This window comes from Serpentinimonas raichei (genome assembly GCF_000828895.1).
GTDB classification, from domain to species: domain Bacteria; phylum Pseudomonadota; class Gammaproteobacteria; order Burkholderiales; family Burkholderiaceae_C; genus Serpentinimonas; species Serpentinimonas raichei.
Map to the genome: position 1 here is coordinate 2,523,341 of NZ_AP014568.1, position 50,673 is coordinate 2,574,013.

The 50,673-nt window shown below is 62.9% G+C and carries 37 protein-coding genes, 4 tRNA genes, 6 rRNA genes and 1 pseudogene (1 of these 48 running past the window's edge); 28 read left to right on the forward strand and 20 right to left on the reverse strand.

What is annotated here, in order from left to right:
* Positions 1-2,236, forward strand: partial view of an NADP-dependent malic enzyme gene (locus SRAA_RS11720; RefSeq protein WP_045533848.1) — the 3' portion only. The gene continues 92 nt to the left of window position 1, outside the view; only the last 2,236 of its 2,328 coding nucleotides appear in the window; its start codon lies beyond the left edge, outside the window; it ends in the stop codon at positions 2,234-2,236.
* Positions 2,237-2,495: 259 nt separating this feature from the next.
* Positions 2,496-2,891, forward strand: a pseudogene (locus SRAA_RS11725) (barstar family protein); the annotation flags it as partial.
* A 119-nt stretch (positions 2,892-3,010) separates the two neighbouring features.
* On the opposite strand, the gene rsmA reads toward SRAA_RS11725, so the two are convergent.
* The 3 genes from rsmA to SRAA_RS11740 are packed head-to-tail and all read right to left on the reverse strand — an operon-like array spanning position 3,011 to position 7,741.
* Positions 3,011-3,898, reverse strand: a complete 888-nt coding sequence (rsmA, locus tag SRAA_RS11730) for a 16S rRNA (adenine(1518)-N(6)/adenine(1519)-N(6))-dimethyltransferase RsmA (RefSeq protein ID WP_231849291.1) — start codon at positions 3,896-3,898, stop codon at positions 3,011-3,013.
* A gap of 8 nt (positions 3,899-3,906) precedes the next feature.
* Positions 3,907-5,316 (reverse strand): peptidylprolyl isomerase, encoded by a 1,410-nt coding sequence (locus tag SRAA_RS11735; RefSeq protein WP_045532903.1) that lies wholly within the window; start codon positions 5,314-5,316, stop codon positions 3,907-3,909.
* On the reverse strand, positions 5,309-7,741 hold the full coding sequence (locus SRAA_RS11740) for an LPS-assembly protein LptD (protein ID WP_045533852.1): 2,433 nt from the start codon (positions 7,739-7,741) through the stop codon (positions 5,309-5,311). The genes SRAA_RS11735 and SRAA_RS11740 overlap by 8 nt, the downstream gene beginning before the upstream one ends.
* 119 nt (positions 7,742-7,860) lie before the next feature.
* Between SRAA_RS11740 and SRAA_RS11745 the strand changes: the two genes are divergently transcribed.
* Both SRAA_RS11745 and SRAA_RS11750 read left to right on the forward strand, forming a co-directional pair.
* Positions 7,861-8,970 (forward strand): aminoglycoside phosphotransferase family protein, encoded by a 1,110-nt coding sequence (locus SRAA_RS11745; protein WP_045532904.1) that lies wholly within the window; start codon positions 7,861-7,863, stop codon positions 8,968-8,970.
* A gap of 20 nt (positions 8,971-8,990) precedes the next feature.
* Positions 8,991-9,737, forward strand: coding sequence for a 16S rRNA (uracil(1498)-N(3))-methyltransferase (locus tag SRAA_RS11750; RefSeq protein ID WP_045532906.1), 747 nt, complete (start codon positions 8,991-8,993; stop codon positions 9,735-9,737).
* 30 nt (positions 9,738-9,767) lie between these two features.
* Here the strand turns inward: SRAA_RS11750 and SRAA_RS11755 are convergent, their stop codons facing one another.
* Positions 9,768-10,328: a YaeQ family protein gene (locus tag SRAA_RS11755; protein WP_045532908.1), complete on the reverse strand. Its 561-nt coding sequence runs from the start codon at positions 10,326-10,328 to the stop codon at positions 9,768-9,770.
* 236 nt (positions 10,329-10,564) lie between these two features.
* On the opposite strand from SRAA_RS11755, the gene SRAA_RS11760 reads away from it, so the two are divergent.
* The 4 genes from SRAA_RS11760 to SRAA_RS11775 all read left to right on the forward strand — a co-directional run bounded on the left by SRAA_RS11760 (position 10,565) and on the right by SRAA_RS11775 (position 13,873).
* Positions 10,565-11,701 (forward strand): Re/Si-specific NAD(P)(+) transhydrogenase subunit alpha, encoded by a 1,137-nt coding sequence (locus tag SRAA_RS11760; protein ID WP_045532910.1) that lies wholly within the window; start codon positions 10,565-10,567, stop codon positions 11,699-11,701.
* 62 nt (positions 11,702-11,763) lie between these two features.
* Positions 11,764-12,090, forward strand: coding sequence for an NAD(P) transhydrogenase subunit alpha part 2 (locus tag SRAA_RS11765; protein ID WP_045532912.1), 327 nt, complete (start codon positions 11,764-11,766; stop codon positions 12,088-12,090).
* Positions 12,087-13,520 (forward strand): NAD(P)(+) transhydrogenase (Re/Si-specific) subunit beta, encoded by a 1,434-nt coding sequence (locus SRAA_RS11770; RefSeq protein WP_045532914.1) that lies wholly within the window; start codon positions 12,087-12,089, stop codon positions 13,518-13,520. Before SRAA_RS11765 ends, SRAA_RS11770 begins: the two co-directional genes overlap by 4 nt.
* Positions 13,521-13,525: 5 nt before the next feature.
* The gene (locus tag SRAA_RS11775; protein ID WP_045532916.1) at positions 13,526-13,873 is read left to right on the forward strand and encodes a YgiW/YdeI family stress tolerance OB fold protein; all 348 of its coding nucleotides are present in this window, start codon (positions 13,526-13,528) and stop codon (positions 13,871-13,873) included.
* Positions 13,874-13,964: 91 nt separating this feature from the next.
* Here SRAA_RS11775 and SRAA_RS11780 read toward each other — a convergent pair whose 3' ends face one another.
* Positions 13,965-14,300 carry a hypothetical protein gene (locus SRAA_RS11780; RefSeq protein ID WP_045532918.1) on the reverse strand — a complete coding sequence of 112 codons (336 nt, stop codon included), beginning with the start codon at positions 14,298-14,300 and terminating at the stop codon, positions 13,965-13,967.
* Positions 14,301-14,537: 237 nt separating this feature from the next.
* On the opposite strand from SRAA_RS11780, the gene SRAA_RS11785 reads away from it, so the two are divergent.
* Complete coding sequence (locus tag SRAA_RS11785; protein WP_045532921.1) at positions 14,538-15,998, forward strand: helicase HerA-like domain-containing protein; 1,461 nt, start codon at positions 14,538-14,540, stop codon at positions 15,996-15,998.
* 9 nt (positions 15,999-16,007) lie between these two features.
* Here the strand turns inward: SRAA_RS11785 and SRAA_RS11790 are convergent, their stop codons facing one another.
* The 3 genes from SRAA_RS11790 to SRAA_RS11800 all read right to left on the reverse strand — a co-directional run bounded on the left by SRAA_RS11790 (position 16,008) and on the right by SRAA_RS11800 (position 17,605).
* A complete protein-coding gene (locus SRAA_RS11790) occupies positions 16,008-16,337 on the reverse strand; it encodes a BTH_I0359 family protein (protein WP_045532922.1) in 330 nt (109 codons plus the stop codon).
* Between the two features lie 99 nt (positions 16,338-16,436).
* Positions 16,437-17,216: a DUF3108 domain-containing protein gene (locus SRAA_RS11795; protein WP_045532924.1), complete on the reverse strand. Its 780-nt coding sequence runs from the start codon at positions 17,214-17,216 to the stop codon at positions 16,437-16,439.
* A 5-nt stretch (positions 17,217-17,221) separates the two neighbouring features.
* Positions 17,222-17,605, reverse strand: coding sequence for a TraR/DksA family transcriptional regulator (locus SRAA_RS11800; protein WP_045532927.1), 384 nt, complete (start codon positions 17,603-17,605; stop codon positions 17,222-17,224).
* Between the two features lie 153 nt (positions 17,606-17,758).
* On the opposite strand from SRAA_RS11800, the gene SRAA_RS11805 reads away from it, so the two are divergent.
* A complete protein-coding gene (locus tag SRAA_RS11805) occupies positions 17,759-18,451 on the forward strand; it encodes a PhaM family polyhydroxyalkanoate granule multifunctional regulatory protein (RefSeq protein ID WP_082040117.1) in 693 nt (230 codons plus the stop codon).
* On the opposite strand, the gene tgt is transcribed toward SRAA_RS11805, so the two are convergent.
* Positions 18,357-19,553, reverse strand: coding sequence for a tRNA guanosine(34) transglycosylase Tgt (tgt, locus tag SRAA_RS11810; RefSeq protein WP_045533853.1), 1,197 nt, complete (start codon positions 19,551-19,553; stop codon positions 18,357-18,359). The two genes, SRAA_RS11805 and tgt, sit on opposite strands and share 95 nt — an antisense overlap.
* A gap of 106 nt (positions 19,554-19,659) precedes the next feature.
* Between tgt and SRAA_RS11815 the strand changes: the two genes are divergently transcribed.
* Positions 19,660-21,093 carry a bifunctional enoyl-CoA hydratase/phosphate acetyltransferase gene (locus tag SRAA_RS11815; RefSeq protein WP_045532931.1) on the forward strand — a complete coding sequence of 478 codons (1,434 nt, stop codon included), beginning with the start codon at positions 19,660-19,662 and terminating at the stop codon, positions 21,091-21,093.
* A gap of 7 nt (positions 21,094-21,100) precedes the next feature.
* Here SRAA_RS11815 and SRAA_RS11820 read toward each other — a convergent pair whose 3' ends face one another.
* Both SRAA_RS11820 and queA read right to left on the reverse strand, forming a co-directional pair.
* Complete coding sequence (locus tag SRAA_RS11820; protein WP_045532933.1) at positions 21,101-21,802, reverse strand: DUF3334 family protein; 702 nt, start codon at positions 21,800-21,802, stop codon at positions 21,101-21,103.
* The gene (gene queA, locus SRAA_RS11825; protein WP_045532935.1) at positions 21,799-22,923 is read right to left on the reverse strand and encodes a tRNA preQ1(34) S-adenosylmethionine ribosyltransferase-isomerase QueA; all 1,125 of its coding nucleotides are present in this window, start codon (positions 22,921-22,923) and stop codon (positions 21,799-21,801) included. Before queA ends, SRAA_RS11820 begins: the two co-directional genes overlap by 4 nt.
* 639 nt (positions 22,924-23,562) lie before the next feature.
* Here queA and SRAA_RS11830 point away from each other — a divergent pair.
* The 15 genes from SRAA_RS11830 to SRAA_RS11900 all read left to right on the forward strand — a co-directional run bounded on the left by SRAA_RS11830 (position 23,563) and on the right by SRAA_RS11900 (position 39,907).
* Positions 23,563-25,097: ribosomal RNA gene (locus SRAA_RS11830) — 16S ribosomal RNA — on the forward strand.
* A 119-nt stretch (positions 25,098-25,216) separates the two neighbouring features.
* Positions 25,217-25,293, forward strand: a tRNA-Ile gene (locus tag SRAA_RS11835).
* 141 nt (positions 25,294-25,434) lie between these two features.
* Positions 25,435-25,510: transfer RNA gene (locus tag SRAA_RS11840), tRNA-Ala, on the forward strand.
* A gap of 384 nt (positions 25,511-25,894) precedes the next feature.
* Positions 25,895-28,794 (forward strand): 23S ribosomal RNA (locus SRAA_RS11845).
* A gap of 191 nt (positions 28,795-28,985) precedes the next feature.
* Positions 28,986-29,098 (forward strand): 5S ribosomal RNA (gene rrf / locus SRAA_RS11850).
* Between the two features lie 439 nt (positions 29,099-29,537).
* Positions 29,538-31,072: ribosomal RNA gene (locus tag SRAA_RS11855) — 16S ribosomal RNA — on the forward strand.
* Positions 31,073-31,191: 119 nt separating this feature from the next.
* Positions 31,192-31,268, forward strand: a tRNA-Ile gene (locus tag SRAA_RS11860).
* A 148-nt stretch (positions 31,269-31,416) separates the two neighbouring features.
* Positions 31,417-31,492: transfer RNA gene (locus tag SRAA_RS11865), tRNA-Ala, on the forward strand.
* Between the two features lie 384 nt (positions 31,493-31,876).
* A 23S ribosomal RNA gene (locus SRAA_RS11870) occupies positions 31,877-34,776 on the forward strand.
* A 191-nt stretch (positions 34,777-34,967) separates the two neighbouring features.
* Positions 34,968-35,080: ribosomal RNA gene (gene rrf / locus SRAA_RS11875) — 5S ribosomal RNA — on the forward strand.
* Together the 16S, 23S and 5S rRNA genes with 4 tRNA genes alongside form the textbook arrangement of a ribosomal RNA operon.
* 67 nt (positions 35,081-35,147) lie before the next feature.
* A complete protein-coding gene (locus SRAA_RS11880; protein ID WP_231849292.1) occupies positions 35,148-36,200 on the forward strand; it encodes a homocysteine S-methyltransferase family protein in 1,053 nt (350 codons plus the stop codon).
* A 13-nt stretch (positions 36,201-36,213) separates the two neighbouring features.
* A complete protein-coding gene (locus SRAA_RS11885; RefSeq protein WP_144318760.1) occupies positions 36,214-36,930 on the forward strand; it encodes a GGDEF domain-containing protein in 717 nt (238 codons plus the stop codon).
* Between the two features lie 18 nt (positions 36,931-36,948).
* Complete coding sequence (locus SRAA_RS11890) at positions 36,949-37,821, forward strand: MinD/ParA family protein (RefSeq protein ID WP_045532940.1); 873 nt, start codon at positions 36,949-36,951, stop codon at positions 37,819-37,821.
* 12 nt (positions 37,822-37,833) lie between these two features.
* Positions 37,834-39,468, forward strand: a complete 1,635-nt coding sequence (locus SRAA_RS11895) for an HDOD domain-containing protein (RefSeq protein WP_045532942.1) — start codon at positions 37,834-37,836, stop codon at positions 39,466-39,468.
* Between the two features lie 115 nt (positions 39,469-39,583).
* Positions 39,584-39,907: a DUF1840 domain-containing protein gene (locus SRAA_RS11900; protein ID WP_045533855.1), complete on the forward strand. Its 324-nt coding sequence runs from the start codon at positions 39,584-39,586 to the stop codon at positions 39,905-39,907.
* Positions 39,908-40,025: 118 nt separating this feature from the next.
* On the opposite strand, the gene SRAA_RS11905 is transcribed toward SRAA_RS11900, so the two are convergent.
* The 3 genes from SRAA_RS11905 to SRAA_RS11915 all read right to left on the reverse strand — a co-directional run bounded on the left by SRAA_RS11905 (position 40,026) and on the right by SRAA_RS11915 (position 43,304).
* Positions 40,026-41,009, reverse strand: a complete 984-nt coding sequence (locus tag SRAA_RS11905) for a tripartite tricarboxylate transporter substrate-binding protein (RefSeq protein WP_045532943.1) — start codon at positions 41,007-41,009, stop codon at positions 40,026-40,028.
* Positions 41,010-41,134: 125 nt separating this feature from the next.
* The gene (locus tag SRAA_RS11910; RefSeq protein ID WP_045533857.1) at positions 41,135-42,520 is read right to left on the reverse strand and encodes a sensor histidine kinase; all 1,386 of its coding nucleotides are present in this window, start codon (positions 42,518-42,520) and stop codon (positions 41,135-41,137) included.
* Positions 42,521-42,629: 109 nt separating this feature from the next.
* Complete coding sequence (locus SRAA_RS11915) at positions 42,630-43,304, reverse strand: response regulator (RefSeq protein WP_045532945.1); 675 nt, start codon at positions 43,302-43,304, stop codon at positions 42,630-42,632.
* A gap of 220 nt (positions 43,305-43,524) precedes the next feature.
* On the opposite strand from SRAA_RS11915, the gene recA reads away from it, so the two are divergent.
* Positions 43,525-44,586 (forward strand): recombinase RecA, encoded by a 1,062-nt coding sequence (gene recA, locus SRAA_RS11920; protein WP_045532947.1) that lies wholly within the window; start codon positions 43,525-43,527, stop codon positions 44,584-44,586.
* 72 nt (positions 44,587-44,658) lie between these two features.
* Complete coding sequence (recX, locus tag SRAA_RS11925) at positions 44,659-45,105, forward strand: recombination regulator RecX (RefSeq protein ID WP_231849294.1); 447 nt, start codon at positions 44,659-44,661, stop codon at positions 45,103-45,105.
* Between the two features lie 54 nt (positions 45,106-45,159).
* On the opposite strand, the gene SRAA_RS11930 is transcribed toward recX, so the two are convergent.
* Genes SRAA_RS11930 through rpmH form a run of 6 tightly spaced genes read right to left on the reverse strand, consistent with a single transcriptional unit; the run spans position 45,160 to position 50,388 of the window.
* Positions 45,160-46,260, reverse strand: coding sequence for a 3-deoxy-7-phosphoheptulonate synthase (locus tag SRAA_RS11930; RefSeq protein ID WP_045532950.1), 1,101 nt, complete (start codon positions 46,258-46,260; stop codon positions 45,160-45,162).
* A 27-nt stretch (positions 46,261-46,287) separates the two neighbouring features.
* A complete protein-coding gene (mnmE, locus tag SRAA_RS11935) occupies positions 46,288-47,742 on the reverse strand; it encodes a tRNA uridine-5-carboxymethylaminomethyl(34) synthesis GTPase MnmE (protein WP_045532951.1) in 1,455 nt (484 codons plus the stop codon).
* Positions 47,743-47,778: 36 nt separating this feature from the next.
* Positions 47,779-49,524, reverse strand: coding sequence for a membrane protein insertase YidC (gene yidC, locus SRAA_RS11940; protein ID WP_045532952.1), 1,746 nt, complete (start codon positions 49,522-49,524; stop codon positions 47,779-47,781).
* Positions 49,521-49,805, reverse strand: a complete 285-nt coding sequence (gene yidD / locus SRAA_RS12545) for a membrane protein insertion efficiency factor YidD (protein WP_045532953.1) — start codon at positions 49,803-49,805, stop codon at positions 49,521-49,523. Before yidD ends, yidC begins: the two co-directional genes overlap by 4 nt.
* Entirely contained in the window at positions 49,798-50,217 is a 420-nt protein-coding gene (locus SRAA_RS12550) for a ribonuclease P protein component (RefSeq protein ID WP_045533859.1), read from the reverse strand. Before SRAA_RS12550 ends, yidD begins: the two co-directional genes overlap by 8 nt.
* 36 nt (positions 50,218-50,253) lie before the next feature.
* Positions 50,254-50,388 carry a 50S ribosomal protein L34 gene (gene rpmH / locus SRAA_RS11955; protein ID WP_029463016.1) on the reverse strand — a complete coding sequence of 45 codons (135 nt, stop codon included), beginning with the start codon at positions 50,386-50,388 and terminating at the stop codon, positions 50,254-50,256.
* Between the last annotated feature and the right edge of the window lie 285 nt (positions 50,389-50,673).

Sequence of the window (50,673 nt, forward strand, 5' to 3'; positions counted from 1 at the left end):
CGCCACCAAGCAGCTCACGAACCAGCACGACCTGGCGCTGGCCTACTCGCCCGGGGTGGCGGCGCCGTGCGAGGAGATCGTGGCCGATCCGGTGAATGCCTACAAATACACCAGCCGCGGCAACCTGGTGGCCGTCATCACCAACGGCACCGCGGTGCTGGGCTTGGGCGATATCGGGCCGCTGGCAGCCAAGCCGGTGATGGAAGGCAAGGGCGTGCTGTTCAAAAAGTTCGCCGATATCGACGTCTTCGACCTCGAAATCAACGAGAAAGACCCGGAGCGCTTGGTCGAAATCATCGCCGCGCTCGAGCCCACCTTTGGCGGCATCAACCTCGAAGACATCAAGGCCCCGGACTGTTTTTATATCGAGCGGCGCTTGCGCGAGCGCATGCAAATCCCGGTCTTCCACGACGACCAGCACGGCACCGCGATCGTGGTCGGGGCGGCGCTGCTCAATGGCCTCAAGGTGGTGGGCAAGCGCATCGACGAGATCAAGCTCGTCACTTCCGGTGCCGGGGCGGCGGCGCTGGCCTGCTTGGGGCTGTTGCTCAAGCTCGGGCTGCCGCGTCAAAACATCTGGGTCACCGACCTCGCCGGCGTCGTCTACGAGGGCCGGGCTGAGCTGATGGACCCCGACAAAGCCCAATTTGCCCAGCCCACTGCGCAGCGCAAGCTGGCCGAAGTGATAGCGGGTGCCGACGTGTTTTTGGGCCTCTCAGCCGGTGGCGTGCTCAAACCCGAGATGGTGCGTGCCATGGCGGCGCGGCCGCTGATTTTTGCGCTGGCCAACCCCACACCCGAAATCCAGCCCCATGAGGTGCTGGCGGTGCGCCCCGACGCCATCATGGCCACCGGGCGCAGCGACTACCCGAACCAGGTCAACAACGTCCTGTGCTTTCCCTACATCTTTCGCGGTGCGCTCGACGCCGGCGCGCGCACCATCAGCGACGAGATGGAGATCGCCGCCGTGCACGCCATCGCCGAACTGGCGCAGGCCGAGCAAAACGAGGTGGTGGCGGCGGCCTACGTGGGCGAGCAGTTGTCCTTTGGGCCGCAGTACCTGATCCCCAAGCCCTTCGATCCGCGCCTGATGATCAAGATCGCGCCGGCGGTGGCCGAGGCGGCGGCGCGCTCCGGCGTGGCGCTGCGCCCGATCGCCGACCTCGAGGCCTACCGCGAAAAGTTGCAGAGCTTCGTCTTTGCCTCCGGCACCATCATGAAGCCGGTTTATGCGATTGCCAAACAGGCGCAGCACAAGCGCATCGCCTTTGCCGAGGGCGAAGAAGAGCGCGTGTTGCGCGCCTGCCAGATCGTGGTCGATGAGGGCTTGGCGCGCCCCACGCTGATCGGGCGCCCGGCGGTGATCGACCAGCGCATCCAGCGCTTTGGCCTGCGCCTGCAAGCCGGCCGCGATCTCGACGTGGTCAACATCGAGCGCGACGAGCGCTACCGCGAGCTGTGGCAGGACTACCACCGTTTGCAAGAGCGCCGTGGCGTGACCGAGCAGATCGCCAAAATCGAGATGCGCCGCCGCCTGACCCTGATCGGCGCCATGCTGCTGCGCCGGGGCGACGTCGACGGCCTGATCTGCGGCACCTGGGGCACGCCGCAAATCCACCTGCACTACATCGACCAGGTGATCGGCAAGCGCCCACACGCCAGTTGCTACGCCGCCATGAACGCGCTCATGCTGCCCGGGCGCCAGGTGTTCATGGTCGACACCCACATCAACTACGACCCCAGCGCCGAGCAACTGGCCGAAATCACCCAGATGGCGGCGCGCAAGATGTTGCGCTTTGGCATCACGCCCAAGGTGGCGCTGCTGTCGCATTCCAACTTTGGTTCCTCCGACCAGCCCTCGGCGCTCAAGATGCGCCGCGTGCTGGAGCTGTTGCGCGAGCACGCGCCCTGGCTGGAGGTGGAGGGCGAGATGCACGGCGACGTGGCGCTCGATGCCGCCGCACGCGCGCGCCTGATGCCGCGCAACGCGCTCGAGGGCGAAGCCAATCTGTTGGTGCTGCCCAATGTGGACGCGGCCAATATTTCTTACAACCTGCTCAAGACCGCTGCCGGTGGCGGCATCGCTGTCGGGCCGATGCTGCTCGGGGTGGCCAAGCCGGTGCACGTGCTCACCGCCAGCGCCACCGTGCGCCGCATCGTCAACATGACGGCGCTGTGTGTGGCCGAGGCCAATGTGGGGCCGCGCGCGGTCGCGGCGGGTGACGCAGGCGGTTGATACCCGCTGCCGCAAGAGGATTTTGCTTGCAATTTCGGTGTGCTTGAGGCAAAATCAGAAGATCGTTTCGAGGCAAAGGCGGCGTGTTGCGTCCGTGGCTCGCCCCCTACGCCTCGATTTGGGTCTTGTGTTTTTTCCACGCAGCCAACCGCTTGTTACCACGCTCGACGAAATAGCCGGACGGGCTTTTTAGTGGCTGTGCCGCATAGCGTTTGGTTTGTCTTGATTTCTTTTTTCTATTTTCTGGACCAGCGCCGAGATGGATAACCCCCTTCGTCACGTGCGAACCAACATCGTGCAATCGATCCGTGCCCACACGGTCAAAGATTTGCAGGCAGCGGCCGAGCAACTCGGGCACCGCTTCCTGTACGCCGATCTCGCCGCCGCCCTAACCAAGCAAGACGTGATCGACCTCGTGGCTCAGCACCCCAACCTGCCGGTGCAAGCAACCAAAAACTTCGACGCCTTGCACGACAAGCTCACCGATGCGCTGCACAAGTCGGGCCCGCAAACCGGCTTCATCGTGGTGCTCGAACACATCCCGACTGGGCCGAAGTTCGACAAAGAAGCGCGCGAGCAGTTGCTCGACATTTTCCGCGACGTGGCCGACTACTGGAGCGAGCGCAAGGTGCCTTTTCGCTGCTTCTACTCCTTCTCGGTGGCGCGCGCACCCAAGGCGGCCGATTTGCAGCTGGGCCAAGAGCCGCAGCTCACCGACAAGCTGGTCGATGTCAGCCCGCAGGCGCTGCGCATGAGCAGCCCCTTCAACGCCGGTTACTGGCTCTCGGCGGCCTGAGTCGGCGGCTGAGTGGCTGGCGCGGTGCCTGCTAGCGCCTGCGCCAGCGCCACGTACTCGGCCACCGGCACTTCTTCGGCCCGGCGCTGCAGGTCGAAGCGCCCGCCGTAGCCCTGCTCGGTCAGCCAGTGCCCTAGGCTGTGGCGCAGCAGCTTGCGCCGCTGCGAAAACGCCACCCGCACCGTGTCTTCTAGCGTCGGCCAATGCAGCGCGGCGGGTTGTGCGTGCGGCACCATGCGCACCACCGCGCTGTCGACGCGCGGCGGTGGTGTGAAGCTTTGCGGCGGCACGAGCAGCACGTTTTCCATGGCGTAGCGCCACTGCAGCACCACGCTCAGGCGGCCATATGCGGCGCTGCAGGGGGCGGCCACCATGCGCTCGATGACTTCTTTTTGCAGCATGAAGTGCTGGTCTTGCACCACGTGGGCCCAAGGCAGCAGGTGAAACAAGATCGGGCTTGAGAGGTTGTAAGGCAGGTTGCCCACGATGCGCAGGCGCGCTGATCCGGTACCGTCGGCACCCATGGGGTCGGCTGCCGGGTCTGCGCCGGGGAGCAGCGAGGCGAAATCCACCCGCAGCACATCGGACTCGATCACCCGCAACTGCGGATGGGCACGCAGGCGTTGCGCCAGGTCGCGGTCCAGTTCGATCACCGTCAGGTGGCCCAAGCGCTCGACCAGCGGTTGCGTCAGGGCCGCCAGGCCAGGTCCGATTTCAACCACGAATTGGCCCGGGCGCGGCGCAATGGCGCTCACCAAGGCCTCGACAATGGTTTGGTCAGACAGAAAATGCTGACCGAAGCGCTTGCGCGCCCGGTGGCCTTCGTGCAGCGTCGGGGCGCTGTGCGGGGGGCGGCGCGCCGACACTTTGGCCTTCAGCGCTCGCTCAGCCGCAGCTCGACGTAAGCACGCCCGCGCAGCTCACGCGCCCATTCCTCGTAGGCCTGGTCGGTGCGTTGCTCGCGCAGGTGCGCGCGCACCCAGTTGCGCCGCTCCAGCGCGCTGGTTTCCACCTCGCGCCGCTGCACCACCTCGATCAGGTGCAGGCCAAAGCGCGAGCGCAGCGGTGGCGCCACCTCTCCGGGCGCGAGCCGGTTCATGGTTTGCTCAAACTCGGAAACGAACTGGCCCGGGCTGGCCCAGCCCAAGTCACCGCCCTCGGGGGCGGAGCCGTCTTGGCTGTGCTCACGCGCCAAATCCTCGAAGCGCGCCGTGCCGGCCAGCAGGCGGGTGCGCCACTCGCTCATGCGCTGCAGCGCGGCGGCCTCTTCGGTGGCGTTGGCTGGGCGCAGCAGGATGTGGCGCGCCCGCGTCTGCGTCTGGTGCGTGGGGGGCAGATTGAGGTTGCGCTGCTCCAGCACCTGCAGCACGTGAAAACCGGCCCCGCTGCGCAGCGGTCCCACCAGCGCCCCGCGCGGCTGGCCCCGCACCGCCTCAACGAACAGCGTCGGGTAGCGGTCGGCGCTGCGCAAGCCCATTTGGCCGCCGGCGGCGCGCTCCGGGCCGTCGGAGTGCTGGCGCGCCAAGGCCGCGAAGTCCTCGCCAGCGCGGGCGCGGCGCACCAAGTCAGCCGCCCGGGCCTGGCGCTCGGCCACCGTGGCGGCGTCGGCATCCTCGGGCAGCGCGATCAGAATGTGGGCCAGGTGCAGCGCCGTCTGGGCCAGCGCCGCTGCGCCACTGTGCTGGCGCAAGTGGGCGTCGATTTCCAATTCGCTGATGCGCACCCGCGCCGCCACTTCGCGCTCGCGCACGCGCAGCAGCAACAGCTCGTTTTCCAGATTGGCGCGAAAGCCGCTCAGGCTCAGGCCGTCGGCTTGCAGGCGCTGGTGCAGTTGCGCCACCGTGACGCCGTTTTGCCGCGCCACCGTGGCCTCGGCCTCAGCCAGCGCGGCGGCGTCGATGACGATGCCGGAGGCGCGCGCCCACTGGATTTGGGTGCGCTCGACGATCAGCAGCTCCAGCAGCTGGCGCTCCAGTTCGGCCGCAGGCGGCAGGTTGGCCCCTGGGGTGGCCTGCACCCGTTCGATGCGGGTGCGCAGCTCGCGCTCGGTGATCGGCTCCGAGTTGACCAAGGCCACGATGCGGTTGATGTCGCGCACCGGCACGGCGCTGGGCGGCGCTGCCGGGCGGGCCACTGCGGGCGCGGTCTGCGGGGTGGTGGTGGTAGCTGGGGCCGGTCTTTGCAGTTGCGCGTGGGCGGGCACCCACAGGCAGCCGGCCAAGGCCCAGAGCAGCAGGGGCAAGGGCGCAGGGCGGGCCCGGTGGCGTGAGGGGAACTTATTCATGGCGCTGGAAGCGGCTCGGTGGGTTGATTTCTTCACGCAGGAACTGGTAGCGCGGGATGTTGTCGCGCAGCACCTGCAAGGGGTTGGAGCCGATGCGCGAAAAGCCAGCGAACTCGAGCTGGAACAGGATGCGCTGGTTGGCTTCGGTGCGGCTTTGTTGCAGCCGCTCGACCACGATGCGGCCGATCCAGCAGCCGGCATCGTACTCGAAACCGGCGATCAGGTCGACGATGCGGCGCTCGCTGAAGCTGTAGTTGATCCGGCCCACGCTGAACCAGTGCCCAGGCCCGAGGCCACGCCCCGGCCCCAGAGCCGGGATGGCTGGCCCGCGCAGCAAATCGCTCAGCGGCCACTGCCAGCCAAAGTCGATCTGCTCGCTGGTGTCGCGCTGCAAGCGGTAGGCCACGTTGAAGACCCGGAAATCGCCCGGGCTGTAGCGGGCGGCCAGCGTGGTGCGCTCGGTCTGCCCGAGCTCGGGGTTGTACTGCAAGGTGCCGTTGAAGGCCCACTGCGGGCTCCAGTTGATGGAGCCGCTCAACAGCACATCGCTGAGTTGCTCGCGTATGGGCTGCTGCCCGGGCAGCACCACCTCTTGGTCGCGCAGCCGCAGCCGCTGCGCCACGCTCAGGTTGGCCCACTCGGCGCCCGTGGCCGGGTCGAGCAACCGCGTGGTGGCGCCCAGCGTGAGCGCGCTCAGGTCGGCGATGCGGTCGTGGCCGCCAAAGGGGTTGGCCGAAAAGATCGAACTCAAGTTAAAGTCAAAGGCCGAGCTGTCATAGACCGGCAGATAGCCTTGGCGGCGGTACGGGGTGTGCGCCACAAACAGGCGCGGCTCCAGCGTTTGCAGCACCGCACGGCCAAAATAGGTTGACTCGCGCTCCAGCACCAAGCCCGAATCCAGGCTCAGGGTGGGCACCAGCACACTCGGATTGCGGTCACGCGCCCCGACTGGGCCCACGGCCTGCTCGAGTTGGTACTGGCGCGCGTGCAACTGCAAGCCCGGGCGCAAGAAGGCGCTGGGGGTCTGCCAGGTTTTGTCCACGTTGAGCACACCCAGCCAGCGCGTGCCATTGACGTCGGTGCGCTGGTTGAAGGCGCCGATCAGCGGTTGCCGGTCGGTGCGAAACTGCGTCACGTCGGCCAACAGCGACACGCTCCAGCCCTCGCTTGCAGCCCAGCCAAAGGGGCCGCTGCGGTAGCTGGCCGAAAGCGAGGGCAGGCGGTCGTACGGGGCCACGATGGGGGCGTCGAGGTCTTGCAGGGTTTGCCAGGTGTAGGCGCCGGCGCTGAAGGCCCAGTTGCCGCGGCGCGCGCTGACTTCGATGTCGTTGCGCAGCAGGCGCGAGGTGAGCGAGGTGCTGGTGCGCGGGAAGTCGCGCCAGTAGTTGTCGTCGCTGACGCGGTTGAGGTCCAGCCTCAAGCTGGGCCCGCTCAGGCCAGCCAAGTCGGGCAGCAGGTGCTGGTGTTGCAGCGACAGGCCCCAGCGGTCGGCGTCGCGCAAGCGGTCGTCGGGCATGAAGGCGGCGCGCACCTGGCCGGCGTAACGCGGCTCGAGGTAGCGAAACTCGCCCGCCAGGTCGATCCCGCGCTCGCTCATCAGGGTCGGGAACAAGGTGGCGTCGCGGTTCGGGGCCAGGTTGAAGTAGTAGGGCAGGGTGAGCTCGACCCCGCTGACGTTGTCGAGGTTGAAGGTCGGCGCCAGCAAGCCCGATTTGCGCTGGTCCGATAGCGGAAAGCTGATCCACGGAGCGGCCAAGATAGGCAGACCCTGAAAATTGAGCACGGCGCCGGTGGCGGTGCCGGTGTCGGTTTCTTGGTCGAACACGATCCGGTTTGCGCTTAAGTACCAGTCGGGCTCCCAGTTGGCGTCGCGTGGGCGCGGGCAGGTGCTGTAGCGCACCCGATGCGCCACGGTGCGGCCCGGCCCTTCGAAATCGATCCGGCTCGCCTCGCCGTAGCCGCCGTGGCGCAACAAAGAAAACCGGGGCGAATCGAAAGACCCTTGGCGGGTGTCGAGTTGCAAGCTCAGCGCTGGGCCCTCGAAGATGTCACCCATGCGGTTGATGCGCACGTTGCCACGGGCATGGGCGGTTTCACTGGCGGGGTCGTAGCGCAGGGTGTCGGCGCGCAGCACGAGGTCGTGGCGGCGCAGTTCGGCCTGGCCCTCGAGCTGCACCGCCTGCCCGGCTTGCCCCGTCATGCGCTCGGCCGACAGCAGCAGCGCCGATTCGGCCAAGGCCGACGCAGGCAGCGTCTCTTGCAAGCGCTCGCTCGATTGCAGCACCAGCGCGTCTGGGTGGGCTGGCTGCGCCCAAGCCGGTGCCGCCATGCAAGCCAGCAGGCAAGCCTGCGCCCAAGCGCGCAGACGCACACCCACCGGGTGCAGCCCATCCAAGGCGGGCTGGTTGCTAACGGTTCGGCCCATGGGGCGCAGCATAGTGGGCATGTGGAGCAGGTTCGGGGCCACGCGGCCGAATCAGGCAGTCGCTAGGGCTGCGTAGAATCAGCGGCGATTATCACCCACCCAGAGTGCCTCAAGCGACCATGACTCCTGCCCCCCAGTCCGTTGGCGAACCCATTTCTTGGAGCGACCCGGCGCGTGCCGCCGCCTTTGGCCTCTGGCTGGCCGAGCAGGCCAGCGCACACGGCCTCGTGCCCGCCAGCCTGCGCCTGGCTTCGGCCGACGCCAGCTTCAGGCGCTATCTGCGCCTCGATCGCCACGGCGGCGGCAGTTGTATCGTGATGGACGCCCCACCGGCGCAGGAAGACTGCCGCCCCTTCGTGCAAGTGGCGGCGCTGTTGCGCGAGGCTGGGGTGCGCGTGCCCGAGGTGCTGGCCTGGCAGCCCGAGCTCGGCTTCATGCTGCTGAGCGACCTGGGCCAGCAGACCCTGCTCGACGCGCTCGATGCGCAGCAGCCCGAAGCCGCGCTGCCCTACTTCAAAGACGCCCTCGCCGCCCTGCTGTCCTGGCAACAAGCCAGCCGGTCCGGCCTGCTGCCCGCTTACGACGCCACGCTGCTGCGGCGCGAGCTGCAACTGTTCCCCGACTGGTACCTGGGGCGGCACAAGGGGTTCACGCTCTCGGCGGCGCAGACGCAGACGCTGGCGCAGAGCTTTGATCTGATCGTGCAGCGCAACCTGGCGGCCCCGCAGGGCTTCGTGCACCGCGACTACATGCCGCGCAACCTGATGCTGCCGCACGCCGGCTTCGACCCCCGCGACCCGCAGCGCCGCCTGGGCGTGCTCGATTTCCAAGACGCCGTCTATGGCCCGCTCAGCTACGACATCGCCAGCCTGATGCGCGACGCCTTCCTGAGCTGGGACGAAGACGTGGTGCTGGACGTGACGGTGCGCTACTGGGAGCAGGCGCGCCGCACCGGCTTGCTCGATTTCGAAGACTGGGGCCGCGACTTTGGCAGCTTTTACCGCGCAGTGGACTGGATGGCGCTGCAGCGGCACCTGAAAGTGGCGGGCATTTTTGCGCGCCTGACCTTGCGCGACGGCAAGCCCAAATACCTCGCCGATGCGCCGCGCTTTATCCACTACATCCGCAGCACCGCCTTGCGCTACCGCGAACTCACGCCGCTGCTGCGCCTGATCGACGAAGTCGAAGGCTGGCAAGGGGCCAGCGGCTTCGCCTACGGCCGCGTCTGATCTGCACCTTTGCCCCCACCATGCCGCGCATTCACCACCCCGAGCCGCTGCACGTCGGCCAGACGCTGGATCTGGGCGCGGCGGCGGTGCGCCATGTGCAGGTGTTGCGCCTGCAGCCGGGCGACACGCTGACCCTTTTCGGCGGCTTCGAGCACGGCGGCGAGTGCCTAGCCGAGGTGCTGCAAATGGGGCGCAACCGGGTCCAGGTGCAGGTGCAGACGCTGCGTGCGGGTGGGCGCGAGCCGCAGCGGTCGGTGCATCTGGCAGTGGGCATGCCGGCCAACGAACGCATGGACTGGCTGGTCGAGAAGGCCACCGAACTCGGCGTGGCCAGCATCCAGCCGCTGCACACCGAGCGCAGCGTACTGCGCCTGCAAGCCGAGCGCGCCAGCAAAAAAGTGGCGCACTGGCAGGCGGTGGCGGTGAGCGCTTGCGAGCAGTGCGGCGGCAACCGGGTGCCGCTGGTGCACCCGGTGCAATCCCTGCTGGGGTGGTTGCAGGCCTTGGGTGCCGCGCCGGGGCTGGATGAGCCTTGGCGCGCCGTGCTGTCGCTGGCCCCGGGCAGCCAGCCTTGGCCGGCTGCGCTGGCGCAGGTGCAGCCGGGCACGCGGCCGCTGTGTCTGGTGCTGGGGCCCGAAGGGGGGCTGGCGGCGGCAGAGGAGCGAGCGCTGCGGGACAACGGTTTTGCCCCGGTCAGCTTGGGGCCACGGGTGCTGCGCAGCGAGACGGCGGCGCTGGCGGCGCTGGCTTTGGCGCTGGCGGGCTAGCGGGCTAGCCCTCCGGCGCAAGCGCCGCCCTCACTGCCAGCGCTGCGGCTCCAGTGCCACCGTGGCGTTGGGGCTCGAGAGTGTGAGCAGGCCGTCGAGCACGGTGGCTTGCAGCGTCATGCTGCGCTCGGCCAAGGCCGTCAGCGCCTGCATCTCGGCACTGGGCAGGCGCCAGACCTGCAACCTGTCCAGCCGCGCCAGCGCCCCTTGCGCGCCCTGCCACCAGACTTCGGCCGCTGGCCCGTAGGCATAGACGCGCACCGCGTCGGCCTGGCTGCAAGCCTTGGACAGCGGTTTGGGCTCGGGTTGACCCACTTCCACCCACAGCCGCTTGCGGCCGGTGAAGTCGCTCAGGTGCACGTCCGGGTCCTGCGGGTCCGACAAGCCCGCCCCAAAGCTGAGCGTGGCGTCGCCGCCACACCAGTCCTTGATCAGGTGCGCATTGAGCACCAGCGCCGCCAGCCGCGCCATCAGGCGCGCATCGGTCTCGCTCGGGTGCCGCGCCAGCGTCAGGGCGTGGTCGGCGTAGTAGCCGTGGTCGATGTCGGCGATTTGCAGGCTGGCTTTGAAGATGGTGGACTTGATGGCCATGGAACTGGGTTTATACCCATTGGTGTATATTAGAGGCTCAAAGGTTGGCGGCGGCAGCGCTCGATTCGGGTGGGTTGCACCCCCTGGAGGGCCTTGCGATGCTTCTTGGGCTCGCATTATCGACGCCACCGCCCCGTCCAGCCCCTTTTCAGTCTGCTGCGGTTCCGGCAAGGCAGCAAAATGGCGGTAAGCTACGGGCAAGAGCAAATTTTTACATCCAACCGCAGGAGTCACAGATGTTGATAGGTGTACCCGCCGAAAGCGCGGCAGGCGAAACCCGGGTCGCTGCCACGCCCGAGACGGTCAAAAAACTGGTGGCGCAGGGCCACACACTGCGGGTGCAAGCCGGTGCCGGCTTGGCCGCCAGCGCCACCGACGCCGCCTACCAAGCGGCCGGGGCCGAAGTGGTCGATGCCGCCGCGGCCTTGGCCTGCGCGCTGGTGCTCAAAGTGCGCAGCCCCTCGGCCGCCGAACTGGCGCTGATGCAGCCTGGCAGCACCCTGGTCGGGATGCTCAACCCCTTCGACGCCGCCGGTCTGCAAGCGCTGGCGCAGGCCGGCTTAACCGCCTTTGCGCTGGAGGCGGCACCGCGCACCACGCGCGCTCAGAGCCTCGATGTGCTGTCCTCGCAGGCCAACCTCGCCGGCTACAAGGCGGTGCTGCTGGCCGCCAACCAGTACCAGCGCCTGTTCCCCATGCTCATGACCGCAGCCGGCACCGTGAAAGCGGCGCGGGTGGTCATACTGGGCGTCGGCGTGGCCGGTTTGCAGGCCATTGCCACCGCCAAGCGCCTGGGCGCGGTGATCGAAGCCTCCGACGTGCGCCCGAGCGTGAAGGAGCAGGTCGAGTCGCTGGGGGCCAAGTTCATCGAGGTGCCTTACGAAACCGCCGAAGAAAAAGAAGCCGCCGAAGGCGTGGGCGGTTATGCACGGCCGATGCCGCCCTCGTGGCTGGCGCGCCAGCAGGTCGAGGTCGCCAAGCGCGTGGCGCAGGCCGATGTGGTGATCTCCACCGCCCTGATTCCGGGCCGCCCGGCGCCGCAGCTCATCAGCGCGGCCATGGTGCAGAGCATGAAGCCGGGTTCGGTGATCGTCGATCTGGCCGCTGGCAAGGGCGAAGGCGGCGTGGGCGGCAACTGCCCGCTCACCGAAGCCGGGCGAACGGTGCAAAAGCACGGCGTTTTCATCATAGGTGAAACCAATCTGCCTGCGCTGGTGGCGGCCGACAGTTCTGCGCTGTACGCGCGCAACGTGCTCGACTTCCTCAAGCTGGTGCTGCCCAAAGACGCCACCACCGTGCAGGTGCCGCTGGACGACGACATCGTTGCCGCCTGCCTGATGACCCAAGGCGGCGAAGTGCGGCGCAAGGCCTGAACCCACTCCCTTTGCTGCGCCGCCGTTGGCCCCACCTCCCACAGAATCCAAGGAACCCCATCATGGAAGCCGTCTCACCGCTGGTCTTTAACCTCATCATCTTTGTGCTGGCGATTTACGTCGGCTACCACGTGATCTGGAACGTCACACCGGCGCTGCACACGCCGCTGATCGCCCTCACCAACGCGATTTCGGCCATCATCATCGTCGGGGCCATGCTGGCCGCAGCGCTGACCGAAACCACCCTCGGCAAGACCATGGGTGTGCTGGCGGTGGCGCTGGCGGCGGTGAATGTGTTTGGCGGCTTCATGGTCACGCGCCGCATGCTCGAGATGTTCAAGAAGAAAGAACGCAAAGCCGGCGCGGTTGCGCAAGGGGACGCCAAATGAGCATGGATCTGGTCGTACTGTTGTACTTGGTGGCCTCGGTCTGTTTGATCCAGGCCCTCAAAGGCTTGAGCCACCCCACCTCGGCCTTGCGCGGCAGCGTGTTTGGCATGACCGGGATGGGCATTGCCATCCTCACCACCCTGGCCTTGATTTTTACCATGGCGCAGCAACTGGGCGTCAGTGCCACCCAGGGCGCGGGCTGGATTTTGCTGGGTATGTTGGTTGGGGGCAGTTTCGGTGTCTATTTGGCCAAGCGCGTCGAGATGACCAAAATGCCCGAGCTGGTGGCCTTCATGCACAGCATGGTCGGCTTGGCGGCGGTGTTCATTGCCATCGCGGCGGTGGCCGAGCCCTGGGCCTTTGGCATCGCCGAGCGCGGCGGCGACATTCCCTTTGCCAACAAGCTGGAGCTGTTCTTGGGTTCGGCCATCGGGGCCATCACCTTCAGCGGCTCCGTGATCGCCTACGGCAAGCTCAGCGGCAAGTACAAGTTCCGCCTGTTCCAAGGCGCGCCAGTCACGTTTGCCGGGCAGCACAAGATCAACCTGGTGCTGGGGATCGCGATTGTGGCGCTGGGCCTGTACTTTGCCTTCACCGGCAACTGGACCGCCTTCATCGTGCTCACCGCGCTGGCCTTCGTGATCGGGGTGTTGATCATCATCCCCATTGGCGGTGCCGACATGCCGGTGGTGGTCTCGATGCTCAACAGCTACTCGGGTTGGGCCGCAGCCGGCATCGGCTTTGGGCTCAACAACAGCATGTTGATCATCGCCGGTTCGCTGGTGGGCTCCTCGGGCGCGATCCTGAGCTACATCATGTGCAAGGCCATGAACCGTAGCTTCTTTAGCGTGATTTTGGGCGGTTTTGGTGGCGAAGAGGGCGTGGTGGCCGCCAGTGCGGCGCAGCGTCCGGTCAAGAGCGGCAGCGCCGACGACGCCGCCTTCATTCTGGGCAACGCCGAAACCGTGATCATCGTCCCCGGCTACGGGCTGGCGGTGGCGCGGGCGCAGCACGCCGTCAAAGAGCTGGCGCACAAGCTGGCCGACAAGGGCATCAAGGTCAAGTACGCCATCCACCCGGTGGCCGGGCGCATGCCGGGCCACATGAACGTGCTGCTGGCCGAGGCCGAAGTGCCCTACGACCAGGTGTTCGAGATGGAGGAGATCAACGGCGAGTTCGGCCAGGCCGACGTGGCCATCATCCTCGGTGCCAACGACGTGGTCAACCCGGCGGCGCTGCAAAAGGGCAGTGCGATCTACGGCATGCCCATTTTGGAAGCCTACAAGGCCAAGACCATCATCGTCAACAAGCGCAGCATGGCCGCCGGTTACGCCGGGCTGGACAACGAGCTGTTCTACATGGACAAAACCCTGATGGTCTTTGGCGACGCCAAGAAGGTGGTCGAAGAGATGGTCAAGGCCGTGGAGTAAGTCAAATGAATAAACGCAAGCTCCTGCTCGCCGCGCTCTTGGGTGCCTTCGTGGCCCACGCCAGCGCCCAGTTCACCGGCCCCAGCGTGGCGGGCAGCGCCAGCACGGTGCAGCAGGCGCAGCAGGCGCGCCTAGGCAGCTACCTCACGCTCACGGGCCACATCGTGGCGCACCAGCGCGAGCACTACTACCTGTTTCGTGACGCCAGCGGCGAGCTGCGGGTCGAAATCGAGCCCGCCGTGTGGCAGGGCCGCCGCATCGGCCCCGAAACCCAGGTGCGCCTGCACGGCGAGGTTGACCAAGGCCTGCGTGGGCGCTATCTATGGGTGAAAACCCTGCAACCGGTCAATTGAGCTTGCCCCAAAAGGGCAGGCTCGATGGCGGGTGCAGCATGAGCCTTCTGCGCAGCACGGGCGCAGCGCTTGGGCCTTGTGGGCCGTTGCTTCAGTCTAGGTGTTCCGGGCGCGCCACGATGTCGCGCTTGGACACATCGACCTTCCAGTAGGTGTAGCTGTCGCCGTCTTCATCGACCAGCTTGATGTCGAAAATCGGGCTGCGGTAGCCCGTCAGGGTGACGCGGTGGGTGGCCCCCTTGGCCAGCACCTTGTTGCCCAGCACGTCTTCTTCCCAGCTCGAAGAATTGGCCGGGCTGACGTAGATGTGGGTGATCACAAAGCCGGTGCGGTTCGTGATGTCCACGTAGTAGCTTTGCGCCAGCGCGGGGCCGGCCAGCCAAAGGGCAGCGAGTGCCAACAAGAACAGTTTGAGGTGGGCTTTCATAGTGGGGACTCCTAAAGGGGCGGCTTAGAAAAAAGGAGCCGCCCGCCGCGCACTTTACGCCAGCGGTTCCCGGGCGTCAAGCAGAATGATCAGTTTAGGGGCTGTGTCTGGGTATGGCGGCGGTTTCCGGGGGGTGCAGAGCCTCCCTGGTCCCGCGCCGATCACAGCGCGGCTTTCGGCTGCCGCAGTGCGGCAGCAATCCCCTAGAATTTGACACCTTCAAACGGGAGCCCCTTGATGCCTGAACCCCTGCCCATCGCCCAAAACCGGGCCACTGCCTGCCACCTGCTGCCGGGCTTGGCGAACCGCCACGGCCTCATCACCGGGGCCACCGGCACCGGCAAAACGGTGACGCTGCAAAGCCTGGCCGAGCAGTTTTCGCGCATCGGGGTGCCGGTGTTCATGGCCGACGTCAAGGGCGACCTGGGCGGCATCAGCCAGCCGGGGCAGGTGGGCGAAAAATTGGCCAAGGTGCTGGCCGAGCGCGGCTTGGCGCTGCCCGAACCGCTGGCTTGCCCGACCACGCTCTGGGATGTGTTCGGTGAGCAGGGGCACCCGGTGCGCGCCACCGTGAGCGACATGGGGCCGCTGCTGCTGGCGCGCATGCTCGACCTCAACGACACCCAAGCCGGGGTGCTCAACCTGGTGTTCAAGGTCGCCGACGACCAAGGTCTGCTGCTGCTCGACCTCAAAGACCTGCGCGCCATGCTGCAACACGTGGGCGAGAACGCGCGCCAGTTCACCACCGAGTACGGCAACGTGAGTGCAGCCAGCATCGGAGCGATCCAGCGCGGGCTGCTGCAAATCGGGGAGCAAGGCGGCGAGGCCTTCTTTGGCGAGCCCATGCTCGATTTGTCCGACTTCATGCAGACGGTGGGCGGCCAAGGCGTGATCAACCTGCTGGCGGCCGACCGCTTGCTGCAGGCACCGCGCCTGTACGCCACTTTTTTGCTCTGGATGCTGTCGGAGCTGTTCGAGCAACTGCCCGAGATCGGCGACCCCGAAAAACCCAAGCTGGTGTTCTTTTTCGACGAGGCGCACCTGCTCTTCAAAGACGCGCCCAAGGTGCTGGTCGAGCGCATCGAGCTGGTGGTGCGGCTGGTGCGCTCCAAGGGCGTGGGGGTGTACTTCGTGACCCAAAATCCGCTCGACATCCCGGATGCGGTGCTGGGCCAGTTGGGCAACCGCATCCAGCATGCGCTGCGCGCCTTCACCCCACGCGACCAAAAAGCGGTGCGCGCCACCGCCCAGACCATGCGCCCCAAGGCGGGGCTGGACATCGAAGCCGCCATCACCGAGCTGGCGGTGGGCGAGGCGCTGGTGAGCCTGCTCGACGCCAAGGGGCGCCCCTGCGAAACCGAGCGCGCCTACGTGCTGCCGCCGGGCAGCCAGCTCGGCCCGATCACGCCGGCGCAGCGCCTGGCCTTGCGGCAAAACTCCCTGGTGGCAGGGGTTTATGAAAAGGTGCTGGACCGCGAGAGCGCCTACGAGCTGCTGCGCCAGCACGCGCAGACGGCGGCAACCGGTGCTGTGGTGGGGGCAGCCAACCGAGCCGCTCCGGGCGCTGCAGCCCGCCAAAGCCCCGGGCTGCTGCAAACCGTGGCGCAAACGGCGTTGCGCGCCGCAGCCAGTTCGGTGGGGCGGCAACTGGTGCGCGGGGTGCTGGGCGGCTTGCTCGGGGGTGGTCGGCGGCGCTAAGGCCAAGCCTCAGTGCACCGCGACGGGTGTTTGGGCCAAGGTGGCGTACCCTTCCAAGGTGTCTTCCACTTCCTCTTGCGTGGGGGCGTCGCGCTGCCACGTGTGAATCTGCTGCTGGAACAACTCGGCCCATGAGCCGTCAAGGTAGACTTCCTTGCCGGAGCGCTTGTCGACGATCTCAAAGCCGTGGCGCGGCATCTGGTGCGCGGTGGGGGCATGGACAGCCCCTGCTGTTTGCCCATCCGGATCCGCTGGCGCGAGCACCTGCGGCCGCACCGCATCGGCATGCGCCAAAATGTGGACCACCACAAAGGTGTCGGAGTCGTAGAGGGTTTGCATAGATGTACTGTGCGCCGAATCGGGAAACCCTGCAAGTCCGCGGGTTGCGGCCGTGTCAGAAGCCTCCTTGCAAATTAGATGGGGCCTCAGCGCGTTGGTTCAAGCCGTGGGCAGTCGAAGCAGGCGCTGGTCGGCCCAATCGCCGTCCGGCTCTTGCAACAAGATGCGCACCGGCAGGTAATGCACCGCTTCGGCCAGCCACAGGCTCAGGCGGGTGTCGTCGGGCTGCGTGTCGTGACGTTCCAGCCGCCAAGCCGACAGGGGGCCGGCAGGGGTTTCGATTTGTTCCAGCGCGCGCAGGCGCAGCGTCCAAGGCTGCACCCCGGAGGGGCCCAGCACGGGCACGCTCCACACCGTGTCCAGTACCGGTGTCTGGCGTTGCAGCCGGCGCGCGAGCTCGAAAAACAAACTGACCCGGTCTTGGGTGCCGGTTTGCAAGGGGCCGACGCGCTCGGCCTCGGAGTCGCGCTGGTGCCGATAGCGCAGCGCCGCCCAATCGAGATCGAAACGGCGTGTGCGCCGGGTTTGGTCGCTGAACTCGGTCGGCTGCAAGCCATCGGGCAGCAGCCGACCGCGCGAACGCTGGGTGCGCCCTCCCACCAAGGGCAAGCGCATCTGCAAGCTGGCCTCGTACTGGCCGCTGCGCATGAGCCACTGCAGTTGGCCACTGGCGCGCACCGGCATGCCACTGATGCGCGCACCCACTTCGTAGTCGAGCGCCAAACGTTCAGGCCAAGCGTAGGCCCCGCGATGGCCTGAAGGGGCGGTTGGGTTGCCGTGCGCCATGCCGCTCCACGCAGCGCCCAAAGCCAACGCCGCCAGCAGGCACTGGCGCCGGGTGGGCTGGCCAGTCGGGCGTTGGGTGGGGTCGGTGTGCACGGCGCTTACATCGAAGGGTGGGTCTCGCCACGGGCCTGCTCAAACTGGCCTTGGCAAACCACGCAGCGCTCTGCGGTCGGGTTGGCGTGCAGGCGAGCCGTCGGAATATCGACCCCGCAGGCCGTGCACAGGCCGTAGCTACCGGCCGCGATGCGCTTGAGGGCTGCGTCGATGGCGGTGAGGGCATCGGTCTCGCGCGCGTCGATCGACATGGCCAGATCGCGTTCGGCCTCGTTTTGCGCCCGGTCGCCGCTTTGCACGTCGTGCCGGTCTGGCGCCGCTTCGGCACGGCCGATCTTGCCGCCACGCTGGACGCGCAGTTGCGCAATCAACTCGGTGCGCATGTGTTGCAACTGAAGCGCGAAGGTGTCGGAAATGTTCTGGCTCATGGTTCGGTCTCCTGCTTGATGGATTTCATTGTGAGGCAAAACGCAGCACAACGGCTTTGATCCCGGTCAATCTCTGGCGCCAGATGGGCCAGGATGCACACGAAGGCGCCAAGCTGTGGCATGCTGCAGGCTGGCCACCACGAGGAGCACCGCATGACACAACCCGAAGCCTTTGAATTTGCCCGCACCTTACCGGGCTTTGAGTTTTTGAGCAATCTGGGCCGCCAAAGTGCCGCCAGTGCCGCTGGTTTGGGCAGCGCAGCCAGCGCCGTGCCGGGCCTGCCCCCCATGAGCCACTGGATTGCCCCGGTGTTCGACCCCGAGGAGTTGGATAAGCGCATCCAAGACTTGCGCACGGTGCATTTCTGGCTCGACCAGAACACCAAGGCGCTGGCGGCCACCATCCAGGCGCTGGAGTTGCAAAAAATGACGCTGCTCACGCTCAAAAGCATGAATGTGAGCATGCAGGAAATGGCCGATGCGTTCACGGTCAAGCCGTCTGCACCCGAAGCCCCTGCCGCCGCAGCCCAAGCGCCGGGGTCGAGCGATGCCGCGCCCCCCGCCGTCGATCCCATGCAGTGGTGGAGCGCCCTGACCGAGCAGTTTCAGACCATCGCCAACGGGGCGCTGCGCGACATGTCCGAGCACGCCAGCCGCGCCGCCGAGCAGATGGCGCACAGCGTGCAAGCCGGCACCGAAGCCATGGCCAGCGCGCAAGCGGCGGCGGCCAAAGCCGAGGCCGCTGCCGACGCTACACCCCGCGCGAGCGATCCGCCGCAAAGCGCAAGCGCCAAGCCGCAAAAACGCCGCCCTCCAGCGCCGCGCGCACCTCGCGCATCAAGTTGAGGTAATAGTGCAGGTTGTGGATGCTGGCCAGCATCGGGGCCAGCATTTCGCCGCAGCGCTCCAGGTGGTGCAAATAAGCGCGTGAAAAGCCGCCCCGCCCGCCTTGCTCCCAGCTCAGGCCATCGGGCCCGGCGCAGGCGCTGCAGCTGCAGGAAGGGTCGATCGGTTGCGGGTCGTGGCGGTGCCGGGCGTTGCGGATTTTCAGGTCGCCATAGCGCGTGAACAGGGTGCCGTTGCGCGCGTTGCGGGTCGGCATCACGCAGTCGAACATATCGACCCCGTCGGCCACGCCCTGCACCAAATCTTCGGGCGTGCCCACCCCCATCAGGTAGCGCGGTTTGTGCGCTGGCAGCCGGTGCGGGGTGTGGGCCATGATCTGGCGCATCAGCTCCTTGGGCTCGCCCACGCTCACACCGCCGATGGCGTAGCCGGGCAAATCCAGCTCCACCAGCGCCTGCAAAGATTCCAGCCGCAGGTGCTCGAACATTCCGCCTTGCACGATGCCAAACAGGGCGTTCGGGTTTTGCAGCCGCTCGAACTCGGCCTTTGAGCGCCGCGCCCAGCGCAGGCTCAGCGCCATGCTGGCGCGCGCCTCGGCCTCGGACGTCACATGGCCGCTGCCGCCTTGGGTCGCGCCCTCACCCTGCCAGTAGGGCGTGCATTCGTCGAACTGCATCGCAATGTCGCTGTCGAGCACGGTCTGGATCTGCATGCTCACCTCGGGCGAGAGAAACAGCTTGTCGCCATTGACCGGGCTGGCAAACTGCACCCCCTGCTCGCTGATCTTGCGCATCGCCCCCAGGCTCCAGACCTGGAAGCCGCCGGAATCGGTCAGAATGGGTGCGTGCCAGTTCTCGAAGCGGTGCAAGCCGCCAAAGGTCTGTACCACCTCCAGCCCTGGGCGCAGCCAGAGGTGAAAGGTGTTGCCCAGAATGATCTCTGCCCCCATCTGCTGCAGGCTCTGGGGCAGCACCCCCTTGACGGTGCCGTAGGTGCCCACCGGCATGAATATCGGGGTTTGCACCACGCCGTGGCGCAAAGTCAGGCGGCCACGGCGGGCGTGGCTGGCGGGGTCGGTGGCAAGGCGTTCAAATTGCAGCATGGGCGCGATTGTCGCCCAGCCGAGCGCATGGGGTTTGCACCCGGTCATCGAATTGAGCGATCGGCAAGCTATGCTGTCATCCCGCTCATCCAACCCCGCTGGTCTTATGAACGATTTGCACCCATTGGCCGCCGACTGGCTCGAAAACCACACCTTCGATGAACTGCAAATCGGCCAGAGCGCGCGCCTGCTGCGCACCCTGATGCTGCAAGACATTCAGGCCTTTGCCGCCGTTTCGGGCGACACCAATCCCACGCACCTCGACCCGCAATACTCGGCCGATACCCGCTTGCACGGGGTGGTCGGGCACGGCATGTGGGGCGGCGCGCTGATCTCGGCGCTGCTGGGGACCCAGTTTCCGGGGCCGGGAACGATCTACCTGGAGCAGCAACTCAGCTTCCTGCACCCCGTGCACATTGGCGACTCGCTGGAGGTGCTGCTCACCGTCGCCTCCAAAGACGAGGCCAAAAAGCGCGTCGAACTCGACTGCGCCGCCACCAACCAAAACGGGGTGCGCGTGTTGCAAGGCGTGGCCCGGGTGCTGGCCCCAACGCTAAAGTTGCGCCTGCGCCGGCCCGATCTGCCGCGCCTGCAGTTGTCCGACCCCGAGGCCCGCTTGCGCGAGCTGCTGGCGCTGGGCCGTGGGCTGGAGCCGGCGCGCTGCGCGGTGGTGCACCCCTGCGATGCCGGCTCCTTGCAAGGGGCCGTGGATGCCGCGCGCGCTGGCTTGATTACCCCGGTGCTGATCGGGCCCGAGCCGCGGCTGCGGCGCCTGGCCGCCGAAGCCGAGCTGGATTTGTCGCCCTACCAGATCATGCCTGCGGCGCACAGCCACGAAGCGGCCGAAATCGCGGCCGACTTGGCAGCCAAGGGCGAAGTCGAAATGCTCATGAAAGGCAGCCTGCACACCGACGAGCTGATCGCCGCCGTGTTGCAGCGCAAAGAGCTGCGCACCGGGCGGCGCATGTCGCACGTGTTTCGCTTCGACGTGCCGCTCTACAGCAAGCCGCTGCTCATCACCGACGCCGCGCTCAACATCCGCCCCAGCCTGGGCGAGAAGGTCGATATCGTGCAAAACGCGATCGACTTTGCGCGCATCATGGGTGTGGAGCAGCCGCGGGTAGCGATTTTGTCGGCGGTCGAGACCGTCAACCCCAACATCCCCTCCACCATCGACGCCGCCGCCTTGTGCAAAATGGCCGACCGGGGCCAGATCAAGGGTGGCGTGCTCGACGGCCCGCTGGCCTTCGACAACGCCATTTCGGCCCAGGCCGCGGCCATCAAGCACATCGAATCGCCGGTCTCGGGGCAGGCCGATATTTTGCTGGTGCCCGACTTGGAGAGCGGCAACATGCTGGCCAAGCAGCTCGAATACCTGGCCGGGGCCAGCGGTTCCGGCATCGTGCTCGGGGCGCGCATTCCCATTGCGCTCACCAGCCGCGCCGACGGGCCGCAGGCGCGCGTGGCCTCGGCGCTGCTGGGCTTGCTAGTGGCCAACAACGCGCGCCGCCACCAGCCGCGCACAGACTGGCGCCGCTGAGCAGCGCTTACATCCCGAGCGAGCGCAGCAGTTCGTCGGTGGCGTTATCACCGCCGCCCTTGTTCGGCTGCGGTGCGCTGGCAGTGGCATGCTTGGCAGCGGCCTGCTCCATCAGTTCATCCGGGTTCGGGGCTTCTTGCGGCTCAAAATCGTACAGCCGCACAAACTCGGTGCGGTCGGTGGCCAGCTCCAAGTAAAAAATGTGGTTCTTGCTGGTGTAAAACGTCACGCGCCGCGCCTCCGGCTGGTCCAAGTGCGCATCCACACTCAGCACCACCTGCTTGCTCAACACCAGCATCTTGGGTTGGCTCTGGGAGATGTAGGTGTGCAGTTCGCGCTGCACCTTGCTGGTGAAATCGCCCAGCACCTGGTTCATCAGCTCGCCCATCACGTTGCCGACTTCGTCCGAGGTGTGCGAATTGGCCAAGTCCGCCCGCGCCATGCCCATGCTCAGCAGGTAGCTGTGGTAAATCTCCAGCGCCGCCGGAGCACTGAAGTTGAGGATCACCAGCCCTGAAAAACCGCCATCAAACAGCACGAAGCAGCCAATATCGGGCTTGAGGCAGGTCTTGTGGATGCGCTGCACCATGCCCGAGTAGCTGACCGGGCTGTTGGTGGCCACGCCCAGCACCTTGGTGACCGAGTTGCACAGGCTGGTCAACAGGTCTTCGGTGTTGAATACGACTTCGGTGCGTTGGATGGCGTTCATGGGGGGGGCGATGGGGTAGTGGAAAGGCCGCTCAGGCGCGCGCGCTGCAGCAGCATCGAGTCGCCGTAGCTAAAAAAACGGTAACGCTGTGCCACCGCATGTCGGTACAGCGCCATCACATGATCGTAACCGGCAAAGGCCGTCACCAGCATCATCAGGGTGCTCTTGGGCAAGTGGAAGTTGGTGATCAGCCGATCAACCAAGGCAAACTCAAAGCCCGGCGTAATATAGAGCGCGGTGTCGCCCGTGGCCTCCCCCGTGCGCGCCCAGCTCTCCAGTGAGCGCACCGAGGTGGTGCCCACCGCGACGATCTGCCCCCCGCGTGCGCGCGTTTCTTGGATGGCATCTTGCGTCGCTTGCGGAATCTGGTACCACTCGCTGTGCATCACGTGCTCGGCAATGTTCTCGCTCTTGCAGGGCTGAAACGTACCGGCCCCGATGTGCAGCGTCACGCTGGCGCATTGAACCCCATGCGCTTGCAGCGCATCCAGCACCGCCTGATCAAAATGCAGCGCCGCCGTCGGGGCCGCCACCGCCCCCGGATTCTTGGCAAACACCGTCTGGTAGCGCGCTTCGTCCTCCTCGCTGTCGGTGTGCTCAATATAAGGCGGCAGCGGAACATGCCCATGGGCCGCCATCAGCGCGTACGGCTCTTCACTCAAGCTCAGGCGAAACAGCGCACCGTTCGCGTCGGGCCAGCGGCCAAGCAGGGTTGCCCGCGCCACGAGGGCATCTCCAGTGCGGTTCCAAAGCAGCAACTCGGTACCCAGCGCCGGCTTCTTGCTCACCTTCATGTGCGCGATCACCTCATGGCGCGGGCCACCGAGCACGCGCTCGAGCAGCAACTCGAAGCGACCACCGCTGGGCTTCTCCCCATACAGGCGAGCCTTCACGACGAGGGTGTCGTTAAACACCAGCAAATCACCCGCGCGCAGCAGGCCGGGCAAATCGCGGAACACCCGGTCCGCTGGGTCGAGGCCAGTGCCATCGAGCAAGCGCGCCGAGCTGCGCTCAGGGCACGGATGTTGGGCAATCAGTTCGGGTGGGAGTGCATAATCAAAGTCGCTCAAGGTGTAGGAGCGATGGGTGGCCGGTGTGGCCGGGTGAGTGGTGTGGTTCATGGGTGGCTTGAGGGTCGGACAGACCCGTTCCAAGTGGACAAGGCTGCGATTGTGCCAAGCTCCGACGGCAGCACCCGTGCACTGCCACACGGCGCGAACGGTGCAGCATGTGCAAAGCCCCCAGCAACCGACCAAGCCCCCATCCTCACGGAGCCAGCAGTGAGGCAGGGTGTGCAAAAATTTTTCGAGAAAATCCAGAAAAAGTCTTGACGATCACGCCGAACGTGCCATAATTCAAGGCTTCGCTGGACGCACAGAGTAGCAAGGCGGGCCGATACAGAGCAATGCAGGCGCAAGCCTACTGACACTCTAGTCCGCTAGCGTGACAAGGTCGTTACAGAGAAGTGGCAAAAAATTTGCAAAAATTTTCGCCAGACACCCAAAACTGTGTCATAATTCAAGGCTTCGCTGATCGCAGCGAGTCTGAGGTAGATGAGAGAGAGGTTGGTGCTGAGGCGCTGACGTTATTTTGAGTTTGCTGTTGATCGTTAACAAGTTACAGCCGATAAGCGTGGGCGTTTGGATGTGGTTACGCGAGGACAGTTCTTCGGAACAAGTTCTTCGGAACGACAAAAAACGCTCATGAGACAGTTTGGAGTGGAAACACTTCAATTCCGTTGAATTGAGTAAATCAAGATCGAACTATAGAGTTTGATCCTGGCTCAGATTGAACGCTGGCGGCATGCCTTACACATGCAAGTCGAACGGTAGAGGGGCAACCCTTGAGAGTGGCGAACGGGTGAGTAATGCATCGGAACGTGCCCAGTCGTGGGGGATAACGCAGCGAAAGCTGTGCTAATACCGCATGTGATCTGTGGATGAAAGCAGGGGACTTGGTAGCAATACTGGGCCTTGTGCGATTGGAGCGGCCGATGTCAGATTAGCTAGTTGGTAGGGTAAAAGCCTACCAAGGCGACGATCTGTAGCTGGTCTGAGAGGACGACCAGCCACACTGGGACTGAGACACGGCCCAGACTCCTACGGGAGGCAGCAGTGGGGAATTTTGGACAATGGGCGCAAGCCTGATCCAGCAATGCCGCGTGCAGGACGAAGGCCTTCGGGTTGTAAACTGCTTTTGTACGGAGCGAAACGGTCTGGGTTAATACCCTAGGCTAATGACGGTACCGTAAGAATAAGCACCGGCTAACTACGTGCCAGCAGCCGCGGTAATACGTAGGGTGCGAGCGTTAATCGGAATTACTGGGCGTAAAGCGTGCGCAGGCGGTTTTGTAAGACAGGCGTGAAATCCCCGGGCTCAACCTGGGAATGGCGCTTGTGACTGCAAAGCTAGAGTGCGGCAGAGGGGGATGGAATTCCGCGTGTAGCAGTGAAATGCGTAGATATGCGGAGGAACACCGATGGCGAAGGCAATCCCCTGGGCCTGCACTGACGCTCATGCACGAAAGCGTGGGGAGCAAACAGGATTAGATACCCTGGTAGTCCACGCCCTAAACGATGTCAACTGGTTGTTGGTCCTTAGCTGGATCAGTAACGAAGCTAACGCGTGAAGTTGACCGCCTGGGGAGTACGGCCGCAAGGTTGAAACTCAAAGGAATTGACGGGGACCCGCACAAGCGGTGGATGATGTGGTTTAATTCGATGCAACGCGAAAAACCTTACCCACCTTTGACATGGCAGGAAGGCTCCAGAGATGGGGCTGTGCTCGAAAGAGAACCTGCACACAGGTGCTGCATGGCTGTCGTCAGCTCGTGTCGTGAGATGTTGGGTTAAGTCCCGCAACGAGCGCAACCCTTGCCATTAGTTGCTACGAAAGGGCACTCTAATGGGACTGCCGGTGACAAGCCGGAGGAAGGTGGGGATGACGTCAAGTCCTCATGGCCCTTATAGGTGGGGCTACACACGTCATACAATGGCCGGTACAAAGGGTAGCCAACCCGCGAGGGGGAGCCAATCCCATAAAGCCGGTCGTAGTCCGGATCGCAGTCTGCAACTCGACTGCGTGAAGTCGGAATCGCTAGTAATCGTGGATCAGCATGTCACGGTGAATACGTTCCCGGGTCTTGTACACACCGCCCGTCACACCATGGGAGCGGGTCTCGCCAGAAGTAGTTAGCCTAACCGCAAGGAGGGCGATTACCACGGCGGGGTTCGTGACTGGGGTGAAGTCGTAACAAGGTAGCCGTATCGGAAGGTGCGGCTGGATCACCTCCTTTCTGGAAAATCCAAGCGCAATCCCATTTAGGCGCCCACACTTATCGGTTGTTTGAGTTAGTCGCCAGCGCTGCGGGCTGTCAAAAGAGAGCCTGCAGGAGCAATCCAGTTGGCCGACTTGGGGTCTGTAGCTCAGCTGGTTAGAGCACCGTCTTGATAAGGCGGGGGTCGTTGGTTCGAGCCCAACCAGACCCACCAAGTTTACGTATTGACTGCTGCAAACCTCCTTGAGGAGTGCAATAGGCAACGAGGCAGATGAGGTCGTCAGGCAAGGCGTGACAGCGCGCCGCATAGCAGCGCTATGCAAACGCTGCGGCAACGCAGCATTACGCCCTCAGAGGGGGATTAGCTCAGCTGGGAGAGCACCTGCTTTGCAAGCAGGGGGTCGTCGGTTCGATCCCGTCATCCTCCACCAAACAACCTCTGCGCACACAAGCGCAGCAAATTGGACCCAACATCCAAGCGTTTGCCACGGGCGAGCATTTGGATGTTGATGTTTCATCGACAAAACGCCGCCAGTGCAAACTGCGGCAACGGCTGTTCTTTAAAAATTCATAGAGTCGAATCAAAAATGTTGACGTGAAGTGTCGCAAGACACTCAAACACGTCAGCAAAGATTTTGATTGCGTCAAAGCGAATTCAACTTTGAAATGAGAGTTTCAAGCGAATTGAATACGGCATAACGCGTCAGGTGTAAGACCTGACAGACATTCCTTGATCAAGAGACTTGAATTTGTTCATGCGTCATCTAGGCTGCTTCGGTGGTTTAAGTGAGGTGTGACAGAGTTCAAAGTTATAGGGTCAAGTGAATAAGAGCATGTGGTGGATGCCTTGGCGATGATAGGCGACGAAGGACGTGATAGCCTGCGATAAGCTTCGGGGAGCTGGCAAATTAGCTTTGATCCGGAGATTTCCGAATGGGGGAACCCACCCGCAAGGGTATCGCTGTCTGAATACATAGGACAGCGAAGCGAACCGAGTGAACTGAAACATCTAAGTAGCTCGAGGAAAAGACATCAACCGAGATTCCGAGAGTAGTGGCGAGCGAAATCGGAGAAGCCTGCTAGTGATAGCACGACACTTAACAGAACAGTCTGGAAAGGCTGGCCATAGTGGGTGAAAGCCCCGTATGTGAAAAGAGACGTGTGGTACTAAGCTAGCGACAAGTAGGGCGGGGCACGAGAAACCCTGTCTGAATATGGGGGGACCATCCTCCAAGGCTAAATACTCATCATCGACCGATAGTGAACAAGTACCGTGAGGGAAAGGCGAAAAGAACCCCGGGAGGGGAGTGAAATAGATCCTGAAACCACATGCTTACAAAAAGTAGGAGCCCTGAAAGGGGTGACTGCGTACCTTTTGTATAATGGGTCAGCGACTTACATTCAGTGGCAAGCTTAACCGAATAGGGAAGGCGTAGGGAAACCGAGTCCGAATAGGGCGTAACTGGAAGGCGACTTTCAGTGTTAGTCGCTGGGTGTAGACCCGAAACCAAGTGATCTATCCATGGCCAGGATGAAGGTGCCGTAACAGGTACTGGAGGTCCGAACCCACTGGTGTTGCAAAACCAGGGGATGAGCTGTGGATAGGGGTGAAAGGCTAAACAAACTTGGAAATAGCTGGTTCTCTCCGAAAACTATTTAGGTAGTGCCTCAAGTATTACCGTCGGGGGTAGAGCACTGTTTAGGCTAGGGGGTCATGGCGACTTACCAAACCTATGCAAACTCCGAATACCGACGAGTACAGCTTGGGAGACAGAGCACCGGGTGCTAACGTCCGGACTCAAGAGGGAAACAACCCAGACCGCCAGCTAAGGTCCCTAAAATTGGCTAAGTGGGAAACGAAGTGGGAAGGCTATAACAGTCAGGATGTTGGCTTAGAAGCAGCCATCATTTAAAGAAAGCGTAATAGCTCACTGATCGAGTCGTCCTGCGCGGAAGATGTAACGGGGCTCAAGCCAGTTACCGAAGCTGCGGATGCACAGTTTACTGTGCGTGGTAGGAGAGCGTTCTGTAAGCCGTTGAAGGTGGGTTGTGAAGCCTGCTGGAGGTATCAGAAGTGCGAATGCTGACATGAGTAGCGTTAAAGCGGGTGAAAAGCCCGCTCGCCGTAAGCGCAAGGTTTCCTACGCAACGTTCATCGGCGTAGGGTGAGTCGGCCCCTAAGGCGAGGCAGAGATGCGTAGCTGATGGGAAACAGGTCAATATTCCTGTACCGACTGCAAGTGCGATGTGGGGACGGATCTTAATAGGTTATCCGGGTGTTGGAAGTCCCGGTTTAGACAGATGTAGGCGATACGTAGGCAAATCCGCGTGTCATATACCGAGGCTGTCGATCGAGCGAACTTGTTCGTGAAGTAACCAAACGGGGTCCCAGGAAAAGCCACTAAGCTTCAGCTTGCAGTTGACCGTACCGCAAACCGACACTGGTGCGCGAGATGAGTATTCTCAGGCGCTTGAGAGAACTCGGGAGAAGGAACTCGGCAAATTGACACCGTAACTTCGGAAGAAGGTGTGCCCTTGTAGTGTGTAGAGAACATCGAAGCACGAAGGGGTTGCAAAAAATTGGTGGCTGCGACTGTTTACTAAAAACACAGCACTCTGCAAACACGAAAGTGGACGTATAGGGTGTGACGCCTGCCCGGTGCCGGAAGATTAATTGATGGGGTGCAAGCTCTTGATCGAAGTCCCGGTAAACGGCGGCCGTAACTATAACGGTCCTAAGGTAGCGAAATTCCTTGTCGGGTAAGTTCCGACCTGCACGAATGGCGTAACGATGGCCACGCTGTCTCCTCCCGAGACTCAGCGAAGTTGAAATGTTTGTGATGATGCAATCTCCCCGCGGAAAGACGGAAAGACCCCATGAACCTTTACTGTAGCTTTGTATTGGATTTTGAACGGATCTGTGTAGGATAGGTGGGAGGCTTTGAAGGGCGGATGCTAGTTCGCCTGGAGCCAACGTTGAAATACCACCCTGGTGCGTTTGAGGTTCTAACCTTGGTCCCTGAATCGGGACTGGGGACAGTGCATGGTAGGCAGTTTGACTGGGGCGGTCTCCTCCCAAAGCGTAACGGAGGAGTTCGAAGGTACGCTAGGCACGGTCGGACATCGTGCTAATAGTGCAATGGCATAAGCGTGCTTAACTGCGAGACTGACAAGTCGAGCAGATGCGAAAGCAGGACATAGTGATCCGGTGGTTCTGTATGGAAGGGCCATCGCTCAACGGATAAAAGGTACTCTGGGGATAACAGGCTGATACCGCCCAAGAGTTCATATCGACGGCGGTGTTTGGCACCTCGATGTCGGCTCATCTCATCCTGGGGCTGTAGCCGGTCCCAAGGGTATGGCTGTTCGCCATTTAAAGAGGTACGTGAGCTGGGTTTAAAACGTCGTGAGACAGTTTGGTCCCTATCTTCCGTGGGCGCTGCAGATTTGAGGAAGCCTGCTCCTAGTACGAGAGGACCGGAGTGGACGCACCTCTGGTGTACCGGTTGTCACGCCAGTGGCATCGCCGGGTAGCTATGTGCGGAAGAGATAACCGCTGAAAGCATCTAAGCGGGAAACTCGTTCCAAGATGAGATCTGCCGGGGCCTTGAGCCCCCTGAAGGGTCGTCGAAGACTACGACGTTGATAGGCAGGGTGTGTAAGCGCAGCAATGCGTTGAGCTAACCTGTACTAATTGCCCGTGCGGCTTGACCCTATAATTTTGAATGCAACAAGCCTTGTATAAGGAATGTCTGCCGTAATCATCCGCAGCACAACTCTCAAATCACCAAGAATTCGCCAAGCAAAACTCGCTCAACCGCGACACCTGCTAGCAGTCAAAATCTGTTCGACTCTATGAATCCCGCTGCGCTGCCCACTCAAACAGCAGCCCAGCAACCAGTTATGCCTGACGACCATAGCCAGTCGGTCCCACCCCTTCCCATCCCGAACAGGACCGTGAAACGACTGCGCGCCAATGATAGTGCGGATTCCCGTGTGAAAGTAGGTCATCGTCAGGCTGTTATGTGGTTTACTTGTCTTGCAGCCCGGCTGCTTGATCAAGATAAACCGAGAAGCCTTGGCTTGCTCCGCAAGGGGTTGCCAAGGGCCTGCCTAGGGCAGGTCTTCTCAAACTTCTTGGAAAAAACTTCAAGAAGTTTGACAAGACACCTTAAACTGTGTCATAATTCAAGGCTTCGCTGATCGCAGCGAGTCTGAGGTAGATGAGAGAGAGGTTGGTGCTGAGGCGCTGACGTTATTTTGAGTTTGCTGTTGATCGTTAACAAGTTACAGCCGATAAGCGTGGGCGTTTGGATGTGGTTACGCGAGGACAGTTCTTCGGAACAAGTTCTTCGGAACAAGTTCTTCGGAACAAGTTCTTCGGAACGACAAAAAACGCTCATGAGACAGTTTGGAGTGGAAACACTTCAATTCCGTTGAATTGAGTAAATCAAGATCGAACTATAGAGTTTGATCCTGGCTCAGATTGAACGCTGGCGGCATGCCTTACACATGCAAGTCGAACGGTAGAGGGGCAACCCTTGAGAGTGGCGAACGGGTGAGTAATGCATCGGAACGTGCCCAGTCGTGGGGGATAACGCAGCGAAAGCTGTGCTAATACCGCATGTGATCTGTGGATGAAAGCAGGGGACTTGGTAGCAATACTGGGCCTTGTGCGATTGGAGCGGCCGATGTCAGATTAGCTAGTTGGTAGGGTAAAAGCCTACCAAGGCGACGATCTGTAGCTGGTCTGAGAGGACGACCAGCCACACTGGGACTGAGACACGGCCCAGACTCCTACGGGAGGCAGCAGTGGGGAATTTTGGACAATGGGCGCAAGCCTGATCCAGCAATGCCGCGTGCAGGACGAAGGCCTTCGGGTTGTAAACTGCTTTTGTACGGAGCGAAACGGTCTGGGTTAATACCCTAGGCTAATGACGGTACCGTAAGAATAAGCACCGGCTAACTACGTGCCAGCAGCCGCGGTAATACGTAGGGTGCGAGCGTTAATCGGAATTACTGGGCGTAAAGCGTGCGCAGGCGGTTTTGTAAGACAGGCGTGAAATCCCCGGGCTCAACCTGGGAATGGCGCTTGTGACTGCAAAGCTAGAGTGCGGCAGAGGGGGATGGAATTCCGCGTGTAGCAGTGAAATGCGTAGATATGCGGAGGAACACCGATGGCGAAGGCAATCCCCTGGGCCTGCACTGACGCTCATGCACGAAAGCGTGGGGAGCAAACAGGATTAGATACCCTGGTAGTCCACGCCCTAAACGATGTCAACTGGTTGTTGGTCCTTAGCTGGATCAGTAACGAAGCTAACGCGTGAAGTTGACCGCCTGGGGAGTACGGCCGCAAGGTTGAAACTCAAAGGAATTGACGGGGACCCGCACAAGCGGTGGATGATGTGGTTTAATTCGATGCAACGCGAAAAACCTTACCCACCTTTGACATGGCAGGAAGGCTCCAGAGATGGGGCTGTGCTCGAAAGAGAACCTGCACACAGGTGCTGCATGGCTGTCGTCAGCTCGTGTCGTGAGATGTTGGGTTAAGTCCCGCAACGAGCGCAACCCTTGCCATTAGTTGCTACGAAAGGGCACTCTAATGGGACTGCCGGTGACAAGCCGGAGGAAGGTGGGGATGACGTCAAGTCCTCATGGCCCTTATAGGTGGGGCTACACACGTCATACAATGGCCGGTACAAAGGGTAGCCAACCCGCGAGGGGGAGCCAATCCCATAAAGCCGGTCGTAGTCCGGATCGCAGTCTGCAACTCGACTGCGTGAAGTCGGAATCGCTAGTAATCGTGGATCAGCATGTCACGGTGAATACGTTCCCGGGTCTTGTACACACCGCCCGTCACACCATGGGAGCGGGTCTCGCCAGAAGTAGTTAGCCTAACCGCAAGGAGGGCGATTACCACGGCGGGGTTCGTGACTGGGGTGAAGTCGTAACAAGGTAGCCGTATCGGAAGGTGCGGCTGGATCACCTCCTTTCTGGAAAATCCAAGCGCAATCCCATTTAGGCGCCCACACTTATCGGTTGTTTGAGTTAGTCGCCAGCGCTGCGGGCTGTCAAAAGAGAGCCTGCAGGAGCAATCCAGTTGGCCGACTTGGGGTCTGTAGCTCAGCTGGTTAGAGCACCGTCTTGATAAGGCGGGGGTCGTTGGTTCGAGCCCAACCAGACCCACCAAGTTTAAGCAGTGTCTGTTGCAAACGCCCATGTGGCGTGCAGCAGGCAGTTAGCAACGAGGCAGATGAGGGCGTCAGGCAAGGCGTGACAGCGCGCCGCATAGCAGCGCTATGCAAGCGTCGCCTCAACGCAGCATCACGCCCTCAGAGGGGGATTAGCTCAGCTGGGAGAGCACCTGCTTTGCAAGCAGGGGGTCGTCGGTTCGATCCCGTCATCCTCCACCAAACAACCTCTGCGCACACAAGCGCAGCAAATTGGACCCAACATCCAAGCGTTTGCCACGGGCGAGCATTTGGATGTTGATGTTTCATCGACAAAACGCCGCCAGTGCAAACTGCGGCAACGGCTGTTCTTTAAAAATTCATAGAGTCGAATCAAAAATGTTGACGTGAAGTGTCGCAAGACACTCAAACACGTCAGCAAAGATTTTGATTGCGTCAAAGCGAATTCAACTTTGAAATGAGAGTTTCAAGCGAATTGAATACGGCATAACGCGTCAGGTGTAAGACCTGACAGACATTCCTTGATCAAGAGACTTGAATTTGTTCATGCGTCATCTAGGCTGCTTCGGTGGTTTAAGTGAGGTGTGACAGAGTTCAAAGTTATAGGGTCAAGTGAATAAGAGCATGTGGTGGATGCCTTGGCGATGATAGGCGACGAAGGACGTGATAGCCTGCGATAAGCTTCGGGGAGCTGGCAAATTAGCTTTGATCCGGAGATTTCCGAATGGGGGAACCCACCCGCAAGGGTATCGCTGTCTGAATACATAGGACAGCGAAGCGAACCGAGTGAACTGAAACATCTAAGTAGCTCGAGGAAAAGACATCAACCGAGATTCCGAGAGTAGTGGCGAGCGAAATCGGAGAAGCCTGCTAGTGATAGCACGACACTTAACAGAACAGTCTGGAAAGGCTGGCCATAGTGGGTGAAAGCCCCGTATGTGAAAAGAGACGTGTGGTACTAAGCTAGCGACAAGTAGGGCGGGGCACGAGAAACCCTGTCTGAATATGGGGGGACCATCCTCCAAGGCTAAATACTCATCATCGACCGATAGTGAACAAGTACCGTGAGGGAAAGGCGAAAAGAACCCCGGGAGGGGAGTGAAATAGATCCTGAAACCACATGCTTACAAAAAGTAGGAGCCCTGAAAGGGGTGACTGCGTACCTTTTGTATAATGGGTCAGCGACTTACATTCAGTGGCAAGCTTAACCGAATAGGGAAGGCGTAGGGAAACCGAGTCCGAATAGGGCGTAACTGGAAGGCGACTTTCAGTGTTAGTCGCTGGGTGTAGACCCGAAACCAAGTGATCTATCCATGGCCAGGATGAAGGTGCCGTAACAGGTACTGGAGGTCCGAACCCACTGGTGTTGCAAAACCAGGGGATGAGCTGTGGATAGGGGTGAAAGGCTAAACAAACTTGGAAATAGCTGGTTCTCTCCGAAAACTATTTAGGTAGTGCCTCAAGTATTACCGTCGGGGGTAGAGCACTGTTTAGGCTAGGGGGTCATGGCGACTTACCAAACCTATGCAAACTCCGAATACCGACGAGTACAGCTTGGGAGACAGAGCACCGGGTGCTAACGTCCGGACTCAAGAGGGAAACAACCCAGACCGCCAGCTAAGGTCCCTAAAATTGGCTAAGTGGGAAACGAAGTGGGAAGGCTATAACAGTCAGGATGTTGGCTTAGAAGCAGCCATCATTTAAAGAAAGCGTAATAGCTCACTGATCGAGTCGTCCTGCGCGGAAGATGTAACGGGGCTCAAGCCAGTTACCGAAGCTGCGGATGCACAGTTTACTGTGCGTGGTAGGAGAGCGTTCTGTAAGCCGTTGAAGGTGGGTTGTGAAGCCTGCTGGAGGTATCAGAAGTGCGAATGCTGACATGAGTAGCGTTAAAGCGGGTGAAAAGCCCGCTCGCCGTAAGCGCAAGGTTTCCTACGCAACGTTCATCGGCGTAGGGTGAGTCGGCCCCTAAGGCGAGGCAGAGATGCGTAGCTGATGGGAAACAGGTCAATATTCCTGTACCGACTGCAAGTGCGATGTGGGGACGGATCTTAATAGGTTATCCGGGTGTTGGAAGTCCCGGTTTAGACAGATGTAGGCGATACGTAGGCAAATCCGCGTGTCATATACCGAGGCTGTCGATCGAGCGAACTTGTTCGTGAAGTAACCAAACGGGGTCCCAGGAAAAGCCACTAAGCTTCAGCTTGCAGTTGACCGTACCGCAAACCGACACTGGTGCGCGAGATGAGTATTCTCAGGCGCTTGAGAGAACTCGGGAGAAGGAACTCGGCAAATTGACACCGTAACTTCGGAAGAAGGTGTGCCCTTGTAGTGTGTAGAGAACATCGAAGCACGAAGGGGTTGCAAAAAATTGGTGGCTGCGACTGTTTACTAAAAACACAGCACTCTGCAAACACGAAAGTGGACGTATAGGGTGTGACGCCTGCCCGGTGCCGGAAGATTAATTGATGGGGTGCAAGCTCTTGATCGAAGTCCCGGTAAACGGCGGCCGTAACTATAACGGTCCTAAGGTAGCGAAATTCCTTGTCGGGTAAGTTCCGACCTGCACGAATGGCGTAACGATGGCCACGCTGTCTCCTCCCGAGACTCAGCGAAGTTGAAATGTTTGTGATGATGCAATCTCCCCGCGGAAAGACGGAAAGACCCCATGAACCTTTACTGTAGCTTTGTATTGGATTTTGAACGGATCTGTGTAGGATAGGTGGGAGGCTTTGAAGGGCGGATGCTAGTTCGCCTGGAGCCAACGTTGAAATACCACCCTGGTGCGTTTGAGGTTCTAACCTTGGTCCCTGAATCGGGACTGGGGACAGTGCATGGTAGGCAGTTTGACTGGGGCGGTCTCCTCCCAAAGCGTAACGGAGGAGTTCGAAGGTACGCTAGGCACGGTCGGACATCGTGCTAATAGTGCAATGGCATAAGCGTGCTTAACTGCGAGACTGACAAGTCGAGCAGATGCGAAAGCAGGACATAGTGATCCGGTGGTTCTGTATGGAAGGGCCATCGCTCAACGGATAAAAGGTACTCTGGGGATAACAGGCTGATACCGCCCAAGAGTTCATATCGACGGCGGTGTTTGGCACCTCGATGTCGGCTCATCTCATCCTGGGGCTGTAGCCGGTCCCAAGGGTATGGCTGTTCGCCATTTAAAGAGGTACGTGAGCTGGGTTTAAAACGTCGTGAGACAGTTTGGTCCCTATCTTCCGTGGGCGCTGCAGATTTGAGGAAGCCTGCTCCTAGTACGAGAGGACCGGAGTGGACGCACCTCTGGTGTACCGGTTGTCACGCCAGTGGCATCGCCGGGTAGCTATGTGCGGAAGAGATAACCGCTGAAAGCATCTAAGCGGGAAACTCGTTCCAAGATGAGATCTGCCGGGGCCTTGAGCCCCCTGAAGGGTCGTCGAAGACTACGACGTTGATAGGCAGGGTGTGTAAGCGCAGCAATGCGTTGAGCTAACCTGTACTAATTGCCCGTGCGGCTTGACCCTATAATTTTGAATGCAACAAGCCTTGTATAAGGAATGTCTGCCGTAATCATCCGCAGCACAACTCTCAAATCACCAAGAATTCGCCAAGCAAAACTCGCTCAACCGCGACACCTGCTAGCAGTCAAAATCTGTTCGACTCTATGAATCCCGCTGCGCTGCCCACTCAAACAGCAGCCCAGCAACCAGTTATGCCTGACGACCATAGCCAGTCGGTCCCACCCCTTCCCATCCCGAACAGGACCGTGAAACGACTGCGCGCCAATGATAGTGCGGATTCCCGTGTGAAAGTAGGTCATCGTCAGGCTGTTATGATGGAACCCCGAATTAGGCTTGCGCCCGATTCGGGGTTTTCTTTTATGTCTTGCCACACCATGCCACGCTACACCCGCGCTGCCCAATTGCCCGACTTGCTGCGTCAGCGCATCCTGATTCTGGACGGGGCCATGGGCACCATGATTCAGCGCTTTCGCTTGAGCGAGGCACAGTACCGGGGTGCCGGCGCAGCGCTGGACGCTGACCTGAGTGCCCGCGTGGCCGCCTTGCCCTCGGAGCTCAAGGGAAACAACGAATTGTTGAGCCTGACGCGCTCCGATGTGATCAGCCAAATCCACGCAGGTTATCTGGCAGCCGGTGCCGATATCATCGAAACCAATACCTTTGGCGCCACTTCGGTGGCCCAAGACGATTACGGCATGGCTGACTGGGCGCGTGAAATGAACCTGGTTTCGGCGCAACTGGCACGTGCCGCGTGCGATCGTTACAGCAGTGCGCAGCAGCCGCGTTTTGTCGCAGGCGCGCTGGGGCCTACGCCCAAAACCGCGAGCATCAGCCCCGATGTCAACGACCCTGGGGCGCGCAACGTCACCTTCGACGAACTGGTGCACGCCTACAGCGAGCAGGTGCTGGCGCTGCTCGAGGGTGGGTCCGATTTGCTGCTGGTCGAGACCATTTTCGATACCCTCAACGCGAAGGCGGCGTTGTTTGCCATCGAATCGTGTTTCGAGCAGACGGGGGAGTGTCTGCCGATCATCATCAGCGGCACCGTGACAGACGCCTCGGGCCGTTTGCTCAGCGGCCAGACGGTGGGTGCGTTTTGGGCCAGCGTGCGCCACGTGCAGCCGCTGGCGATCGGGCTCAACTGCGCCTTGGGGGCGGCCCTGATGAAGCCCTATATTCAAGAACTGGCGCGTTTGGCCCCCGAGACCTTCATCTGCTGCTACCCCAATGCGGGCTTGCCCAATCCGATGAGCGAAACCGGCTTTGACGAAACGCCGGAGGTGACGGCGCGCCTGCTGCATGAATTTGCCGCCGAGGGGCTGGTCAATATCGTGGGCGGCTGCTGTGGCACCACGGCCGATCACATCGCGGCCATTGCCGCGGCCGTGCGCTACCAGCCACCCCGGCCGGGGTGGTTGCGGGTATGATGGCCGCATGGAAATGGGTGCATTGCGATTCGATAAGGTCGATGCCCTGCTGCGCCAAGCGGGGGTAGCCTTGGCGCCGCCGTCAGAGGTTGGGGATGCGCGCTATCTGCAGGCCGTGCTGGATGCCTTGTGCGACCTGTCTTCGACCGACTCTTTGACCGGGCTCATGAATCGGCGCGCGTTTCTGAGTGTGCTGGAGCAGGAGCTGGATCGGGTGACAAGGGGCGGAGAACACGCCTTGTTGCTGGCCTTAGACATCGATCACTTCAAGCGCGTCAACGACCGTTATGGGCACCCAGCTGGCGACCACGTGCTGCGGGTGGTCACCAAGCGCCTGCGCGAGGCGGTGCGCCCGATGGACAACGTGGCACGCATCGGGGGCGAGGAGTTTGCCGTGTTGTGCCCGCAATGCCCGCCCTCTTTTGCCACTGCGATTGCGCAGCGAACACGGGTGGCCATCGAGTCGGCGCCGATTGAGTTGCCCGAACATGGCCCCATCACCGTGACGATCAGCGTGGGCGGAGCTTTCGCCCAGCCTTGGGTCAAAGGCAACCTATCCGATTGGTTGGCGCGCGCCGACCAACAACTTTATCGCGCCAAGCAGGAAGGCCGAAATTGCGTGCGCTTGGAGCCGTATGCAAGCGCCGATGTGAGCGCCGAAGAAAAAGGGCTGCTGTTTGGCTGGTCCGCAACCGATGAACAGGTGGCAGACCATGGCCAGAGCGCTTAAGGAATCAGGAATACAGTCATGACGGCCACTCCAACTACCCCTCAAGCCCCCGGCGCTGTGGCACCGGCGGTGCTGCTGCACCCAGTCAAGGGCAAGGTGATCGCGGTCACCAGCGGCAAGGGTGGCGTGGGCAAGACCTTTGTTTCCGCCAATCTAGCTGCCGCCTTGACGCGCCGCGGGCTCAAGGTGCTGGTGCTCGACGCCGATTTGGGCTTGGCCAATCTGGATGTGGTGCTCAACCTCTACCCCAAACTGACCTTGCACGATGTGTTCACCGGCAAGTGCGAGCTCGAAGATGCCATCATCAAGGCGCCGGGTGGTTTTTCGGTGCTGTTGGCGGGCTCGGGGCTGGTGGAGTATTCGCGCCTCACGCCCGAGGTGCGCGACGATTTTTTGCGTTTGATGGAAGACGTGGTGCCGCGCTACGACGTGGTGCTGCTCGACACCGGTGCGGGCATATCCGATGTGGTGCTGTTTGCCCTCTCGCTGGCCTCCGAGGTGCTGCTGGTGGCCACGCCGGAGCCGACTTCGCTCACCGACGCCTATGCCACCATCAAGGTGCTGAGCACACAGCAGCGGCGCCAGCGCATCCGGCTGCTGGTCAATCAGTCAACGCGCTCGGGCGATGGCAAGGCCATCACGGCGCAGTTGCAAGCGGTGCTAAACCGCTTTGTGGGCACCGTACCGGGTGCGACCAGTGGGGCCAAGAGCACGCCCACGGTGCGCTTGCACCACGTGGGCGACATTCCGGTCGATCAAGCGGTCAAGGACGCCGTGATGCGCCGGCAACTGCTGCTGCTGCACTCACCGGGCGCACCTGCCAGCGTGGCCTTGGGCCAGATTGCGGCGCGGCTCGAAGAGACGGTGATACGCGCCGACGAGGCGGCCTAAGCGGGCATAATTATGACGAACCCTGCGGATGCGCCTGCGCTGTGCGCAGAAGCCGCCACGCCATCGGAGCAACACCGCCTGCCACCGCAGACACTGAGCGAGCGCATGCAGGCGCTGGCCGCGAGCGAGGAATTCCCGGCGCTGTCCGGGCAGGTGATGCGCATTCAGAGCCTGACGGGGAACGAGCGTGAAAAAGTGCAAAGCCTAATCGATGAAATCCTCAAAGACGTGGCGCTGACGAAAAAGCTGCTGCGTTTGGCCAACTCGGTGCAGTTTGCGCGCAATGGCAATGGGGTGGCAACGATCTCGCGCGCGGTCGCCATGCTGGGCTTTTCGACCGTGCGCAACCTCTCGCTCAGCTTGGTTTTGTTGGAGCATTTGAGCCACAAAGGGCAGCAGCATCTTTTGCGTGAGGCCTACCAGAAGGCGCTGTTTTCAGCCTCCTTGGCCAGTGCTTGGAGCGGTGAGGCCCAGCAGGCCGAAGAGGTGTTCTTGGGTGCGCTATTTCAGGGCTTGGGGCCGATGCTGCTGGCCTGTTTTTTCCCCGACGAGGCGGCTCAGTTGCAAGCCTTGGTGGCGCAGGACCCTAAACACGCGTTGAAATTCGAGCGCCAAATTCTTGGGGCCGAGTTGGAGCAGTTGACGCTGGCGGTGGCGCGCAGTTGGCATTTTCCCGACACCATTTTGCGCATCATGCAGCCCCAAACCGATCCGCTGCCCACTCACTTGCCGCATGATCCGGTGCAATCCATGCGCTGGTTGGCAACGATGGCCAACCAAGCTGCGCAGCTGCTTTTAAGCGATGACGTCTTGCCCGAGCACAGCCACGCCCACGCGGAGCAGGTCTGCCGCCCTTATGCCCGCGTGCTGCACAAACCGATCGAGCAAATGCAGGAGGGGGTTTTACAGGCCTGCCAGGAACTGCACACCATCGGTGCCGCCATAGGGCTGACCCGACCCGCGGCCGTGCAGCATTTGATGGCTGCCAAGGAGCCAGAAAACCCGATTCAAGCCAGCCCGGCGCTTGCGGCCCAAGGCCTTGGGCTTGCCCAGGCACCCGCACTGGCATCGGCCAAACCCGCATCGGCCCCTGCTGCGGTGCTCAAGGGCCAAACCCAGCCACTCTGGATGGAGTTGGCGCAGGGCTTGGAGCGTGCCAATGAGATCTGGTTTGCGGGTGGGGCGGATGCCTCCAGCAAGGCGCAGCAGGCCTTGTTGGAGGCTTTTTACACCGCCATCGGCTGCCAGACGCTGGTGCTGAGCTGGCGCACCGACGCCGGGGATTGCCTCCGGGGTGTGCAGGGTCTGGGGCCGGATGCGCAAGCACTGACGCAGTCGTTTCGGATTGCGCTCGATGGCCAAGAGGACTTGTTTGCCCTGCTCTGCGCCCAGCCACGCGACACCTGGATCGAGCACGCAGGTCAAGCCAGCGTGCGCGCACGCTTGCCGACGTGGTTTGCGCGCCTGAGCGCACCCAAATCGATGATGCTGCTGCCGATCAAGCAGACCGGGGTGCTGGTGGGTGCGGTGTATGCAGGGCAGCCGCAGTTTGCCGCCCAAGGTGCCGGGGAGCAGGAGGCGATGTGGCTGCGAACCTGGAAAAACCAACTGATGACGATTCGCAGCGCGAAATTTAGACCAGCGTGAGGCTCCCATGACGGGTTCCTGATCGTCATCAAGAAATCGCTGGGTTTGTCACATCAGGAGCTGCGTAGGGTGCCAAAATATGGGCTCTGTACTCACACGATCTCAGGAGCAAATGATGGCCTTTCGATTCAAATCCCGATCCACCGGCGACGTGCTGATGCTCGAACACAACGCCAAGCAGCTGTTGCAGATTCTGGGCAAGGAACAGTCCGGCCCCGGCATCCTGTTGGCTGAACACATGCCGGCTGCGATCGAGGCCCTGCAGGCTGCTGTGGCGCACGAAGAAGCCGAATTCGAGCGCAAAAAGAAAGAGGCGATTGAAAAAGGCGAGTACGTGCCCGATCCCGAGCGCGTGAGCTTGCGCACCCGGGTGACGCCATTTATCGACATGCTCAAACACTGCATGAACGAACGCACCGACGTGGTGTGGGGCGTCTGAAGGGTTTCTCAAAAACAAACCCCTGCAGGTCGCGGAGACTTGTGCAGGGGCATGAGAGCCCTAGAGCCCTTGTTGGGTTCGAGCGGCACACAGGCGTGCGCACCGCCCAGAGCGGCGCTTAGTCGGCAAACTGCCCTGCGGCCTCGATCACGACGCGCAATTGGTTGATCTGGTTGGTCACAAAAGCGCGGTGCCCTTCGGGGGTGATGCGGTTGTCGGTGGCGACCAAGGCGCCGAGCGCATTTTGGCGCTGAATGAACACCGGGTCGCGCATGGCGGCGCGCATGGCGGCGTTGAGGCGCTGGGTCACGGCGGGTGGCGTGCCGCGCGGCGCGTACAGCCCGTGCCAGATGGTGAGGTTGAAGTTGCGCAAGCCCATTTCCTGCAGCGTCGGGTAGTGGCGCAGGGTGGGGTGATCATTGAGGCGCTGCGCCGTGGTGACGGCAAAGGCCTTGATGCGCCCGGCCTCGATCTGGCTCACGGTGTTGGTGGATTGGTCGCACATCACATCGACTTGGCCGCCCATGAGCGCGGTCATGGCGGGGGCGGTGCCGCCAAAGGGGATGGTGGTCATGGCTTGCTGCAGACCCATGGCGTGCTGCCACATCAGGCCGCATATGTGCGAGGCCGAACCCAAGCCGGCGTGGGCGAGATTGAGGCGCCCAGCATTGGCGCGGATGTGGTTTTCGAAGTCGCGGTAGGTGTTGGCCGGCAGTTGCGGTTTGCCGACCAGCGTCATGGGCACGTCGTTGATGATGCCCAAGTATTCGAAGTCTTGCAGCGCATTGAAGGGCAGGCGCCGGTAAAGGCTGGCGGTGCTGGCCATGCCGATGTGCCAGACCAGCAAGGTGTGGCCGTCGGGTGCCGCGCGCGCCACCCGACCCGCCCCGATGGTGCCACCGGCCCCGGCGGCGTTTTCTACCACGATGCTGGCGTTGCCCAGGTGCGGGCGCATGGCCTCGGCCAGTTGGCGTGCCACAGTGTCGGTTGGGCCGCCGGCGGCAAAGGGCACCACGATGGTAATGGGGCGGGAAGGGAAATCTTGCGCCATGGCGCCCACCATGGCGGTGGCGGCCAAGGCAAAGGTCAGCAGTTTTTTCATGAACTTGTCTCCGAAAAATAAGAACGATACATGGTAGCTCAGACGCAAGGGTTTGGCATGCGCAGTACTACGTAGCCATGAACCCGCCCATCGAGCTGCAATGTGCGGGAAAAAGCGCAGCCTGCCTAGGGCAGACCAAAGCGCACTGTGACGCGCAGCCCACGGCGTGGTGTCCGGGAGGGGAAGCTGTCTTCGAGCTGCAGCGTGGCACCGTGTTGGGTGGCGATTTCTTGCACGATGGCAAGGCCAAGGCCGGAGCCGTCGACATTGGTGCCGAGGGCGCGGTAAAAGGGCTCGAGCACCAGCGCACGCTCGGCCTGCGGGACGCCGGGCCCGTCGTCTTCGACCTGCAACAGTTGCACGCCGCTGTAGCGATCCACCAACACCCGCACCGTCACCACGCCACCAGCCGGGGTGTAGCGGATGGCGTTGTCGATCAGGTTGCGCGCCAGTTCGCGCAACAGGGTCGGATTGCCTTGCAGCAGGCAACCGGCGGGCATTTGGGCCGGGCCTTCATAGCCCAAGTCGATCGATTGATCCAAGGCGCGGGGTACGGCGTCCTCGATCACCTCGGTGACGGCGTTGGCCAAGTCAAACGGGACTTTGGCCAAGCTGCGGCCACTGGTTTCGGCGCGCGCCAAGGCCAGCAACTGATTCACGGTGTGGGTGGCGCGCATGCTGGATTTGGCGATTTGCTGCAGCGAACGCTGGATGTCGCCTTCGCCGTTGTGACGCGCTTGCTGCGCCATTTCGGCCTGCATGCGCAGGCCCGCCAAGGGGGTTTTGAGCTGATGCGCGGCATCGGCCAGAAAACGCTTTTGGTCGCTGACCGAGGCCTTGAGCCGCAGCAGCAGGTCGTTGATCGATGACACCAGCGGGGCCACTTCTTGCGGCACTTGCTCGTCGTCAAGGGGGCTGAGATCGTCGGGGCGGCGGGCCCGGATGCGCTGCTCCAGATCGTTGAGCGGGCGGATGCCGCGCACCAATGCCAGCCACACCAGCAACACCGCCAGCGGCAGAATGATGAATTGCGGCACCATCACGCCTTTGATGATTTCGGTCGAGAGCATGGCGCGTTTGGCGCGCGTTTCGGCAATCTGCAGCAGCACCCGCTGCGGTGATTCGTTTCCACGCAGCACCCATGTGTAGGCGACGCGCACCGGTTCGCCGCGTAACACGTCGTCGCGCAAGTGGATGGTTCCGCTCGGCGCAGCCCGGGCCGCCGCCCGCTCAAAATCGGGCAGCGGAAAACCGGGCTCGCCGCTGATCAGGTGGCCTTCGGCGTCCAGCACCTGGTAGTAGATGCGGTCGGTGTCGTCGGCGCGCAGCAGGTCGCGGGTCTGGGCGTTGAGTTCGAAGCGGACCACCGCGTCGTTGACGCTGACTAGCTGCGACAGGGCCTGCAAATTGAACTCCAGTGCCCGGTCGTAGGGTTTGCTGGCAATGCCTTGGGCCACAAACCACGTCAGGGCCAAGGAGAGCGGCCACAGCAACAGCAGCGGGGTGAGCATCCAGTCCAGGATTTCACCAAACAGGCTGCGCTGTTCACGCGGGAACAGGCCAAAGGGGGTGCTGGAGCCGGCCTCTGCCGGGGTGCCCACCGGGGCCGGCGGCGCAAGCTCAGCCGGGGATTTTTTCAAGGCAGTACCCCAGCCCGCGCACGGTGGCAATGCGTATCGGGCCTTTTTCGATCTTCTTGCGCAGCCGGTGGATGTAGACCTCGATGGCGTTGTTGCTCACCTCCTCGCCCCACTCGCACAGGCGATCGACCAACTGGTCTTTGCTGACGAGGCGGCCGGCGCGTTGCAGCAGCACCTCGAGCAGCCCGAGTTCACGCGCCGAAAGCTCGACCATCTTGCCGTCGATGCTGGCGACGCGGCCGGCCTGGTCGTAGGTCAGCGGCCCATGCCGGATCAGACTGCTGGCGGCCCCGTTGCCCCGGCGCACGAGGGCGCGCACCCGCGCTTCCAGCTCTTGCAGGGCAAAGGGTTTGGCCATGTAGTCGTCGGCGCCGAGGTCGAGGCCGCGCACGCGCTCCTCCACGCTGTCGGCGGCGGTGAGGATGAGCACGGGCAGCGCCGAGCCGCGCCCGCGCAGGCGCTTGAGCACTTCCAGCCCGTGCAGGCGCGGCAGCCCCAAATCGAGTATCAACAAATCGAACTCGGTGTTGGTCATGAGGGCGGCATCGGCTTCGCTGCCACTGGTCACATGGTCCACGGCGGCGCCTGTGCCGCGCAGGGTGCGCAACAATCCATCGGCCAGTACCTGGTCGTCTTCGGCGATGAGGATGCGCATGGGTGGGTTCTCGGGCCGGGTTGGAACGGTGAAAAAAGCGGCTGTGCAGCACAGCCCAAGTCTGATACGGATTTTAGGCCGCGGCGCCCAAGGACGGCAAGATGGGTGCAGCAAGATAATTGCTTGGCTCACGCCGGCCAGCCGCTGCGGCGTGGTTAAATTGGCCCAATAACCATTTCCGTGGCCGTGCGCGCCCACGCTTTTTTAAGGAGTTTTGTCCATGAGTTCGACCGCCAAGGCAACAGACAACGAAAAAGCCAAGGCCCTGCAAGCGGCGCTGGCGCAAATCGACAAGCAGTTCGGCAAGGGCACCATCATGCGCTTGGGCGAGGGCGAGGTGATTGCTGACATTCAAGTGGTCTCGACCGGCTCGCTCGGGCTGGATGTGGCGCTTGGGGTGGGCGGGCTACCGCGTGGGCGGGTGATCGAGATCTACGGCCCGGAGTCTTCGGGCAAGACCACGCTGACGCTGCAAGTGATTGCCGAGATGCAAAAAATCGGCGGCACCTGCGCCTTCATCGACGCCGAGCACGCGCTCGATGCGCAGTATGCGCAAAAACTGGGCATCAACTTGCAGGAGCTGCTGATCAGCCAGCCCGACACCGGCGAGCAGGCGCTGGAGATCGTGGATTCGCTGGTGCGCTCGGGCGCGGTCGATTTGATCGTGGTCGATTCGGTGGCCGCGCTCACGCCCAAGGCCGAGATCGAGGGCGATATGGGCGACAGCCTGCCGGGCCTGCAGGCGCGGCTGATGAGCCAGGCGCTGCGCAAGCTCACCGCCACGATCAAGAAAACCAACTGCATGGTAATTTTCATCAACCAGATTCGGATGAAGATCGGCGTCATGTTTGGCAGCCCCGAAACCACCACCGGTGGCAACGCGCTCAAGTTTTACGCCTCGGTGCGGCTCGACATCCGGCGCACCGGCTCGATCAAGAAGGGCGAGGAGGTGATCGGCAGCGAGACCAAGGTCAAGGTGGTGAAGAACAAGGTGGCACCACCCTTCAAAACGGCCGAGTTCGACATCCTGTACGGCGAAGGCATCAGCCGCCTGGGCGAGATCGTGGACCTCGGGGTGCTGCACAAGGTGGTCGACAAATCCGGCGCCTGGTACGCCTACATGGGCGAAAAAATCGGCCAAGGGCGCGAAAACTCGCGCGAGTTTTTGCGCGAGAACCCGGCGCTGGCGCGTGAGATCGAGAGCAAGATCCGCACCGCGCTGGCGGTGCCGCAGCGCACAACCAGCCCGACCGGCGAAGTGCCGCCGTTCGAGGCCGATTGATGGCCGGTGCTCGGGTGTGTGGCGTGGGTCTGGTGGCGTAGGGCAGGCTAGGTGGCGTTGCAGTCGCTGTCTTTGAAGGCGCGCGCGCTGCGGGCGCTGGCGCAGCGTGAGCACAGCCGGCTGGAGCTGGCGCGCAAGTTGCAGCCCCATGCCGCCGACGCGGCCCAGGGTGCGCTGGAGACGCTGCTGGACGAGCTGCAAGCGCAAGGCTGGCTCAGCGATGCGCGCTTTGCCGAGGCTTTAAGCCGCAACCGCGCCACTCGCCAAGGGGTGGCGCGCATCCGCGCCGAGCTGCGCTTGCGCGGTGTGGCGGCCGAGCAGGTGGAGCAGGCCACGGCGGCGCTGGCGGGCAGCGAGGCCGAGCGGGCGCAGCAGGTGTGGCAAAAAAAGTTTGGCCAGCCCCCGCTCGATGCGGCCGAGCGCGCGCGCCAGATTCGGTTTCTGCTGGCGCGCGGTTTTGCGACCGGCTTGGCCTGCCGCGTGGTGCCGCCAGTGGGCTCGGATATGCCCGCCGAGTAAAGTCGCAGCCCCAAGCCGGCGCAAGGCCAACGCAGTCGGCGCGATAGCGCTCGCTTAAAGGGCTAGTCGGCGCTGGCGCACGGCGGCAGCGAGTTGCTGCAGCAGCGGCACGGTTTGCTCGAAGCCGAGGCAGGCGTCGGTGAGCGAGACGCCGTGGCGCAGCGGCTGGCCAGCCACCAGGTCTTGGCGGCCTTCGTGCAGGTGGCTCTCGATCATCACCCCGAGGATGCGGCGCTCACCCGCAGCGATCTGCGCCGCCACGTCGGCCCCGACCTCGAGCTGGCGCAGGGGCTGCTTGCGGCTGTTGGCGTGGGAAAAGTCGATCATCAACTGTTGGCGCAGGCCGGCGGCGCGCAGCCGCGCGCAACTGGCTTGCACGTCGGCGGCGGCGTAATTGGGTTGTGGCCCACCGCGCAAAATCAGGTGGCAGTCGGCGTTGCCGCGGGTCTCGAAAATCGCGGCCTGGCCCATTTTGGTCATGCCCATGAAGGCGTGTGCGGCGGCGGCGGCTTGCAGCGCATCGACCGCCACCTGCACGCCGCCGTCGGTGCCGTTCTTGAAGCCCACCGGGCAGCTCAGGCCGCTGGCGAGCTGGCGGTGGCTTTGGCTCTCAGTCGTGCGGGCACCGATGGCACCCCAGGTGACGAGGTCGCTGATGAACTGGGGCGAGAGCAAGTCTAGGAACTCGGTGCCCACCGGCAGCCCCAGCGCCAGGATGTCGAGCAGCAACTGGCGCGCGCGCTCCAGCCCTTCGTTGATGGCAAAGCTGCCGTCGAGGTGCGGGTCGTTGATGTAGCCCTTCCAGCCCACGGTGGTGCGCGGCTTTTCAAAATACACCCGCATCACCAGCAGCAGCTCGGGCGCCAGCGCGGCGGCCTGGGTCTGCAGCAGGCGGGCGTATTCCAGCGCCTGGTCGTGATCGTGGATCGAGCACGGCCCCACCACCACCAGCAGCCGGTCGTCTTGCCCTTGCAGCAGGCGCGTGATCGCGGCGCGACTGCGCTCGACCAAGGCCGCACCCGCCTCGGGCAGCGGCAGCCACTCTTGCAGCAGCGCAGGCGTGAGCAGGGGGCGCACGGCAGCAATGCGCAGGTCGTCGATGCGGGTGTGGTCGAGCGTGCCGGGTGCTGGGGGGTGTGGGGGAACGTGTTGCATGGTGGGCGGGGTTGAAGGGGTCTGGGCTCACTTGCCGATGCAAAAGGAGCCAAAGATTTGGCCCAGCAGGTCGTCGGCGCTGAACAGGCCGGTGATTTCATTGAGCGCGTTTTGCGCCAGCCGCAATTCCTCGGCCAATAAATCTAGCATGGGGACGCTCATCTGCAGGTGTTGTTCGGCCGTTTCGAGGTGCAGGCCGACCCGCAGCAGCGCCTGCACGTGGCGCGCGCGGGCGCTGTACAGGCCCTCGGCGCCGCATTGGCCGCCGGCGCATTCGAGCAGGCGCTGGCGCAGCGCGTCCAGCCCGGCCCCGGTTTGGGCCGACAGGTGCAGGGTCGGCGCTGCGCGCGTTGCGCTGGCGGATGGGCCGCAGCTTTCAGGCACGCTAGCCAAGGCCAGCGTGGCCACGGCGCCGAGCAGGTCGGCCTTGGTCCAGACTGGCAGCAGCGGCACCCCGGTGGCGCAGCGCGCCTGCAGCTCGGTGGCCAGCGCGGCGTCGGCTTGGTCGTAGTCGGGCTGGCCGCAGCGGGTCGGATCGCGCAGCCACAGCAGCACGTCGGCGCTGGCAATTTGCGCCCAGGCGCGCGCGATGCCGATGCGCTCGACTTCGTCCTCGCTGGCGCGCAAGCCGGCGGTATCGATCACGTGCAGCGGCACGCCTTCGATCTGGATGCTTTGCTGCAGCACGTCGCGCGTGGTGCCGGCCACGGCCGTGACGATGGCCAGTTCGGCCCCGGCCAGGGCGTTGAGCAGCGAGCTTTTGCCCACATTGGGCTGGCCCGCGATCACCACCCGAATGCCTTCGCGCAGCAGCGCCCCCAGTCGCGTCTGGCGCTGCACCTCGGCCAGTTGCAGGCGCAGGCGCTGCAACTGGCCCAGCGCGTCGGCCTGCTGCAAAAAGTCGATTTCTTCTTCGGGGAAGTCGAGTGTGGCTTCGACCAGCGTGCGCAGCCCGATCAGGCGTTCGCGCAGCCCCTGCAGCGCCTGTGAAAAGGCCCCCGACAAGGAGCGCGCGGCACCGCGCGCCGCGCTTTCGGTGGCGGCGTCGATCAGGTCGGCCACCGCCTCGGCCTGTGCCAAGTCGAGCTTGCCGTTCAAATAGGCGCGCTCGGTGAACTCACCCGGCCGCGCCAGCCGCAGGCCCGCCAGGCGCGGCTGGCCGCTGGCCGGGTCGGGCTCGGCAGCGGCCCCGAGGCAGCGCGCCAGCAGCAGCTGCAGCAGCACCGGGCCGCCGTGCGCTTGCAGCTCCAGCACGTCTTCGCCGCTGTAGGAATGCGGGGCCGGGAAAAACAGCGCCAGCCCGTGGTCGATGGCGCTGCCGTCGTGCTCCAGAAAAGGGCCGTAGCAGGCCTGCCGTGCCGGCAGGGTGCGGCCGCACAGGGCGCGCACCAGCGGCTCCAGCCCCGGCCCCGAGACGCGCACGATGCCCACCGCGCCGCGCCCGGGCGCTGTGGCGATGGCCACGATGGGCTCGCGCCTCATGCCTGCCGCCGTGCCCGCCCGCCATCCGCCACCGCTTCAGCTCTTGAAGTTGGGGATGGTGAACTTGAGCGGCACACCCATCTTGTTGTTGATGTAGGCCTGCTGCGCGATCGTCAGCACGTTGTTGACGAGCCAGTACAGCACCAACCCAGCCGGGAAGAAGAAGAACATGATGCTGAAGACGAAGGGCAGGATCCACATCAGCTTGGCCTGCAGCGGGTCCGGCGGCAGCGGGTTGAGGGCGGTCTGGATCACGGTGGTGACCATCATCAGCAGCGGCAGGATGAAGAAGGGGTCGGGCGTAGAAAGATCGGAAATCCACAGCACCCAAGGCGCGTTGCGCATCTCGACGCTGGCCAGCAGCACCCAGTACAGGGCGATGAAGACCGGGATCTGGATCAGAATCGGCAGGCAGCCGCCGAGCGGGTTCACCTTTTCCTCCCGGTACAGCTTCATCATCTCTTGCTGCATCAGTTGCGGGTTGTCTTTGAGGCGTTCGCGCATTTCCATCATGCGTGGGTTGATCGCCTTCATCTTGGCCATGGAGCGGTAGGCCTTGGCGTTGAGCCAGTAGAAGGCGGCGCGGATCAGCACCACCAGCAGCACGATCGCCCAGCCCCAGTTGCCCACCAGCGCGTGGATCTGGTACAGCAGCCAGTACATGGGCTTGGCCAACACGGTCAGCCAGCCGTAGTCTTTGAGCAGGTCCAGGCCGGGGGCGATCTGCCTCAGCATGGTTTCGTACTGCGGCCCGACGAACAGGCGGCTGTCTAGGGTGCGCGTTTCACCGGGTGCAATGCTGCCCAGCGCCGTGATGGCCCCGACCGAGTACAGCGGCCCGACCATGCGCACGAAGTTTTCCCGCTCCACACCTTGGGCCAGCAGCCAGGCGCTGGCAAAGTAGTGCTGCACCATGGCCACGTAGCCGTCGTTGGCGACGCGCTGGAATACGGCCTCATTGGCAGCGATTTCGGCAAACTCGATCTTCTGGAAGTGGCCGGCCTCACTAAACACCGCTGGGCCGGTGAAGGTGGCGTAAAAGGGCGTTTCGTTGCCCACCAACATCCCGTCGCGCACCAGTTGCAGATAGACCTGCGGTGTGATCGGCGCCGCGCCTTGGTTGCGCACCTCGTGGCGCACCGCCAGCACAAAGCTGCCGCGCTGCAAGGTGTAAATCTTGGCCAGCACCACGCCGTTGACCGGCTCGGACTCAAAGCGCAGCGTCAGCTCGTTTTGGCCCTCGGCCAAGGCGCGCTCGCTGCTGACCAAGCGCATCGGGGTGGTGTGGTTGGGGAAGTCGCCGCCGATCAGGCCAGTTTGCGCCACATAGGTGCGCTCGCCGTCTTGCTTGAGCAGTTGCAGCGGGGTCTGGCTGTGGCGCAGATCGCGCCCGATCTCGGTGTAGTGATCGAGTTTGGTGCTGCCGATCAGCGAGCCGCCTTGGGAGTCGAACACCAGCTCCATCACGTCGGTGCGCACGGTGAAGGTTTCGCGCGCCGCTTGCACCGGAGGCGCGGGCGGCACCAAGGCATTGGGTGCGCCGGGCAGCACGGTGGCGCTGGGCAGTGCGGCAGCCCCAGGCAGTGCGGCCACGCCAGGCAGTGCGGTGGCAGCCGGCAGCGCCGCCGCAGGGGGAGTGGCGGGGGCGGTTTCGGCCGCCGGTGGGGCGCCGGTGGGGAAGAAGGTCGCCTCGCGGCCGTTGTATATTTGCCACTGATCCCACAGCAGGATCAGCGAGAACACCAGGATCACCCAGAGGATGGAGCGGCGAATGTCGGTCATGAGGGCTTCTTGCGCGAGCGGGGGGTGCTCAGGAGGGAGGAAAAGGGACGCGCCCATTGTTCGGGCACCGGGTCGCAGCCGCCCTCGCACCACGGGTGACAGCGCGCCAGCCGGCGCAGCGTCAGGTAGCCGCCGCCGAGTGCGCCGTGCTGGCGCAGGGCTTGCAGGCTGTAGCCGGAACAAGAGGGCTCGAAGCGGCAATTGGGGCCCAGCCAAGGGCTGAGCAGCAGCTGGTAGCCGCGCACCAAACCGATGAGCAAGCCCTGTGGCCAGTTACGCACGGTGCAGGCCTTGGAGCAGTTGCTGCAGCTCGGCGCGGACGCAACGGCGCAGCGCGACCGAAGCGGCGCTGGGAAACTGCCCGGGCGCAAAGGCTGAGCGCAGGCGCACCACCAGCGCCAAAGGGGGCTGGCTGGGGGCCAAGGCGTGTGCCACCGAGTAGATTTGGCGCCGCAGCAGGTTGCGCGTGACGGCGCGGCGCGCCCAGCGCTTGGGCAGCACGATGCCGACCCAGTGGCCTGGCCCGGGAAACAGCTCGCCCAAGGTGGCATCGGGCGCTCCCCCGTGCAGCGCAAAATGCGCGCTTTTGCGCAGCGGTGCGCGCCGCAGCAGGGCGTCGAACTGGCTGCGTTCGCGCATGTGCTGGGGCGGCGCAAGCACCGAGGCGGCAGCCGTTGCGCGCTCGCTAGCCATGGCCGTCACTTCAGTTTGGCAGCCTGCTTGGTTGGATCAAAGGCCCAAGCGCTTGCGGCCCTTGGCGCGCCGGGCATTGATGACGGCGCGGCCACCGCGGGTCTTCATGCGAACCAAGAAGCCGTGGGTGCGGGCGCGGCGGACTTTGGAGGGTTGGTAGGTGCGTTTCATGGTGCTAAAGGGCTTGGTTTGGGCCTGGTTCGGGCTTGGAGTTTGATCGCTTTTGCGACCAAACCTTGAATTATCTCAAAGTTTGGCTGTTTTGCCAAGTGCAGCGACTGCGCAGGTGCGCGAGGACGCCAAGCTTGGGCACGCTGGTCTGAGTGTAAACCAGCATCCGGGTAAACCGCATGGGGAAAAGGCATGTGGATAACTCTAGGGCGCGGCTACAATGCGACGTCGGCTGGTTGGCGCTCCAAGGCGCCGACTGGCGACCCGATTCGATTGCACCCTCCC

Bases quoted from the DNA above. Each gene is read 5' to 3' on its own strand.
- SRAA_RS11735 (WP_045532903.1), bottom strand. From the start codon at position 5,316: ATGAATAAGTTCCCCTCACGCCACCGGGCCCGCCCTGCGCCCTTGCCC.
- SRAA_RS11740 (WP_045533852.1), bottom strand. From the start codon at position 7,741: ATGGGCCGAACCGTTAGCAACCAGCCCGCCTTGGATGGGCTGCACCCG.
- SRAA_RS11745 (WP_045532904.1), top strand. From the start codon at position 7,861: ATGACTCCTGCCCCCCAGTCCGTTGGCGAACCCATTTCTTGGAGCGAC.
- SRAA_RS11750 (WP_045532906.1), top strand. From the start codon at position 8,991: ATGCCGCGCATTCACCACCCCGAGCCGCTGCACGTCGGCCAGACGCTG.
- SRAA_RS11755 (WP_045532908.1), bottom strand. From the start codon at position 10,328: ATGGCCATCAAGTCCACCATCTTCAAAGCCAGCCTGCAAATCGCCGAC.
- SRAA_RS11760 (WP_045532910.1), top strand. From the start codon at position 10,565: ATGTTGATAGGTGTACCCGCCGAAAGCGCGGCAGGCGAAACCCGGGTC.
- SRAA_RS11765 (WP_045532912.1), top strand. From the start codon at position 11,764: ATGGAAGCCGTCTCACCGCTGGTCTTTAACCTCATCATCTTTGTGCTG.
- SRAA_RS11770 (WP_045532914.1), top strand. From the start codon at position 12,087: ATGAGCATGGATCTGGTCGTACTGTTGTACTTGGTGGCCTCGGTCTGT.
- SRAA_RS11775 (WP_045532916.1), top strand. From the start codon at position 13,526: ATGAATAAACGCAAGCTCCTGCTCGCCGCGCTCTTGGGTGCCTTCGTG.
- SRAA_RS11780 (WP_045532918.1), bottom strand. From the start codon at position 14,300: ATGAAAGCCCACCTCAAACTGTTCTTGTTGGCACTCGCTGCCCTTTGG.
- SRAA_RS11785 (WP_045532921.1), top strand. From the start codon at position 14,538: ATGCCTGAACCCCTGCCCATCGCCCAAAACCGGGCCACTGCCTGCCAC.
- SRAA_RS11790 (WP_045532922.1), bottom strand. From the start codon at position 16,337: ATGCAAACCCTCTACGACTCCGACACCTTTGTGGTGGTCCACATTTTG.
- SRAA_RS11800 (WP_045532927.1), bottom strand. From the start codon at position 17,605: ATGAGCCAGAACATTTCCGACACCTTCGCGCTTCAGTTGCAACACATG.
- SRAA_RS11805 (WP_082040117.1), top strand. From the start codon at position 17,759: ATGACACAACCCGAAGCCTTTGAATTTGCCCGCACCTTACCGGGCTTT.
- tgt (WP_045533853.1), bottom strand. From the start codon at position 19,553: ATGCTGCAATTTGAACGCCTTGCCACCGACCCCGCCAGCCACGCCCGC.
- SRAA_RS11815 (WP_045532931.1), top strand. From the start codon at position 19,660: ATGAACGATTTGCACCCATTGGCCGCCGACTGGCTCGAAAACCACACC.
- SRAA_RS11820 (WP_045532933.1), bottom strand. From the start codon at position 21,802: ATGAACGCCATCCAACGCACCGAAGTCGTATTCAACACCGAAGACCTG.
- queA (WP_045532935.1), bottom strand. From the start codon at position 22,923: ATGAACCACACCACTCACCCGGCCACACCGGCCACCCATCGCTCCTAC.
- SRAA_RS11880 (WP_231849292.1), top strand. From the start codon at position 35,148: ATGCCACGCTACACCCGCGCTGCCCAATTGCCCGACTTGCTGCGTCAG.
- SRAA_RS11885 (WP_144318760.1), top strand. From the start codon at position 36,214: ATGGGTGCATTGCGATTCGATAAGGTCGATGCCCTGCTGCGCCAAGCG.
- SRAA_RS11890 (WP_045532940.1), top strand. From the start codon at position 36,949: ATGACGGCCACTCCAACTACCCCTCAAGCCCCCGGCGCTGTGGCACCG.
- SRAA_RS11895 (WP_045532942.1), top strand. From the start codon at position 37,834: ATGACGAACCCTGCGGATGCGCCTGCGCTGTGCGCAGAAGCCGCCACG.
- SRAA_RS11900 (WP_045533855.1), top strand. From the start codon at position 39,584: ATGGCCTTTCGATTCAAATCCCGATCCACCGGCGACGTGCTGATGCTC.
- SRAA_RS11905 (WP_045532943.1), bottom strand. From the start codon at position 41,009: ATGAAAAAACTGCTGACCTTTGCCTTGGCCGCCACCGCCATGGTGGGC.
- SRAA_RS11910 (WP_045533857.1), bottom strand. From the start codon at position 42,520: ATGCTCACCCCGCTGCTGTTGCTGTGGCCGCTCTCCTTGGCCCTGACG.
- SRAA_RS11915 (WP_045532945.1), bottom strand. From the start codon at position 43,304: ATGCGCATCCTCATCGCCGAAGACGACCAGGTACTGGCCGATGGATTG.
- recA (WP_045532947.1), top strand. From the start codon at position 43,525: ATGAGTTCGACCGCCAAGGCAACAGACAACGAAAAAGCCAAGGCCCTG.
- SRAA_RS11930 (WP_045532950.1), bottom strand. From the start codon at position 46,260: ATGCAACACGTTCCCCCACACCCCCCAGCACCCGGCACGCTCGACCAC.
- mnmE (WP_045532951.1), bottom strand. From the start codon at position 47,742: ATGAGGCGCGAGCCCATCGTGGCCATCGCCACAGCGCCCGGGCGCGGC.
- yidC (WP_045532952.1), bottom strand. From the start codon at position 49,524: ATGACCGACATTCGCCGCTCCATCCTCTGGGTGATCCTGGTGTTCTCG.
- SRAA_RS12550 (WP_045533859.1), bottom strand. From the start codon at position 50,217: ATGGCTAGCGAGCGCGCAACGGCTGCCGCCTCGGTGCTTGCGCCGCCC.
- rpmH (WP_029463016.1), bottom strand. From the start codon at position 50,388: ATGAAACGCACCTACCAACCCTCCAAAGTCCGCCGCGCCCGCACCCAC.